The organism is Streptomyces sp. NPDC057682, assembly GCF_042799575.1.
In the GTDB taxonomy this organism is placed as follows: domain Bacteria; phylum Actinomycetota; class Actinomycetes; order Streptomycetales; family Streptomycetaceae; genus Streptomyces.
In genome coordinates this window covers 169,759-215,432 of sequence record NZ_JBHVIN010000018.1, presented here as the reverse complement: position 1 = coordinate 215,432, position 45,674 = coordinate 169,759, and the positions used below count along the sequence as shown (strand labels likewise).

Sequence of the window (45,674 nt, the reverse complement as noted above, 5' to 3'; positions counted from 1 at the left end):
CGCCGCTACCCCTCCCTCACCCTCAACCTCCTCCTCACCCCGATCATGCTGCTCCTCCTCTTCGTCTACATCTTCGGAGACGCCATGAGCGGCGGCGCGGGCCGCGACGCGTACATCGCGTACCTCGTGCCGGGCATCCTGCTGATGACCATCGGGTCGACCACGATCGGCACGGCCGTCTCGGTCTCCACGGACATGAGCGAGGGGATCATCGCCCGCTTCCGGACCATGGCCATCCACCGCAGTTCGATCCTCTTCGGCCATGTGGTCGGCAGCGTCATCCGGACCCTGCTCAGCCTGGTGCTCGTCGGGGCCGTGGGGGTGGCGATGGGCTTCCGGTCGACGGACTCCACCGTCCTGGAGTGGGTCGCCGCCTTCGGACTGCTGGCCCTCTTCACCCTCGCCTTCACCTGGATCGCCGTGGGCATGGGGCTGGGCAGCCCGAACGCGGAGGCGGCGAGCAACAGCGCCATGCCGCTGATCCTGCTCCCGCTGATCTCCAGCGCCTTCGTCCCGCTCGACTCCATGCCCGGCTGGTTCCAGCCGATCGCCGAGTACCAGCCCTTCACCCCCGCCATCGAGACCCTCCGCGGACTCCTCCTCGGCACCGAGATCGGCAACAACGGCTGGATCGCGGTCGGCTGGTGCCTGCTGCTCACGGTCCTCGGGTACCGCTGGTCCCGCGCGCAGTTCGACGGCGAGTCCGCGTAATCGCCCCGCGTGCGCGGGACCGTCCCGCGAACCGCCCACCGCCCCCGGGGCGGCGTGCACCGACTCCGTGTCGGACGCGCGCCGCCCCTTCGGCGTACCGGACCCGGTTCGTCCGTCCGGTTCGCCCGTGCCCCTTGTCTGATGCAGCGTCAGGCGTGACGATGGCCCCGCGCGGCGTCATGTGACGGTGCGTCAGATATGGCGTCGGGTACGGCGCCGGCCGTCGCGTCACTCAGGGGAAGGAGGCCGACGGTGCCGATACTGCCCGCCGGGCCGCTGTCGTACGGGATGCAGCTCCCGATCCAGTCGCAGAGCGCCATCTACGCGGAGCCCTGGGAGGCCGGGGCCACCCCCGCCGACCTCGTCGAGATCGCCCGCACCGCCGACCGGGCGGGGTTCACCTATCTGGCGAGCTGCGACCACGTCGCCATTCCGCGCCGGCTCGCGGAGGGCATGAGCACCGTCTGGTACGACCCGGTGGCCACGCTCGGCTTTCTGGCCGGGGTCACCGAACGCGTGCTGCTCATGAGCCACGTCGCGGTCGTCGGATTGCGCCATCCGCTGGCCACCGCCAAGCAGTACGCCACGCTCGACCACCTCAGCGGCGGCCGGCTGGTCCTCGGGGTGGGGGCCGGTCATGTACGCGAGGAGTTCGAGGCGCTGGGCGCGGACTTCGAGGGGCGCGGGGCGGTGCTGGACGAGACGATCGACGCGCTGCGTGCGGCGCTGGGGCCCGAGGAGTATCCGGAGTTCGCGGGGGAGCGGTTCTCGTTCGCCGGACTGGGGCAGCGGCCGCGCCCGGCGCAGGAGCGGGTGCCGGTCTGGGTGGGCGGCTCCTCGCCCGCCGCCGTGCGCCGGGCGGCCGTGCGCGGCGACGGCTGGCTGCCGCAGGGGGACCCGCGGGCGAAGCTGCCGGAGCAGATCGCCCGGCTGCACGCGCTGCGCGAGGCGGCGGGCGTCACCGAGCCGATCGTGGTCGGCGCCATCACCGAACCGCTGTACGTGGGGGAGCCGGACTGGTCCGTGGGGCGGCGCACGCTCAGCGGGAAGCCGGAGGTCCTGGCGGAGTCGCTTCGGGAGTACGCCGCGATGGGCGTGCACCAGATCCAGGTGCGGTTCCGCAGCCGCTCGCTCCATGAACTGACCGACCAGATGGCGGCGTTCGCCGCCGAGGTCGCACCGCACCTCGACAGCCCCGACGAGTGACGGCCCCGACGAGTGACGGCCCCGACGAGTAACAGCCCCGACGAGTGACGGCCCCGACGAGTAACGGCCCCAGACAGGCAGGGAGACGACCATGGGAAAGCTGGACGGACGGACCGTGCTGATCACCGGCGCGGCGCGCGGGCAGGGTGAGCAGGAGGCGCGGCTCTTCGCCGCCGAGGGGGCCAGGGTGGTGATCGCGGACGTGCTCGACGAGCAGGGCGCGGCCCTGGCGAAGGAGCTGGGCGAGGACGTCGCGCTCTTCACGCATCTGGACGTGAGCCGCGAGGAGGACTGGCAGGCCGCCGTGGCCGCCGCCAAGGACGCCTTCGGGCGGATCGACGGGCTGGTCAACAACGCGGGCATCCTGCGCTTCAACGAGCTGGTGTCCACCCCGCTGGAGGAGTTCCAGCAGATCGTGCAGGTCAACCAGGTGGGGGCGTTCCTGGGGATCCGGACGGTGGCCCCGGAGATCGGGGCGGCCGGCGGCGGGACGATCGTCAACACCTCCTCGTACACCGGGCTCACCGGCATGGCGGGGGTCGGGGCGTACGCCGCGAGCAAGCACGCGGTGCTGGGGCTGACCCGGGTGGCGGCGGTGGAGCTGGCCGGGAAGGGGATCCGGGTGAACGCCCTGTGCCCCGGGGCGGTGGACACCGCGATGACCAATCCGGCGGCGCTGGACCCGGGCGCGGACCCGGAGGCGACGAAGGAGGCCGTGGACGCCCTCTACCGGAAGCTGGTGCCGCTCGGGCGGATCGGCAGGCCGGAGGAGGTGGCGGCCCTCGCGCTCTTCCTGACCTCGGAGGACTCCTCGTACATCACCGGGCAGCCGTTCGTCATCGACGGCGGCTGGCTGGCCGGCGTCAGCCTGTTCTGACCCGGAGGCCGGACGGCCTCACCTGACGAAGCGTCAGGTATTGACGGGTCGGGGTCTCGGTGGAACAGTCGGACGCATCACAATCTGACGGAGTGTCAGAAACGATTGAGGACGGTGAACCCCCTTGGAATTCGGGCTCTTTGTACAGGGGTACGTGCCCGCCGCGCGGGCCAAGGCCGACCCCGGGGCAGAGCACAAGGCGCTGATCGAGGAGACCGAGTACGTCATCCAGGCGGACAAGTCCGGCTTCAAGTACGCCTGGGCCTCCGAGCACCACTTCCTGGAGGAGTACTCGCACCTCTCCGCCAACGACGTCTACCTGGGCTATCTCGCACACGCCACCGACCGCATCCACCTCGGCTCGGGGATCTTCAACCCGCTGGCCCCCGTCAACCACCCGGTGAAGGTGGCCGAGAAGGTCGCCATGCTCGACCACCTCTCCGAAGGGCGGTTCGAGTTCGGCTCCGGACGCGGCGCGGGCAGCCACGAGATCCTGGGGTTCATGCCGGGCATCACCGACATGAACCACACCAAGGAACTCTGGGAGGAGACCATCGCCGAGTTCCCCAAGATGTGGCTCCAGGACGAGTACACCGGCTTCCAGGGCAAGCACTGGTCGCTGCCGCCCCGCAAGATCCTGCCCAAGCCGTACGGGAAGTCGCACCCGGCCATGTGGTACGCGGCCGGCTCGCCCTCCTCGTACGCCATGGCGGGCAGCAAGGGGCTCGGCGTGCTGGGCTTCAGCGTGCAGAAGGTCTCCGACATGGAGTGGGTCGTCGAGTCCTACAAGAACGCCGTCAAGGACGCGCAGCCGGTCGGTGACTTCGTCAACGACAACGTCATGGTCACCTCCACCGCCATCTGCGCCGAGACCCACAAGAAGGCCGTGGAGATCGCGGTCGGCGGCGGGCTGAACTACCTCCAGTCGCTGCTCTTCCGCTACCACGACACCTTCCCCCGGCCCGAGGGCATCCCCGAGTGGCCGGAGCTGCTGCCCGAGTACTCCGAGGAGATCATCGAGCTGCTGATCGCCGAGGAGCTGATGATCTGCGGCGACCCCGACGAGGTGCTGGCCCAGTGCCGCCGCTGGGACCGGGCCGGTGCCGACCAGCTGAGCTTCGGCATGCCGATCGGCATCAGCCGCGAGGACACGCTGAACTCGATCAAGCTGATCGGCGAGCACGTGATCCCGGAGATCGACACGGACCCGGTGCACCGCACGACACGGTTCCGCGAGTCGGCATAGGGCGTGTTCTAGACAGCGCCGGCCGGCAGGGGCGCGGGCGTGCTCCGGGGGCGCCGCCCCCGGACCCCCGCTCCTCGAACGCCGGAGGGCTTCAGGCGCCCGATCGCTCCAACCCCCCCCCGCACGGGCGGCGTCTTCCCGGACCGCCGCCTCACGAGCCGGGGTGCGTGCCGCGGCCGTACGCACCCCGGCGCACACGCGTGCTTCGACCCCCGAGAAGGGAACCCCGTCATGCTCGACCACCTCATCCGCGGAGCGACCGTCGTGGACGGCACCGGCGGCCCCTCCTACCGGGCGGACGTCGGCATCCGGGAGGGCAGGATCGCCGTCGTCGCCGAACCCGGCACCGTCTCCGAGGAGGCCGCCACCTCCGAGGACGCCACCGGACTCGTCCTCGCCCCCGGCTTCGTCGACCCGCACACGCACTACGACGCCCAGCTCTTCTGGGACCCGTACGCCACCCCGTCGATGAACCACGGCGTCACCACCGTCGCCGGCGGCAACTGCGGCTTCACCCTCGCCCCGCTGCACCCCGACCGCCCCGAGGACGCCGACTACACCCGGCGCATGATGGCCCGGGTCGAGGGCATGGCCCTCAAGGCGCTGGAGGAGGGCGTCGACTGGACCTGGTCGAGCTTCCGCGAATACCTGGACGCGCTGGAGGGGCGGATCGCGGTCAACGCCGGCTTCATGGTCGGGCACTGCGCGCTGCGCCGCCATGTGATGGGCGCCGACGCGGTCGGCGGACAGCCCACGCGGGCGCAGATGGACGCGATGCTCGCCCTTTTCCACGACGCCATGGACGCCGGGGCCTGGGGCCTGTCCACCACCCAGTCCTCCACCCACGCCGACGGCGACGGACAGCCGGTCGCCTCCCGGCACGCCCTGCCGGAGGAACTGCTCGCCCTCTCCCGGGCGGTCGGCGAGCACGAGGGCACCCAGATCGAGGCGATCGTCGCGGGCTGCCTCGACCAGTTCTCCGACGAGGAGATCGACCTCTTCGTCGACATGACCGCCGCCGCCGGGCGCCCCCTCAACTGGAACGTGCTGACCATCGACGCCGCCGTTCCCGAACGCGTCCCGCGCCAGCTGATTCCCAGCGAACGCGCCCGCCGCGCGGGCGGCCGGATCGTCGCCCTCACCATGCCGATCCTCACCCCGATGAACATGTCGCTCGGCACCTTCTGCGCCCTCAACCTGATCCCCGGCTGGGGCGACGTCCTCGCCCTGCCGGTCCCCGAGCGCATCGAACGGCTCCGCGACCCCGATGTCCGGGCCGAGATGCTGCGCCGCGCCGACAGCAAGGAGGCGGGCGTCTTCCGGCGGCTCGCGGACTTCGGCCGCTACGTCATCGGGGACACCTACAGCACCGCCAACGAGGGCCTGAGCGGCCGGGTCGTGCGCGACATCGCCGCCGAACGCGGCCAGGACCCCTTCCACTGCCTCGTGGAGATCTGCGCCGCCGACGAACTGCGCACCGTGCTCTGGCCGATGCCCACGGACAACGACCCCGACTCCTGGGCGCTGCGGCAGCGCACCTGGGAGCACGAGGACGTCATGCTCGGCGGCTCCGACGCGGGCGCCCACCTGGACCGGATGTGCGGCGCCCCGTACACCACGCGCTTCCTCGGCGACTGCCTGCGCGGACGCAAGCTGCTCCCGCTGGAGCGGGCCGTGCAGATGCTCACCGACGACCCGGCCCGGCTGTTCGGGCTGCGGGAGCGGGGACGCGTGGAGGAGGGCTACCACGCGGACCTGGTGCTCTTCGACCCCGAACGCATCGACGCGGGCCCGGCCACCCTCGTCCACGACCTGCCCGGCGACAGCCCCCGGCTGGACTCCAGGGCGCTCGGCATCGTCTCGGTCCGCGTCAACGGCGTCGAGACGCTGCGCGACGACAAGGTGACCGGCGCGGTCCCCGGGACGGTGCTGCGCTCCGGCCGCGACACCAGGACGGTGAGCACCGTATGAGCACCTCACCCCAACGCCTGTTCATCAACGGCGAGTGGACCGAACCGGCCGCCGGGCACTACGAGGTGGTCGACCCGGCCACCGAGGAGACCGTCGGCCTCGCGCCCGAGGCGAGCCGCGCCCAGGTGTACGAGGCGGCGGCAGCGGCTCGTGACGCCTTCGCCTCCTGGTCGCGGACCCGCCCCGAGGAGCGCGCCGCGATCCTCGACCGCGCCGCCGGCCTGATGCAGCGCGACTTCGCGGCGAACGCGGCGCTCGCCCAGGCGGAGAGCGGCGCCACCACCGGCACGGCCCGTGGCATGCAGGTCGCCGTGGGCGCGGCCCGCTTCCGGCGGTACGCGAAGGGGGCCCTGGAGCCGGTCGAGGAGGCGGTGGCGCCGCAGATCAACGAGGCCGGTCCGATGGGCCGGGCCGGGATCTTCGGGGCCCTGGCCGTCCGCCGCCCGGTCGGCGTGGTCACCTGCATCACCTCGTACAACAACCCCTGGGCCAATCCGGCGGGCAAGATCGCCCCGGCGCTGGCGATGGGCAACACGGTGGTGGTGAAACCGGCCCCGCAGGACCCGCTCTCCGTCTACCGGATGGCCGCCGCCCTCGCCGAGGCGGGCGTTCCGGCCGGGGTCGTCAACGTCGTCAGCGGCGCGGCCCCCGACGTGGGCGAGGCGGCCGTCGACTCGGCGGACGTCGACATGGTCAGCTTCACCGGCTCCACGGCCGTCGGACAGCGCATCGCCGAGGTCTGCGGCCGGAGCATGAAGCGGCAGCTGATGGAGCTGGGCGGCAAGGGCGCCGCGATCGTGCTCGACGACGCCGATCTCGACGCGGCGGTGGCGGGGATCGGGACGACATTCTCGTTCTACAGCGGTCAGATCTGTACGGCTCCGACCCGCGTCCTGGTCCACCGGTCGGTGCACGACGCGCTGATCGCCAAACTCACCGCGTACGCCGGGTACTTGACGGTCGGGGACCCGACGGCGAAGGGCACGGTCGTCGGCCCGGTCATCTCCGCCGCGCACCGCGACCGGATCGAGGCGTACGTGGAACTGGGCCGCAAGGAGGGGGCCCGGGTGGTCACCGGCGGCGAGCGCCCGGAGCCCACCGGGCGCGGCTTCTACGTCGCGCCGACGCTGCTGGCCGACTGCACCAACGACATGCGGGTGGTGCGGGAGGAGATCTTCGGACCGGTCGTGGTGGTGGTCCCCTTCGGCGACGAGGAGGAGGCCGTCGCGCTGGCCAACGACAGCGACTACGGGCTGATCGACTACGTGTGGTCGGGCGATGTGGCCCGCGCCTTCCGCATCGCGGGCCGGCTGCGGGCGGGCGGCGTCGGCGTGAACACGATCGGCCGCAACATGGAGGCCCCGTTCGGCGGGTTCAAGCGCAGCGGGGTGGGCCGCGACGTCGGCTCGTACGCGCTGCACGCCTACAGCGAACTCCAGGCGATCGTCTGGCCGGGCTGATCCACCGGGCCGCGCGAGGGCGTCGGGCCCGGGTCCTCCGGTGTGCCGGGTCCCGGGTCTACGGCGGTGGGGCCAGCCGGGCCGCGAGCCGGTCCAGGACCCGCCGCCCCGCCCGGCCCACCCCCACGGGCACGAGCGCGGCCCGGCCCGGCACGCGCACCCCGCCGGTGAACGCGACCAGGGTGCGCCCGGGGGCGTGGGCGGACGGGGTGGCCGCGATCCCGATGAGGACGAAGCGGCTCTGCATCCAGAGATAGCCGGGCCGCCGCACCCCGTGGAAGCGGGCGCGCATCCCGAACCGGCTGCGGGCCACCGCCTCGACCCGGTCGCCCTCGGCGCGGACGAGCCGGAGCCGCCGCATGTCGGGGACGAGCGCCGCGAGTGCGCCGTCCACGTCGGCGAGGAGCGGTTCCACGGCGGAGCAGGGCGCGTCGACCTCCCGGACGGTGACCCGGGCGCCGCGCACCCCGGCGGCGAGGGCGCGCAGCCGGCGGACCGGGTCGAGCGGGGCGGACCCGGGCCACGGGCGGAGCGGGGTGTCGGTCATGACGTCCATGCCTTCCGGAAGGAGTCCCGGGCGCGGGACAGTCGGGACTTGACGGTGCCGACGCGCAGGCCGAGCAGACCGGCGGCGGTGCGCTCGTCCAGCCCCTCGACGTCGCGCAGCACGAGGACGGCGCGGTGTTCGGGGCTGAGCCGGGCGAGGACGTCGCCGATGTCGGCCGCGAGCTGGGGATCGCCGCGCTGGGGCAGGGCGGAGAGGTCGACGGGCACGGACCGCGCGCCGCGCCGGGCGACGCGGACCGCCTCGCGGCAGGCGATGGCGCGCACCCAGCCGTGGAGGGCGGCGGGCTCCTTGAGCGTGCGCAGCCCCCGGAACACCGCGACCAGGGTCTCCTGCACGGCGTCGGGCCCGTCGGCCAGGGCGATCGGCCCGCAGATGCGGCCCGCGTAGGGGGCGAGCAGGTCCAGCAGCGCGTTCATCGCGAGGGTGTCCCCGCGCTGGGCCGCCCGCACCAGGCGCACCGCGCGTTCGTGGTCATCGGGCACGGGCCGGGCCGTCCTTCCTGGCCGCCACCCGGAGCGCGGCCGCCGCGAGCAGCAGGCAGAGCGGTGTGTACAGCGTCCAGTTGAGCAGATGGAAGGTGGGGCCCGCGCCGGGGTCCAGTCCGGTGCGCAGTCCCGCCGCCCAGCCGATGCCGGCCAGGGCGCGCAGCGCGGTGCCGCCCGCGACGGCCAGTGTCCCGGCCTGGAGCAGCGGGCCCAGCCGGTGCCCGCGTCCGAGCCGGGCGCGGGCCGTGACCAGCGCGGCGGCGCCGAGCAGGGCGGCGGCCAGCGGCAGGACGACCGGCGGGGTGAACGGGGCGTCGATGCCGAGCACCGCGTACGAGAGGGAGGCGGCGTCCCCGGCGGGCCAGGTGGAGCCGGTGGACCAGAGCAGGTGCAGCGCCGCGTCCGCGCCGAGGACGGCGGCGACGGTGCGGGCGGCGGCACGGGGTGAGGGGAGAAGACGGTCGCGGGGCACGGGTTCCTCCGGGATGCGGTGCGGTGGACGGCCGGTGGGGCCGGTGACGTCGGACGTCACCCACCAGAGGAGGCGGCGGGGCGATTCGTTCCCAGGGACTTCGGGCGGATGCGGCCGGGGTGCGCACCGACGCCAATATCTCTCGACATCAAGCATCTCGTAATCAAGTCTCTTGACATCGAGAAGAAGTCGGGAGAGGCTTCCGGGGTTCCTTGATCTCTTGACGTCGAGATACATTCCGGGGGTGGGCGGTGCGCCGCACGAAGCGCAGCGGTACGGCGGAGGCCGGGGCCGAACGCGGCGGGCTGCTCGCTCAGTTGCGCCGCCCGCCCGGCGGCCGGAACGCGCGGACCATGCTGCTCGCGCTGGCCGTGGACCGCACCGGATCCGGCCTGTGGGCCGCCTCCTCGGTTCTCTACTTCACCTTCGTCACCCGGCTGAGCCCCGGGCAGATCGGCGTGCTGCTGGGCGCGGCCGGGGTGGCGGGCATCGCCGGATCACCGCTGGCCGGACGGCTGGCGGGCCGCTTCCCGGTCCGCCCCCTGCTGATGGCCTGCCATCTGCTGCGGCTGTTGACCCTGGTCCTGGTGCTCACCTGTACGGGGTTCGAGGCGCTGCTGCCCGTCGTCGCGGTCACCTCTCTGGGCGACAGGGCCGCCAAGACCCTGGAGATGCTGTTCGCGACCCGCGTGGCGGGCGAACGCCGCGCCGCCTACCAGGCGTTGTCCCGAAGCGCGGCCAACGCCGGCTACGGCGTCGGCGCCGGACTCGCCGCCATCGGCCTGGCGGTGGGCACCCCCGGCGCCTATCGCGCGATGATCCTCGCCAACGCCGCGTCCTTCCTCGTCGCCGCCCTGCTGGTCCGCCGCACGCGGGAGCCCGCCGGCACACCCGCCGCCACCGCCACCGCCCCGGCCTCCTCCGCACCGCACGCCCCGGCCGTGCGCCCCAAGAGCCCCTGGCGGGACCGGGGTTACCTCCGCTTCGTCCTGCTCGACATTCCGATGAACCTCGACGACTCGGTCCTCGGCGTCGGCCTCCCCCTCTGGCTGGTGAGCAGCACCGCCGCACCCCACGCACTCGTCCCGGCCGTCCTCGTCATCAACACCGTGCTCGTCGTGACGCTCCAGCTCACCGTCTCCCGCCGCACGGAGGGCCCGCGCCGGGTGCTCGACTCCCTTCTCCTGTACGGCGTCCTCATGGCCGCCTGCTGCGCGCTGATCGCCGCGGCCGTGCGCTGCGGCACCTGGGCGGCGGCCGTCGTCCTGCTCGCGGCGGCGGTGCTCGTCACCCTCGCGGAGCTGATGCGCTCGGTCACGTCGTGGGAGCTGGCCGTCCTGCTCGCCCCCGACGACGCGCGCGCCGCGTACCTGGGCGTCGCCGGCATGTCCCAGTCCATCCAGAAGTCCGCGGGGCCGCCGCTGCTGACCGGGGTCGTGATGGCGGCGGGCCCGGCGGGCTGGCTGGTGCTCGGCGCGGCCGTCGCGGCCGTCGCCGCCGCACAGCGGCGCTGCTGCGCCCAGCGCCTGCGTACGCGGGAGGCCGCCGCCCCTCCCCGGACGGTCCCGGCCGCCCGCTCGGAGCCGTACGGAAAAAGTTCCGCCGGTCCCGTCACACACGCCTCGCGCGATCCGTCGAGGCAGTGACCGACTCCGACGGAACGCGAAGGACACCCACCGTCATGACCCAGCAGACCATCCAGCAGCCCCGTTTCACCGACCCCGCCGCCCTGGTCCCCGAACTGGCCGAGGTGGGACCGGCGTTGTTCCGCGCCACCGGCAACGGCACCGTTCCGCGCACCACGATCGGCCTGGTCCAGCTCCGCGCCGGCCAGCTCGTCCGCAACACCTACCTGACCGTGCTGCACACCGGGAACCTCCGCAGGGCGGGGGAGACCGAGGAGCGCATCACCGCCGTGGCCACCTGGCACGACGCCCCGTACTTCACCCCCGCCGAACGCGCCGCCCTGGCCCTCGTGGAAGCCGTCCACACCCCGAACCCGGCCGGTGAGCGCGTCCCCGACGCGCTGTACGCGGAGGCCGCCGAGCACTACGACGAGAAGGCGCTCGCCACCCTCGCCACGGCCATCGGCCAGGTCGGCTTCTTCACCGCCCTCGCGCTCATCGGCCGGCCGCTGCCCGGGGTCGCGCCCACGGAGCAGTGGCGGAAGTGACGGCCGCCCGCCCCGGCCCCCTCAGCCCTCCAGGAACACCGGATTGGTGAGGGCGGCCAGGGCCCCGGGACCGTGGCGGGGCCCGGTGAACGCCGCGTGAACACGTCAGGTCCGGCACCGATCGAGCCCGGGGCAGGGCGAGTTGGACGCCCGCCGGCCCCATGCCGGGGGTGGGGCAATCCCCCCGGCGACTACGGCGACGAGCCCCATCGCCCCACACCGTCCGGTCCGACAGGCTCGGTGCACACACGGAACGGGGGCCCGGCTCCCGTCCGCGCCACCCGACGGAACACATGAGAGACGAGGCCGCGATGCGACGAGTGAACCGGGCCCTGGTGACCCTGGCCACGGCCCTGGCGGTGGTCGCGGTCCCCGCCGCCGCCTCCGCGGCACCCCGGCCCGCCCCGCACGACGCCGCTCTGCGGGAACGCCTCGACGCCGTCGTCTCCGCCGGTGCCGTGGGCGCCCTCGCGGAGGTCCGCGACGGGCGGCGCGTCTGGCGCGGCACCGCCGGGACGGCCGAACAGGGCACGACCCGGCCGGTGCCGGCCGACGGCCGGTTCCGGATGGGCAGCATCACCAAGACGTTCCTCGCCACCGTCGTCCTGCAACTCGCCGCCGAGGACCGGCTGGCCCTCGACGACAGCGTCGAGCGGTGGCTGCCCGGCACCGTCCCCGGCGGCGAACGCATCACCCTGCGCCACCTCCTCAACCACACCAGCGGCCTGTACGACTACAAGCGCACGCTGACGATGCCGCCCTCGCCCGCCTTCCTCGACGACAGGCTGCGGACCTGGACCGCGTCCGAACTGGTGGACAGGGCCGTGGCGCAGCCGCCGACGTCCACGACCCCGGGCACGGCGTACGCGTACTCCAACACCGACTACGTGCTCCTCGGCCAGATCGTCGAGCAGGCCACCGGCCGCTCCTACGCCGACGAGATCACGGCCCGGATCATCCGGCCGCTCGGCCTGCACTCCACCTCGGTGCCCGGCACGTCCCCGCGCATCCCCGGACCGCACCCGCACGGCTACGTCCCGGTCGTGGACGCCGACGGCATGCGGCTCGTCGACTACACGGTGATGAACCCGTCCCTGATGGGGGCGAGCGGCGAGATGATCTCGACCACCCACGACCTCAACCGGTTCGTCTCGGCCCTGCTCGGCGGACGGCTGCTCCCGGACGACCTCCTGGACGAGATGCGGACACCGGGCCTGGAGCACGGGACGTACGGGCTGGGCCTGACCTGGCGCACCACCGCCTGCGGGGTCCCGGTCTACGGCAACGACGGCGACGCCCTCGCCTACCAGACCTGGTCCTTCACCACGGCGGACGGCCGCCGCACGGCCACCGTCGCGCTCACCCCGGACTTCCGGGGCGACGCCGAAGACGCCGTAGACGCCTTCCTGGACCGGGCGTTCTGCGGATAGCCCCGCGAGGCCGGCCGGAACGGAACCCCCTCTACGCTGTGCCGACGCGTCCGCGCCGCCGACCGGCGCGGAGCGAGGAGGAGGGGACATGCGAAGACACGCGGTATGGGGGGCGACGGCCGTCTCGGTGGTCATGGTCGTGCTCGGGGCGTCGACGGCACACGCCGAGGGGGAGGGCGACATCCGGGTCGTCAAGGGCGTGACGAACGGCGGGAAGAGCGTCATCGTCGGCATCGACCGGCCGGTGACCTTCCGGTCCACGCTGACGGTCAAGGACAACTCCGGCGTCAAGGGCCTCTCGCGCGCCCAGGCGTTCCACCGGACCTCCACGTCCGGCGCCCCCGTGGAGACCACCGACATCAGCTGCAAGAAGCTCAGCTCCACCACCTCGGCCTGCACGGCGACGATGCGCATCGATCCCGCCTGGTTCCCCTGGTACAGCGACCGCAACGCCAATGAGGCGGCCGGGGGCTGGGGCATGTACGGGATCGCCAACGCCAACGACGGCGACTACTGGATCTACGACGGGCTCGCGCCCTTCGCGTTCAAGCGCGCCGCGACCCTGACGGCCTCCGCGACCCGCGTCTCCCGCTTCGGTACCGGGCGGCAGGTCACCGTGACCGGGGCGCTGGCCAGGGCCGACTGGGAGGCGCTGAAGTACCGGGGGTACGCGGGCCAGAGCCTCAAGCTCCAGTTCAGGAAGGCCGGTTCCTCCTCGTACACCACGGTGAAGACGGTGACGACGAACAGCGCGGGACGGGTCGGCGCGACCGTCACCGCCCCGGGGACGGGCAGTTGGCGCTGGTTCTACCAGGGAACGTCCACCACGATGCAGGTCGCCTCCGCGGGGGACGAGGTCTTCGTCGGCACGACCGCCCTGCGCTCCACACCGCCACCACCGGTGATCCGCTCCGCTCCCGTGGAATGACTCCGGCGTCCCTGTGCGGCGGCGCCCGCCGCCGTGCGGGGAGGGCTCCGAAGCCGCGTGCTCAGGAGCGCCTGCGCCGGGCGCGGACCGCCAGGCCGAACGCGATCCCGCCGGCCACGGCCAGCAGGAAGCCCGCCGCGCCTTCGGCCGCCCGCCCTCCCGTACCCGGCCGGCGCAACTGGACCGACGACGCGGTCCGGGAGACGGCGGGCACCCGGGGCACGGCGGCCGTGACCGCGACGGGGGCACCGCCGAGCAGCACACTTGTGACGAGCAGTGCGGTGAGAACGGTGCCGGTGCGTATGGGACCCATGGGTGTCCGACCTCCCCCCGTAGCCGCCGAAGGCTCGGCTTTGCGCACCGTACGGCATACGTTTGAGCCGCCACCAGACAACGACGGAGGTGTCCTCGTATGCGGATCGCCACAACGATCTTCCTCACCGACGAAACGATCACACCGGTACGCCTGGCGCACGAGCTTGAGCAGCGGGGATTCGCCGGGCTCTATCTTCCCGAGCACACCCACATCCCGGTGAGCCGCGACACCCCCTACCCGGCGGGCGGGGAACTGCCCCCGGAGTACGGCCGGACCCTGGACCCGTTCGTCGCCCTGGGCCAGGCGTCCGCCGTCACCGAACGGCTCGCGCTCGGCACGGGCATCACGCTGATCGCCCAGCACGACCCGATCGACCTGGCCAAGCAGATCGCCACCCTGGACCACCTCTCCGGCGGCCGGTTCACCCTCGGCCTCGGCTTCGGCTGGAACGTCGAGGAGGCCGCCGACCACGGCGTCACCTGGTCGACCCGCCGCGAACTGGGCCGCGACCGGATGGCCCTGATGCGCGCCCTGTGGGCGGACGAACCGACGTCCCACAAGGGCGAGTTCGGCTCGGTACGGGCCAGCTTCGCCCACCCGAAGCCGGTCCAGGCCCCGCGCGGCCCGGTCACCGGACCGCGCACCCTGATCGGCGGCGCGGCCGGCCCCAAGCTGTTCACGCACATCGCGGAGTACGCCGACGGCTGGATGCCCATCGGCGGCCGGGGCCTCTCCGAGTCCGTGCCCCGGCTGACCGCCGTCTGGGAGGACGCGGGCCGCGACCCGAAGGACCTCCAGGTCGTCCCGTACGCCGTCCTGCCGACCCCCGGCAAGCTCGCCCACTACGCCGACCTGGGCATCGACGAGGTCGTCCTCCAGCTGCCCCCGGCCGGCGAGGCCGAGGTGCTGCGCACACTGGACGCGTACGCGGCGTACCTCTGAGTGGGGACGCACGGCACCACACCACGGCACGGGAGCACTCCATGACCACGACCCGGGGGATGGAGGGCTTCGTGCCCGCCGACGTCCCCGTCACCGCGCCGGTCACCAAGTTCGGCGGCCGGCCCGTCTGGCTCGACGCGCCGCGGTGGCCGGTCAACGAGGCCTGGGACGAACCCATGTGCTTCGTCTGCCAGATCGCCCTGGAACCGGTGCTCGGCGAGGCGGGCCGGGGCCGGATCGCCTACGTCTTCGTCACCCACGCGGACCACGGCGACGAGACGTTCTTCGACCCCGACGTCGTCTTCCCCGACGAGGGCGCCAACGCCGTCGTCGTCCAGCCCGGCGGCACCTACCGGGGCGCGACCCTGCCCACCGCCACCGGCCCCACGCTGTACCACCCCGGCGACGGGTCCGATGCCGAGTACACCGTCCGCCTCCGCCCGCCCGAGGAGGACGACCCCGCCGCTCCCCTCGACGGCGACAAGATCGGCGGTGTCCCCGCGTTCTTCCAGGGCGACGGCACGCCCGAGGGCGGCCCCTGGGTGCTGGCACTCCAACTCGACGCGAACTTCAAGCCGTTCACGCTCCACCTGGGCGCGTCCCCCACGGCGTACGTCTTCGTCTCGACGGACGGCGCGGAGGGCCGGATGGTGGTCCAGGACTCCTGAGCCAGTTCTCCTGAGCCCGGCCCCAGGGCCCGGGTTCCTGAGCCCCGGTCCCGGCTTTCTGTGGTGTGGCCGCCTACGCCCCGTGCCGATCCTGTACGAGCCGGCGCATCGTCGCGACCGGCAGGGCCGGATTGGCCGCCGCCCGGCCCGCGAGTTCGGCGTCGTCGAGGAGGGCGGTTAGCCGGTCCCCGGGAAGGCGCGGGTGCCGGGCGGCGTCCGCCCGGACGAGGGCGTCGGCGTCGCGGGTGAGCCGGTCGACGGCCTCCGGGCCCGCGTCCGGGTCGAGCGGGGCGAGCCGTCGCAGTGCGGGGTCGGGGTCGTCGGCGTACCGGGCGAGCCCGGTGCGGGGGAAGTTGCCGTGCCCCGTCAGACGCCACCGCCCGGGGCCGGTGTACTCCAGGAAGCTGCGGAGCAGCAGCGCGGCCGGGGCGGCGGGGTGGTTCTGGGCGAGCAGTACGCGTACGCCGGTGTCGGGGTCCTCGGCCAGCAGCGCGACCAGGTCGGCGGGCAGATCCGGCAGCACGGCGGCGCGCCGCCGCAGCAGCGGATGCCCGGACCGGGCGAGGGCGCGGGCCCGTTCCGGGCCGGGCAGCGAGGCCGGGTCGTACACCGGAACGTGCTCGTACGCCCCGTCCCGCGGAACGGCGTAGTCGATGGCGGCCCGCTCCGCCTCGGTCAGCGCCGGATGGACGGACACGGCCAGCCGTACGCCCGGGTCGGGGTCCACGGCGAGCGCGCGCAGCAGCTCCGCCCCCAGCCCCGGCCGCTCCGCCACGTGCGCGCGGACCTCGGGGTCCGGATGGGCGGCGAGGACGGCGAGGGTGTCGGCGGGGGTCGTGGCGTTGCCCGCCAGCAGCCAGGCGTCCTCCGGCAGGGCCGCCGCGACGACGTCGGGGGCGAGCGCCCCGTACAGCAGCAGATCGGTCCGGGCATGGCAGCGGTGGCCGGGCAGGTCCTCCCGCACGGCGTCCGGGTCCCGCCGCCGCTCGTACAGCGCACCGGTCCGGGCGGCGGCCTCCCGCACCCCCGGATCCGGATCGGCCAGCAGCGCCGCCCGCACCTCGGGCGTCAGCGAGTCCCAGGCCGTGACCCCCAGCCTGCGCACCGCCGCCGAGGGGTGCGTGGGCATGGCCCGCCGCAGCCCGGGGGAGATCTGCCGCCCGAGCCCGGACACCGCATCGGCGTCGTACGTCTCGATGATCCGCACCACCGTGTCGTCCGGCAGCGGCCGGGGCATCCCCATCCCCTCGCCCCGTGGCTCCTGCGCCAGATGCGCCCGCACGAACCACTCCGGATCGTCCACCAGCCGGGCCCGCTGCTCGGGCTCCGCGTACGGATTGCGGGCGTAGAAGCTCCGCGTGTACCGGTCCGGATGCACCACCACCGCGTCCACCACCGCCTCCGGCAGCACCCGGTCCCGGCACAACACCATCCGCACCGCGTCCGCCCCCTCCGCGAGCAGCCGCAGCAACACGTCCACGGGGGCGGCCGGATTCAAAGCGAGTCCGGCCAGCCGCCGCTCCTCGGGACCGGCGGCGGCCCATATGTCTTCGGGGGTCATGGGGGGATCGTGCCACGGGTGTCCGGCTCCGCCGGGGCAAGTGCAACGGGGAGCCTCGACCGCGGGCTTGCCGAGCTATATAACATCCGAGTCATATATCAGCAACGTTATGAACGGTGAGCGGTACACCATCGAGATCGAACCCGAGGTTCGCCTATGGCTGGAGAACATCCCCGCTCACCTCTACGTCATCGTCGAGCAAAAGGTCGATCGGCTGGCTGCCCATACCACCAGGCTCGGCGAGCCCTACAGCCGCCATCTCGGCGGCAAGCTCCGCGAGCTACGCTTCGACCTCGACGGCAACGCCCAGCGCATCACCTACTGGCTCGCGCCGGGCCGCCGCATCGTGCTCCTGACCGTGTTCCGCAAGGCCAGGATGCGCGAGACGGCGGAGGTGGAGCGTGCCCGTTCCGTCCAGGCCGCGTGCGAGGCCCTCCACGGGCCGGCCGCCGCACACACCGTCTACAGCCGCGACATCAAGGAGGAAACGCGATGAACCACGCCGAGTGGAGGACCAACCGCCACCGCAAGCTCCTGGGCGAAGCGGCCGAGGACAACCCCGAGTACGACCGCCTCTACGAGGAGGCCGAGCTGGCCCATGACCTGGGGCAGATGGTGTACGACCGGCGCACCGCCCTCGGCCTGTCACAGACCGAACTCGCCGACCGCTGCGGCATGCAGCAACCCCAGATCTCCCGCATCGAAGGCGGAGGCACGGTCCCCACGATCCCCCTCCTGCGACGCCTGGCCCGCGCTCTCGACGCCGATCTCACGATCAACCTCATTCCTCACGGGCACGCCGCCTGACCGCCTCACGGGGGAGAGGGACGCGCAACGCCCACTACCCGGCTCGGGCCCCGTCCCACGCCGTGCTGCCCAGGAAGTACGTGTCGTACAGCTCCTGGACCTCCAGCAGGCTGTCCGGGGCGACCTCGCCCAGCGCGATGCGCTTCAGGTGCCGGAAGTACTCGAAGCGTTCGACGCCCGGGGTGATGACGATGAGGATGTCCGCGTCGCTGCCCGGCTCCGCCGCGAAGGCGTGCGCGAGCCCCGGCGGGACGACGACGAGGTCCCCGGGCCCGGCGGTGACGACCTCGTCGCCGGAGAGGAACTGGGCGGCCCCGTCCAGCATGTAGAACATCTCGGCCGAGTTGTCGTGCCGGTGCGGCCGGGCCCCGTCGGCCCCGTCCACGAGGGTGACCCGCTGGGTGGAGAGCGCGCCTCCCGTGGAGCTGCTGTCGGCCAGCAGTCGGACGGTGGTCGGGGCGGCGCCGACGACCTCGGCGTCGGTGGAACGGACGATCACGGACTCGGAGAAGTCGGGAAGGAGGAGGGACACGGATGAACTCCTGGTGCGGAAGAGGTGCGGACGTATGTAGGGGGACCGGCGGGGCCCGTACGTGGACGGGCGGCGGTCAGACGGCGAAGAGCAACCCGGCACTGATCAGCACAACGACCGCCGTGGCGAAGTGGATCCCGAAGGCTACGGCCCGCGTTCCCCCGTTGCGCAGCACGATCACCGTGTCGCCCAGCGGAACCAGCGCCACGGCCACCATGAACCAGGCGCCCGCCTCCGCCCCCGCGAAGGCCAGCAGCGCCAGCCCCATGACGCCGGACGCGGCGTCGCGTAACCCCTTCACGGCCAGATAGGCCGCGTCCCCGCCCTCCTTCGCCGGAACGCCGTACCCGGCGGCGGCCGGACCCGGCTGCATCAGGAACCTGAACCCGATGAACAGGACGAACAGGTCCAGCACGACGGCCAGGCTGTAGGCGGCAACGGTCATGGAACGACTCCCTGGGAGCGCCGGGACGTGGGTCACCAGCCTCGGAGAGTCCGCCCGCCTCAACAAGGACGAACTCCGCAACGCATCGTTCACCCACGGGTTCACGATCCCCCGGGCACCGCTTCCGCCCGGCACTCCCGGCACCACCCGGGCTCCGCCGCCCTGAAGGCCCGTTCGCACCCGTCGCAGTTCTGCAGCGGCACCACCGCACGTGCCCGCCCCGGGACACCCGTCGACGCCCCGTCCCCCGACCGCGCGGGCAGCGCGCTCGGCAGCAGCGCCGTCAGCCGGTGCCGCACCAGCTTCCCCGGATACCGCACCGGCACCGGCAGGTCACTCGTCAGCGCCCGCCGCACGTCCTCCCTCGACGCCTCCCGCTCGAACCACGTCACGACGGCGGGTGCGAGCGTGGCGATGTCCCTTTCCGGCAGGGCGAGTTCAGGGGTGTCCCGCCGGAGTCCTGCCAGCAGCATGGCGGCGGCTTCGAGGAGGTGGGGGGCGGGTGCCGGTGCCGGGGCCGGTGCCGGTGCCGGGGCGGGGGTGGCGGCTGGAGGTGCGGGTGTGGTCGTCGTCGGCGGCGGTTGCGGTGCGTTCGGCGCGACCGGAGGGGGAGAGACCGGTGCCGGGGGGACCGGATCGGGCGGCGGTACGGGCGCGGGGCCGGGCCTCGGGACCCGGCCGGACGTGGGCCGCACCGTACGCCGGGTCCGGGCCTTCTCCCGGGCCGCCGGGTCGAGCGCGTTCCCGGCGGCGGCTCCCGACCGGCCCCCGGGATGGTTGTAGGACACCGTCCGCGTGAACACCCGCCCGTTGGGGCTCCGTTCACGCGTCCGCCGCAGATACCCGTGCCGCTCCAGCTCCCGCAGGGCCCCGGCGATGCGGCGCTCACTGTCGGCGGGCAGCCGCGCGGCCAGGGCCTTGATGCCGATCTTCGCCCCGGGCGGCAGCGACTGGATGTGGAGCGCGAGCCCCCGGGCGGCGAGCGAGAGGTCGGGGTGCTGACTGAGGTGGTTGCCCACGACGGTGAAGCGCTCGGTATGACGAACGTTGACGTGCTCGACACCGGATGGTGGAGCGTAGGGGGCCGCGATAACCTGCGGGACAGCCATCAGGAAGTGTTTCCTTCCGAGGTGGTCAGGCCCCCGCCTGGGATTGCTTTCCCGGTGGGGGCCGTCGTGTTGCTGAAGCTTTCTGGCGTGAGCATATGCCTGGCGGACAGCCCAAAATCCAGCCCGGACCGGCGAGTTCACCCGCCCGGGTGACGGCTCCCGCAGGGTGGGTTGGTTGGGTAGGAGTTCTCTTCCAGAAGCCCTTTAAAAGCCTTTACGTCGTGGCGCACCGCGACGCGGTTCCCCGGGTCGCGGCCCACCGGATCGTGGGTTCCCGCGACCCGGTGACCTGTGTTCCGGCTCAGCCCTGACGCGTGTACGTGACGAACGCGGACCAGGCGTTGGGGGGTGCCCGGACCCAGGTACCGGCCCCTTGACCTCAACCTCGCTTCAGGCCGGACGATCTGGTCCATGCAGACAGCGACGGAATGGATCAGGCAGAACTCCCACACGCTCGCCGCAGGGAAGCCGGACGAGCCCTTGGACGATCTGCGCGCGCTCGCCCCACTGGTGCGCGACGCCAGGATCGTGGCGCTGGGGGCCGCGACCCGGCAGACCCGCGAACTGTCGGTGGTGGCGCACCGCGTGGTGCGCCTGCTGGTGGAGGAGGAGGGGTTCCGGAGCGTGGCCCTGGAAGGCGACGATCCCGGCAGGCTCGGCCTGGAGGCGTACGTCGCCACCGGCCAGGGAGACCCGGGGGCCATGCTGGCAGGGGCGCGGGCCTTCTGGCGGACGGCGGAGATCCTCGAACTCGTCCGCTGGATGAGGTCGTACAACGAGCGCCACCTGGACGACCCGGTGCGGTTCGCCCGGCAGCCGGCCGAACCGGTGCGCCACACCACCCGACTCAGCGGCCTGGCAGAAGCGGAACGCGCACTCGCCGACGGTGCGACCTGGTGGCAGCAGCACGCGGGAGACAAGATCGTCTACTGGGGTGGCATGGCCCACACCGCCGTCGGCGCCCCGCGAACCGTGTCCGTGTCCCCCACCGAACCCCCGCAAACGCACCAGAACATGGGCGGATACCTGCGTGAGCGCTTCGGCCCGGCCTTCCGCTCCATCGGTCTCACCCTGTCGCACGGTTCCATCGGCCAGCCCTTGCCGACACCGGGCCCGGCCTTCGTGGACAGCTCACTCGGCGAGGCCGCCGGAAACAGGGCGGCCTACCTCCTGGACCTGACCCTTCCCCGCCCCGAACCGGCCCGCCGTGTCCTGGACACCCCGACCCGCACCCGCCTGATCGGCCCGGCCTACGACCCCCGACACGACGAGTCCCACCACATGTCGGGCGGCGCCCTCGCCACATGGTTCGACGCCGTCATCCACACCCAGGAGGTCACACCGTCCCGACCCCTGCGCGCGCACGACGACGAATAGGGCCCTACCGGGTCGTGGGTTCCCGCGACCCGGTGACCTGCGTTCCGGCTCAGCTCTGACGTGCGTACGTGACGAACGCGGACCAGGCGTTCGGGGTGACGTCGAAGTGGGGGCGGTGGATGTCTTTGGAGTCGCGGACGTGGATGGTGGCGGGGGTGGTGGCTACCTCGATGCAGTTGCCGCCTTCGCCATCGCTGTAGCTGCTCTTGCGCCAGGCGTAGGCGACCTCGACGCACGCTCCACCTTCGCCGCTGCTGTAGCTGCTCTTGAACCAGCGCAGTTGCTCGGTAGTCATCGCTCTCCCAGCATCTTCTCGATCAACGTCAGGGACTCCCTCGGGGTGAGAGCCTGCGCTCGGATGATCCCATAGCGTTCCACGAACACGCTGACCTCGTCCGGGTCTGTGATCAGCCGTGGATAGCCCTGCACCTCCATGTAGGCAACTTGCTGTCGACCCTTCGGCGTCAGCAACGTGAAGGAGCCGCCCAGGCTTGGGTGGTCCTCGCAGCTGGTCGGCATGACCTGAAGCTGCACAGTTCGCATAAGGCAGAACTCTCTGATCCGCTGCAACTGCTCCCGGTGGACGTCCCGTCCGCCGATCGGACGCTGGAGGGCTGCCTCTTCAAGCACATAACTACACGTGGGGGCAGGCCATTTGTCGAACAGCGTCTGCCGTGCGATTCGGTCAGCAACTCGCTTCTCGATGGTCGCCTCGTCTAGTAACGGTCGTCGTTGGGTGAACACGGCACGTGCGTAGCTCTCGGTCTGCAACAGTCCAGGGATGGTCTGGTTGCTGTACTCGTGGAGGACAACCGCCTCCGCCTCCTCCCGCGCATAGTTCCGGAACCAGTCCGGGTGCCGCGTCCGGGCCCGGGACAGCGCGTCCCGGACCTCGTCGGCCGCTGCGGCAAGGACCCCGTTGGCGCCGAGGACGTCGTCGACGCGGACGAGGAAGTCCGGCTGGGGCGTGCGGACGCCGCGCTCCATCGCGGAGATGAGGTCTTCCCCGCAGTGCATGACCTGTCCCAGCTCCCGCTGGGACAGGCCCGCGCGTTCGCGCAGGACCTTGAGCTGTTTGCCGACGGCCTTGAACAGGTGGGCCGTTCCGTCCGTCTCTGTCGGCCGCTCCGGCCGTTCCTCGAATCGCGCGTTCGCCATCTGCGCCGTACCCGCCTCTACTCGCCCGGTTACGTTTCCGGTCCGACAGTCCCGTACAGCCTGTGGAGGGGACCCGTACGGCTACCCGGTGTCGTGGTGTCACTCCTGGTCAGCGTACGAGCACGCGGCCACGCTGAGTCACATGAACGCCGAAATCACCCTTGCGGGCGCCGAGTTCGCCCAACGCTTCTCCGCCACCCGAAGGGGCGCGCGCCTCGCGCGCAGGCTGGTCGTGCACCAACTCCACGCGTGGGGCGTGCCGTACGGGAGCGAGCTGTCCGAGGACGTGGCGGTGATCGTGGCCGAGCTGGCGGCGAACGCGGTGACGCACGGGTATGTGCGGGGGCGCGATTTCGAGGTGAGGTTGACGACCGGCGCGTACGGAATCCGGATCGAGGTGGCGGACGCGAAGGGCGAGCGCCGTCCCGCGCCGTGTGCGCCGTGTGGGCCGGACGCGCCGGTTGCCGAGACCGGCTATGGGCTGTGCCTGGTGGAGGCCCTGGCCGAGAAGTGGGGCGTGGCCGAGCGGGTGGTTGGCAAGACGGTGTGGGCGGAGGTCGAGTGGCCGGAAGCCGGCCGGACTCCGTGAGGTCCGGGCGGGGCCGCTGGCGGGAGCTGCCAGTCGTATGCGCGGCGGTGGCTCACGACCGGGATGCCCGCGCATGGCCGTTCAACGCGGCCCGTCCGGTGGGTTGTTCGTGTCCTCGGCCCGGCTGGGGGCGGCCACGATCTATTTCGCTACCGGGGTTGCGTAATGGATCGGCCCCGCCTAGCTTTATTTCCGCTACTGGAGTATCGGAAAGCGGTGGGCGTGCCTGTCCGGGCCCGGTCGTCGACGGCGTCCTTCGCGGCGCCCGGCCGTCCCGCGCCCACTCGGGATGAGTGTCACCCTGGAGGAAGCCATGTCCGCACCCGTCACCGCCGTACGGCAATCCACCGTCGGCTCCTTGATTCCACCCGGGCGGCTGCGGCTTGTCCGCGTCCTCCTGGCCATCGCCACGGTCGGTGCGGTGGGTGCCGCGATCGCGCAGATTCAGGTGGTGTTCGATGCGGGGGGCGCGACCAAGGTGGTGGAGACCTGGCGGCTGTACGGGTTCGTGGTCTTCGCCGGCCTGTTCGCGCTGCTGGCCGCCAGGCCGCTGGGGAACCTCGCGGTGTGGCTGCTGGTCATCACGAACAAGCTCGCGCTGACCCTGACCGCCGTCGCCTACGAGGCCCATGGCGGGATCGTGGACACCGGGACGATCATCGGCTGGGACGGCGGTCTGACCGTACTGCTGCTGGCCGCGTTCGCGGCCAGTCGGCTCGGCGCCAGGCCCTCGGTCGGCTGAGGGCCGAGATCCGGCGCACCGTCGGCCTGCGCGGGGTGCGCCCGGTTTCCGGCGTCCTGCCGGCTTCTGCCGCCTTCCTTGTCGATGGTCGGCCCACCGGCGGCAGCAGCGGTTGCTTCAGTACGACGGGGGCGGCGGCGGGACCGCGCGGCGCTTGCTCCGGACCCCAATGACGATCGCCGCCACCAGGCCGGCGGCAGCCACTCCCGCTCCGGCTGCCGCCCAGCGGAAGCCGGAGCCGGAGGCGCTCGCGGAGTCCACGGCCTTGCCGGTGACGGCGGACTCGGCGATCGTGCCGTGGGCCGCGTCGGTGTGGAAGCGGGAGTCGTACGAGTTGGAGCGGTGGTCGCCCATCACGAACAGCCGGCCTTCGGGGACGACGAGGTCCAGCGGCGGGGCGAAGCTGTCATGGGAACCGGGGTGGAGGTAAGGCTCCTTGAGGACCTTGCCGTCGACCGTCACCGTGCCGGTCCGGGACAGGACGAGGTGTTCGCCGCCCCGGGCGATCACGCGTTTCAGGAGCGGGTCCTGGACGCCCCAGTCGTGTCCGTCGAACAGGGCGATGTCGCCGTCGCGCAGGGCGGAGCCGTCCGTCTTCTCGATGGAGACCTTGTCGCCCGGGTGGTAGGTGGGTTCCATCGACGTGCCTGACACCAGCATGGTTCGGTAGCCGATGCTGCCGGCAGTGGGGACGAGGATGCCGGCAACGGCCGCGACCACGCCGACCGCCATGACGCCGAGTGCCACGCCCAGGGCGATACGACTGCCGCGCGGTCGCGGGGGCGTGGGAGGCCGCCATGGCTCCTGCCACTGGGGCCGGGCCTGCCGGCCCTGCTGCGGTGCGACCGGCCCTCCCTCCGGTGACCCGTACGGCCGGCCGTTCGGTCCGGATCCCCACCCGCTCATCGTGACGCCCTCCCGCGATCGGCCCTGTGGTCGTGGGGCGACATCATGGCAGGTACACATCCAGGGTCGGAAAGCGGGAGTCCGTCGTGCCACTGGCCGACGCCGGCTACCGCGTCATCGCCATCGAGCGCGACCCGCTCGCCCTCCACGGTGGCGAGGTCCAGCTTCCGGGTGACAGAACCGGTCATGCGATGGGCCTGATCGAGCGCCTGACCCAGGAAGGGCTTCACGACCGCGTCCAGGTCGCGTACAGAACTGGTTCCGGCGTCGGTGGCGACTCGGTTGGCTCGTGGGCGGTGGGTCAGTCCTCGGCTGCGGCGTAGGACGTGAGGCGGCGGGCGAACGCGGCGACCAGGTCGCGGAGTTCGTCGGGGTGTTCGATGGCGAACGGCCGGTCGAGGGAGGCGAGGACCGGGGGCAGCCAGTCGAGCCGTTCCACGCGTAGGTCGACGCGGCGCCAGCACTCGGTCGTGGGGGGCGTTGCGCCGGCCGGGGAGGGGGCCTCCTCCAGGAGTGCGACGCCGGCCGGAAGGTGGGCGCGGATCTGCTCGACCGTGCCGTGGATGCGGACGGTCACCTCGTGGCGGTAGTCGGCCGTGGCGAAGCCCGTCAGGAGGCGCTCCGCCGGGTCCGGGTCCGGGGGCGGTTCGAATGAGCCGGGCAGGGTCCGTGCGTCCGCGATGCGGTCGAGCCGGAAGGTCCGGTCCTCGCCGATGCGGGGGTCCTGGCCGGTGACGTACCACCGGCCTGCGTGGGCGACGATTCCGTACGGGTGCAGGGTGCGTTCGCTGGGCAGCCCGTGGCGGTCGGCGTAGCGGATCGAGACGGGGCGGTGATGGCGTACGGCATCGGCGAGGGTCAGCAGAAGCCCGGCGTCCGGGGCGGGGGCGTCGAGGCTGCGGGACTCGTCCGTGAAGGCAAGGGTCTCCAGGAGTGTGTCGAGCCGGTGGGCGAGGTGCTTGGGCAGGACGCGCCGGATCTTCGCCGTCGCCGTCTCGCCCGCCGTGCGCTCGGCCGTCGCCGGGCCCGCCGCCCAGCCGGTGATCAGGCCGAGCAGGACGGCCAGGGCCTCGTCGTCGTTGAACATGAGCGGCGGCAGGCGGTAGCCGGGCGCCATGCGGTAGCCGCCGTAGCGGCCGCGAACCGACTCCACGGGTACGTCGAAGTCGATCAGATGGTTCACGTACCGGCGGACCGTGCGGCCCTCGACGCCGAGCCGGTCGGCGAGCTCGGCCACCGTCCGGGTGCCGCCCGACTGGAGCAGTTCCAGGAGCGTCAGTACGCGGCCGGTCGGTCGGGGCATGGTGGCAGCCTAACGCCGATAGAGGACCGATTCTGTCCTCTATTTCTCCTAGCCTGCGACGCGTACGCCTCAGCGCGAAGCGCGAAGCACGAAGCACGAAGCACAGCCAAGGAGATTCCCGTGGAGTTCGTCTCGATCCGCATCATCACCGGCGACGTCGCCCGCCTGGTCGACTTCTACGAGCGGGTCACGGAGGTACGGGCGGAGTGGGCCACCGAGGACTTCGCCGAGATCCGGACCCCGGGTGCCACCCTCGCCATCGCCGGTACCCGCACCGTCCCGCTGTTCGCCCCGGGCTCCGCCCGCCCGGCGGACAACCACAGTGTGATCACCGAGTTCCTGGTCGATGACGTGGACCGTGTCCACCGGAACCTGACCGGTTTCGTTCCGGACTTCGTCAACGAGCCGACCACGATGCCCTGGGGCAACCGGTCGCTGCTCTTCCGCGATCCCGACGGCAACCTCGTCAACTTCTTCACGCCCGTCACCGCGCGGGCCGTCGCGAAGTTCGCAGGACGCTGACGCGCGTCGGAGGGCCGGATCCTCAGTTGCCCAGCTCATGCCCCGTCGTCGCGTCCACGTGGTCCGGGATGTCGTCGTGGCGGTCGCCGACGGTCGGGGTGCCGGTGGGTTCGAAGAGGAGGATCGAGGCGCCGGTGGGGGCGGTGGGCTTGTGCTCGGTGCCCCGGGGGACGGTGAAGACGGAGCCCCGGGGGAGGTGGACGGTGCGTTCGCCGGCGGGCTCGCGCAGGGAGATGTGGAGTTCGCCGTCGAGGACGAGGAAGAACTCGTCGGTGTCGTCGTGGACGTGCCAGAGGTGTTCACCGTGGACCTTGGCGACGCGGACGTCGTAGTCGTTGACGCGGGTGACGATGCGGGGGCTCCACAGGGCGTCGAAGGAGGCCAGGGCCTGGCTCAGGGAGAGGGGGTCGTTGCTCATGGGCCCATCCTGCGGTGTGACGCGCGGCAGCCGTGAGTGCTAGGAATCGCATATGGCGAAAGAATCCTCGCAGAGGGCGGAGACGGAGGCGGCGGCGCGCGTGCACCGGGTCGTGGTGATCGTGGACGAGAACTCGAACCCGTTCGAGCTGAGCTGCGCGATCGAGATTTTCGGGCTGCGGAGGCCGGAGATCGGGCGCGAGCTGTACGATTTCCGGCTCTGCGCGCCCGAGCCGCGCACCCTCATGCGGGACGGGTTCTTCACGCTCACGGGCGTCGCCGGGCTGGAGGCGGCCGAGGTGGCGGACACCCTGATCGTGCCCAACCGGCCGGATGTCGAGGTGCCCCGGCGTCCGGCCGTGCTCGACGCCATCCGCCGGGCGCACGCCCGGGGCGCGCGGCTGCTCGGATTCTGCAGCGGTGCGTTCACGCTGGCCGAGGCCGGGGTTCTGGACGGGCGGCGGGCCACCGCGCACTGGCAGTGGGCGGACGAGTTCCGGGCGCGCTTCCCCTCCGTACGGCTCGAAGCGGACGTGCTCTTCGTGGACGACGGCGACATCCTGACGGCCGCCGGGAGCGCGGCGGCACTCGACCTCGGGCTGCACGTGGTCCGCCGCGACCACGGCGCGGAGGTGGCCAACTCCGTGAGCCGTCGCCTCGTCTTCGCGGCCCATCGGGACGGTGGGCAACGGCAGTTCGTCGAGCGGCCCATGCCCGACGTCCCCGACGATTCCCTGGCCCCGGTCCTCGCCTGGGCCCAGGAACGGCTGGACGCCCCGCTCACCGTCGCTGACCTCGCGGTACGGGCGGCGGTCAGCCCGGCGACGCTCCACCGTCGCTTCCAGGCCCAGATGGGGACGACGCCGCTGGCCTGGCTCACCGGCGAACGGCTCGCTCTGGCCTGCCGGTTGATCGAGCGCGGCGAGTCCCGCTTCGAGGTGGTCGCCCGCCGCAGCGGCCTCGGGACCGCCGCCAACCTGCGCACCCTGATGCGGCGCGAGACCGGCATCACGCCGTCGGCGTACCGGCGGCGGTTCGGGACGGAGTGACGCGAGGCGGGCCAACGCCCGCAACCGGGGGCCCGATCCGGCACGCGCCTTTGCGGCGGCCCCCGATCCGGCACGCCCTTTGCCGCAGTCCCCGTTCCGGCACCCCCCGTTCCGCGTCTGCACGCAGTGCCAACGGACCGTGCACGCAACGGCAACTCGGGTACGGCACCGCGGCGGCATGCTGGTTCACGGGTCGGCGGCGGCCCCGTCCGGGAGCCGGGCGGGGGCGGTGAAGGCCGCTCGGATCACGGCCCCGGAAGCGCGGGGCGGCGACGGAGGAGCACGTTCATGAGCATGTCCCGCAGGGCCGCGGCGACCGTCTTACGGCGGCCCGTGGCCCCTGGCCGCCGCCCGGACCGGGGCCGGGGCAGGGGGAGCACCCGCCGCCCGGACCGGGGCCGGGGCAGGGGGGCCGCCGGGGCCCGGTCCGGGCGGTCAGACCGCCAGGCCGAGACCGGCGAGGCGGTCGGGATCGGTGAGGATGTCGAGGCCGGTGATGCGGCCGTCGCGGATGGTGAACGACATGACGGACAGGGGCCTGCCGTCGGCGTACGAGACGACGCCCGGGGTGCCGTTGACCAGGACGATCCGCGCGTCGGCCGCGAAGCGGGCGAAGGTGATGGCCTGGGAGGCCACATCGGTGGCGCCGCGCCGCAGCACGCTCGGGACGAGGGTGCCGCCGTCGGAACGGGCGACCACGTCCGGGTCGAGGACGGTCAGCAGCGCGTCGAAGTCGCCGCCGCGCGAGGCGGTCAGGAAGGCGTCGACCACGTCGTGCTTGCGGGCGTTGTCCGTGTCGGCGGACGGGGCGGCGCCCTGGACCCGGCGGCGGGCCCGGCTGGCGAGCTGCCGGGTGGAGGCCGCGGTCCGGCCCAGGACGGGCGCGATGTCGTCGAAGGGCACGTCGAACATGTCGTGCAGGACGAAGGCCAGGCGCTCGGCCGGGGACAGCGTCTCCAGGACGATCATGAGGGCGATCCCCACCGAGTCGGCGATCAGGACCTCCTGCTCGGGGTCCACACGCCGGAGCCGGGTGACCACCGGGTCCGGCAGCCGCACCGATCCGTCCTGCTCGGGCATCGGCTCCTCGCGCCGCGCCGTCCGCGTACGGAGCATGTCCAGGCAGATCCGGCCGACGACGGTCGTGAGCCAGGCCCCGAGGTTCCGCACCTCGCTCACCTCGCTGCGGCTCAGCCGGAGCCACGCCTCCTGGACGGCGTCCTCCGCCTCGGCGAGCGAGCCGAGCATCCGGTAGGCGACGGCCCGCAGGGCCGGCCGTTCGGCCTCGAAGCGGTCGGTCGCAGAAAAGTTCTCGTTCACTGTCACACCCCCGTGTCCGGATCCGTCGATCCAGTGACACACGCTAACGGATCACAGGAGATCACCACATGAGCACCGAGAGCACCACCAACACCGCTGCCACCACCGCCACCAGCACCGCTCCTTCGGCTCGGATGAAGAACCCCGCCGCGGTTCTGCCGGACGCGATGAAGGGCATCCAGAACATCTACAAGGCCATGTACCAGGGCGGGGTCTCCCCGCAGATCCTGGAGCTGGTGCACCTGCGGGCCAGCCAGATCAACGGGTGCAGCGCCTGTGTCTTCGCCGGGGTGGCCGGTGCGAAGAAGCACGGCGAGACGGACGAGCGGCTGCACGCCGTGGTCGCCTGGCGCGAGGCCCCCTTCTTCACGGAGGAGGAGCGTGCCGCCCTCGCCCTGACCGAGGCGGCCACCCGGATCGCCGACCGCTCCGGCAAGGCGGTCTCCGACGAGGTGTGGAACGAGGCGGCGGACCACTTCACCGAGGAGCAGCTCTCCGCGATCATCCTGATGATCGGCCTCACCAACCTCTTCAACCGCATCAACACCACCATCGAGGAGCCCGCCGGCACCGCCTGGTGACCGGGGTTCCGGCCTCCCGCACCCCGACGGCCGGGCGCGGGAGGCCCGTAGGATCGCCGGAGCGGGGTTGGGGTCCGTAGCGCAGAGGTCGTCGCGCCCTCACGGCATGTGGGAGGACGCCGGTTCGAATCCGGTCGGATCCATCCCCGCGCCCGGACGCGGTTCAGCACCTCACGAGATGCGTCAGCGTGACCCCGTTGGCGAACGACGTGCGCTCGGCGACGTCGAAGACCGTGGGGTCGAAGCCCCCGTCGATGACGGGGATGCCGCTTCCGGCCAGGACCGGGTAGGTCTTGATCAGCAGTTCGTCGATCTCGGGCAGCAGCGCGCCCGCCAGCCGGCCGCCGCCGCAGAGCCAGACGTCCCGGTCGGTGTCCTCCTCCGCCTTGAGTGCCCGTACGAGGGTCAGGGGATCGTCCGGCACGACGGTGACCGCCGGATCGATGTCCGGCGCGAGCGTGCTGGACACCACGTACTGGCGCAGATGCGCGTACGGGCTGCTCATCCCGCTGTCGAGGCCCGGCCGGTAGGTGCCGAGTCCCATGAGGACGGTGTCGAAACGGCGGTTGGGCGCGTCCGCGACGCCGACGGCGGCGCGGAAGGCGGTCGGGATGGTCTCCGGATAGAGCGCGTTCACCCAGGCCTGGTAGGCGGCGGCCTGCCGCGCGTCGCCCTGCGGATAGAAATCGAACTCGCCACCGGGTCCGGCGATGCGGCCGTCGAGCGAGACTCCGACGTAGTACACAAGCTTTCGCATCTGGTTCCTCATTCGTAGTACTCTGGTTGAAGTGGTTTGACCGTAGTACTACGACTGGAGTGGTGTCAATGGTGAGGCGGAACGACGAACGGCGCTCGTCCCTCGTCGACGCGGCGATCGAGGTGCTGGCACGGGAGGGCGCGCGTGGGCTGACCTTCCGCGCGGTGGATACGGAGGCGGGCGTGCCGGCGGGCACGGCGTCGAACTACTTCGCCAACCGCGACGATCTGCTGACGCAGGCCGGATCCCGCGTCTACCAGCGGCTTCAGCCCGACGATGCGGAGTACGCACGCCAGCGCACGGCCGGTCGCGACCGCGCGACGTACACGGAACTGATGCGCGGAGTCGTCGGCCGCGTCGCCGGTTTCCGCACCGGCTACCTGGCCCTGCTCGAACTCCGCCTGGAGGCCACCCGCCGCCCCGAGCTCCGCACGGTCCTCACCGAACGCGTCCGCGCCGACATCGACGCCAACGTCGCGTACCACGAGGCCTCGGGCCTCCCCGGCGACGCCACGGGCGTCAAACTGCTCATCCTGGCCCTGAACTGGCTCATCGTCGAACAGCTCACCCTGCCCGACGTCTTCACGGAGGCGGAACGCGAGGCCCTGGTGGCGGCGGCCGTGGAGCGGATCGTGGGGGAGGGGGAGTAGAGGGCGTGCCGGGCGGGTGGCCGGCTCAGCGGATCACCACGTAGAGGAGCGTCCTCAGCAGCACCAGGCCGCAGAGCACCACCGCCGTCACGAGCACCCCGCTGCGGATGTTGCGCCGGAGCAGGCCGGTGCCGATGTACAGGCCGTACCCCGAGAGCCCGGCCGTCACGAGCAGGAGAAGGGCCGCGCCCGGCCCCACCACCGTGCCGCTCAGGATGTAGATGAGGATCGACACCACGAAGAACTGCGGGAGCCCGAGCAGCAGGATGTTGCGTACGTCCGTCGCGTCCGGCACCTGCGGCGCGGGAGCCGCCACCGGGCGGGGCGGCGGCGGTACGGCCGCGTAGGGTCCGGGGACGGCCCGGCCCGGCGGTGGCAGGGCTGTGGAGGGTCCGGCGGCGGGCCGGTCCGGCGTGGCGCCGGGAGTGCCGGTCCCGGCAGCGGCGGCGCCGGGAATCCCCGTACCGGCAACGGTGCCGAGACTTCTGGCCAGCGCGCCCGCGAAGGCGGGATCCGCGCGCAGTTCGTCGGTGAGCACCGAGATCACGATGGACGCCGAGCCCTCGCCGGGGCGTTCGTGCAGCCGGGCCAGTGCCGATGCGCCGAGTGAGGTGCGCCCGAGGCGGCCCCAGACCAGCTCCTGGACCGCCTCCTTCCGCTCGGTGGTGACCGGGGTACCACCGGTCACCACTCCCACCGCCGCCGTCGCCAGCTCCGCCGCCCGCATGCGCGTCCCTTCTCCCTGCCGTCGTTCTCGGCCGCTTCCCGCGAGTCCCGTGTCCCGCCCGTCCCCGCCGCGAGATCCACTGTGCCTCGGAAGGGCGCCGCGCGGGGGGCGTACGGAAGACTTTGGCCGGGTCGTGATCCCTGCCAACTCCCGTACGGGCATGGCGGGATGCGGTACGCACCGGCCTGCGACCGCTGCGTCATACTGGGCGCCGGATCACGGGGGAGGTGCCCGGCGCATGGCGTACGGAGCGGGTGGCGCGGGACTGCCCGAACGGGTCGGCGGGTACGCCGTCGAGCGGGAACTGGGCGCGGGAGGGATGGGCGTCGTCTATCTCGCCCGGTCGCGGGGCGGACGCGCCGTGGCCGTGAAGGTGGCGCGGCCGGAGCTGGCCGCCGATCCGCACTTCCGCGAGCGGTTCCGGGCCGAGGTCGAGGCGGCGCGGAGCGTCGGCGGGTTCCATACGGCACCGGTCGTCGACGCGGACCCGGACGCCACCGCCCCCTGGCTGGCGACCGCGTACATCCCCGGCCCCACGCTCGCCGCCCTCGTCGATGCCGAGGGGCCGATGGACGAGGCCCGGCTGCGGCAGCTCGGTGCCGCGCTCGCCGAGGCCCTGGCGGCCATCCACGCCTGCGGGCTGGTCCACCGCGACCTCAAGCCCGGCAACATCATCATGGCCTCCGACGGGCCGCGCGTCCTGGACTTCGGGATCGCCCGCGCCCTGGAGTCGACCCGGCTCACGGCCACCGGAGTGGCCTTCGGGACGCCCGGCTTCCTCGCCCCCGAACAGGCCCAGGGGCTCGAAGTCGGCGGTGCCGCCGATGTGTTCGCCCTCGGCGCGGTGCTCGTCGCGGCGGCGGGCGGCAGCGCGTTCGGGGCGGGCACACCCATGGGGCTCATGTACCGCTCGGTGCACGAGGCGCCGGACCTCGGCGCGGTGCCGGAGGGGGTGCGGGACGTCGTGGCCGCCTGCCTGGAGAAGGAGCCCGCCCGACGCCCCACGCCGGACGACCTGTTGGACCGGTTCGTCCCGGGCGCGCAGCCCCACGTACCACCGGCCGCCCCCGCCCCGACCGTGGCCCTGCCGCCCCAGCCCGCGCACCCACCGGCCGACGCCACCCCGCCCTCGGCCCACCCACCGGCCCAGGCGGGCCCGACGCCGGCCCAGGCGGGTCCGACGCCGGCCGGATATCCCTCCGCCCCGGCCGTCCCCTGGTATCAGGCGCCGACCGTGGCGGCCGGTGCGGACCCCGGGGTGTTTCCCGCGGACCGTGTCCCGTACGGCGCGGGGACCGCTCCGGCGACCCCGGACGGCGACATCGGGCTGGTTGCGGTGGGTACGGACAGCTCCCTGGTGATCGACGCGCTGGGCGTCGAGTTCCTGGCGGCCAACGGCGTCGACCTCCAGTTCACCTGGCCCCAGATCGGCCGGATCGACTACACCACCACGGGCCCCAAGCACCTCTGCGTCACCGTCCACCTCCGTGCGGGGGCCGTCCACACCTGGGTCGTCGCGGCCCGCCGACGGGCCCGGCTGCGGGAGTGGCTCCAGGACCTGCCGCTGATCCTGGACTACTTCACGTAGGACCGGGCCGGGCGGAGTGACGCCGTGGCCGGGGCCGGACTTCTCTCAGCCCGCCGCCGCGTAGAGGACGTCCCGCAGCTCCGGGTCCGTCTCGCGGTCGCGGTGCCAGACCAGGCGCAGGCTGAGGTCGGGTACGGGCAGCGCGAGGGGCACGAGGGTGCCGGCGCGGAGACTGTCGGCGACCGCGAAGCGCGGCAACAGGGTCATGCCGAGGCCGTGTTCGGCCCAGGCGCGCATCACGGGGACCCCGCCGGCGTGGACGCGGCGGGGGCCGGTGCCGAGGACGTGGTGGCCGGCCAGCCAGAAGGAGCACTCGGGGACGTTGACCAGGAGCGGCCGGTCGTCGAGGTCGGCGGGGGAGAGGGCGGGCCGGCCCGCGAGCGGGTGGTCCGGGGCGGCGACGAGGGCCAGGGGGACGGGGTCGAGGTCGAGGAAGGCGAGCGGGCCGGCCGGGGCGGGGAAGCCCAGCCCGCCGATCGTGTCCCCGGCGTCCAGCAGCAGCGCCGCGTCGAGCCGCCCGTCCGCGACATCGGTGAACAGCCCCTGCCGCGTACGGTCGGAGCGCACGTCCACCACCAGATCCGGGCGGCGCGCGGCCAGCCGTGCCAGGACGAGCGGCACATGCGAGCCCGCCAGCGTCTCCAGGGCCCCGAGCCGCAGCCGGGCCGGCTCACCGCGCACCTCGCGCGCCGCCCGCTCGGCCGTGTCGAGCAGCGTCCGGGCCCAGCCGCGCAGCCGCTCCCCGGCGTCCGTCGGCTCCATCCCGCGCGGCCCGCGCGCGAACAGGGCCACCCCGAGGGACGCTTCCAGCGTCCGGATCTGCTGCGACACGGAGGACGGGGCCAGGCCCAGCGCGACGGCGGCGTCCGTGACGGTGCGGTGCCGGAGCACGGCCTCGAAGGTGGCGAGCTGACGTAGATCCACGTACGCCCCAACACGCGCCCCGCGTACGGAAATTCCGAACGCGGCGTGCGGCCGTACCGGTGGAGCGCCGCACCCGCCCGGCCCGAGGGTGGGCGGCATGTCCGAACGATCCACGCACAGAAGTCCCGTTCCCGCCGAGGCCGTCGAGCCGCGGGACGCCGACGGCCGGTCCGACGCCTCCGGCACCCCCGGTACTTCCGCTTCATCCAGCGCCCCCGGCTCCTCCGGCGCCCCCACCCCTTCCGCCGCCGCCCCCACCTCTGCCCGCCGTGCCGCCGTGCTGGCCGGTATCTCGCTGGGCTATTTCATGGTGCTGCTGGACACGACCGTGCTGTCCGTCGCCGAACCCGACCTGGCCGCGTCCCTGCGGACCTCGACGGCCGGACTCCAGTGGGCCACCACCGGGTACACCGTGGTGTTCGCCGCGCTGCTGCTCTCCGCCGGGGCGGCGGCCGACCGGTACGGTGCCGAGCGGCTGTTCCGGACCGGGACGGCTGTGTTCGCCGGGGCCTCCCTGCTCAGTTCCGTGGCCCCGGACCTGGGGGTGCTGCTCGCCCTGCGCGCCGTATCGGGAGCCGCGGCAGCTGCCTGCGTCCCCGCCTCGATGGCCCTGATCGCCCGCCTCTATCCGCAGCCCGCGGCCAGGGCCCGCGCCATCTCCGTCTGGGCGGCGGTCAGCGGCGCGGCCGTGGCGGCGGGCCCGATCGTGGGCGGGGCGCTGGTGGGGGCGGCCGGATGGCGGGCCGTCTTCCTGGTGAACGTGCCGCTCGGGCTCCTCGTCCTGGCCCTGGTCCACGGTGACCGGGTACGCGGCCCGCGCGGCGGCACCCGTATCGACTGGCCGGCCCAGGCGGCGGCCGTCGCGGTCCTGGCCCTGGTCACGGACACCCTGATCGCCGCGGGCTCCGGCGCCCGGACCCATGCGGTGGTGGCGGCCTGCGGCCTCGCTGTCGCGCTCACCGTCTTCACGGTGCTGGAGCGGCGCAGCGACGCCCCCGTCCTGAACCGCGTCCTGCTGCGCTCGGCCCCCGTACGCGCCGGGCTCCTGGCGGGGGCAGTCACCAACTTCGCGCTGTCCGGCGCCCTGTTCGTCCTGCCGCTGCTCCTGCACCGCGAACGGCACCTGACGGCTCTGGAGACCGGGCTCGCGTTCCTCCCGCTCACCGTGCCGTTCGCGGCGAACCCGCCCCTGACCGGGAGGATCGTCGCCCGCACCGGCCCGCGCACCCCGATCCTCACGGGCCTCGGCCTGCTCACCGCCGGAGGGGCCGTGCTCGCCACCGGGGTCCTCGCCGAGGGCCCCTACCTCTGGCTCGCGGCGGGCCTGCTCCTCACCGGCTTCGGCATCTCCTTCGTCCTGCCGGCCCTCGTCGCCGCGGTCATCGGCGCCGCGCCGCCCGGCACGGCGGGCTCCGTCGGCGGCCTCCTGAACGCGGTCCGCCAGGTCGGGGCCACCCTCGGCGTCGCGCTCATGGGCGCGGCCACCCACGCCGGGGCGGGCTGGTCCCTGGTCCTGTCGGGCGGACTGTGCGCGCTGGCCTGGCTGGTGTTCGCGCTGACGCCGGGAACGGCCGCTCCCGCACCGGCCTGAGCTGTTAGCTTGCCGGGGTGGACCTCTTCACCCGCTCCTGGGCCGCCCTGCGCGCGGCGGTCGCCGGTCTGCCGCCCGAGGACTTCAGCCGGCCCTCCGGCTGCACCGGCTGGCTCGTACGCGATCTCGTGTGCCACCTGGTCATCGATGCCCAGGACGTCCTGATCACCCTCGCCACGCCCGCCGACACGGAGCCCACGCGTGACGCCGTGACGTACTGGGAGGTGTCCGCCACCCCGCCCACCGGCGAGGACCCGCTCGACGCGCTCACCGTGCGGCTGGCGGCGGCGTACGAGGACCCGGCCCTGCTCACCTTCCACCTCGACGACGTCGGCGCGGCGGCGGGCCGCGCCGCCGCCCTCGCCGACCCCGCGGCGCGCGTCGGCACCCAGGGCCAGGTCCTCACGGTCGCGGACTACCTCACCGCGTACGTCCTGGAATGGACCCTCCACCACCTGGACCTCGTCGCCCATCTCTCCGCCCCCGCCGGCCCGCCCGCCGAGAGCCTGGCCGAGGCCCGCCGCCTCCTGGAAGCCGTCGCCGGCACGCCCTTCCCGGCCCCGTTCTCCGACGAGGACGCCCTGCTCCTCGGCACCGGCCGCCGCACCCCCACCCCGGAGGAACGCGCCGCACTGGGCCCGCTGGCCGCCCGGCTGCCGTTCGTCCTCGGCTGACGCGGAACCCCGTCGGCGGGCCGGGGCGCCGCTCACTCCGCGTCGATGATCCTGCCGTTCTTGTCGAGCGTGTGGGTCCTCCAGTACACGTCCCACGTGTCGTCGACCTTCTTCGGCACCTTCCCCTCCGGGTACCGGGCGTAGCCCGCCGGGGGCTCCTCCTTGTCCGGCACACACGCCGAGCCCGTGCTCCCCACGTACAGCACGGGGTACTCACCGTTGCCGCACACCGCCTCGCTGTACTCCAGACCCGCGCACCCGGTCACGCTCATCAGGGCCGCCGCCCCCGTGAACACAGCGGCGGCGACACGAACCCGCCGCCGCCGGAGGGCGGGGGCGGGGTGGGGGGTGGTGGCGGTGGTCATGGTCAACTCCCAGTCGTTCGGTCGGCCTTCACTCTCGCCGCCGGGCGGGCGGCACCGACTGAGTAGGCGTACTCACGAACGGCTGTGCGCGTACCCAGAACGCTGCCGGGCGGGTGCTGCCCCGTGCGGCGCGGCCGAACAGGCCTATTCGCTACGCCCGTTGCGTAAATATGTGCCGTGCCGCTAACCTGCTTTACGAAACGACCGTAGCGGAAAAGGGAGTGGCGCATGGAACCCGGTGCACGGCGGGGGCGACCGCGCAGCGAGGCGGCTGACGCGCGGATCGGTGAGGCCGCCTTGGCGCTGCTGCTCGACCGTGGGTACGACCGCTTCTCGGTCGATGAGGTGGCGGTGCGGGCGGGGGTCGCCAAGACCACGCTCTACCGGCGGTGGCCGACCAAGGACCACCTCGTCGTCGCGGTCGTCGCCCGCTTGCAGGACGAGGTTCCCGTCGTCTACCGGGGGGACGTGCGCGCCGATCTGACCCGCTACCTCAACGCGATCGTGGACGGGCTCCACCGGATGCGGCTCGCGGGCCGGCCCGAGGGTTCCGGGGACCGGTCCGCCGGGCTCGTCGCCGAGGTCGCCGCGGCGGCGGCCCGGCACGCGGACATCGGGGCGGCCGTGCACGAGCTGTTCACGCGGCGCAACGCGCTCGTTCTGCGGCTCCTCGAAGAGGCCAAGGAGAAGGGCGAGTTGCGGCCCGATGTCCGCCCCGACGTGGTCTTCGACCAGTTGGCGGGCGCGCTGTACTACCGGCTGCTCATCACCGGGCAGCCCCTCGATCCCCCGTACGTCGATCTGCTGGTGGAGAGCGTCCTGGGCGGCGCGTCCGTCTGATCCACCACCTCCGCCCGAACCACCGCGTCCGGAGAGCCCGGGTGCGTGCTCCGCCTCCCTTCACGACGATGAGGAAGCACCATGACCGCAGACCTTGACCCGACGCCCGCGTACCTCGCGGCGGACTCCGGCCCCGAACCCGCACCCCGCCCCGCCCGGCCGCGCAGAAGGCGCCGGCTGCTCCTCGGGAGCGGCGCCGCGCTCCTCGTCCTCCTCGCCGGGTACACCACCTGGAGCGTGAACGACCCCGTCCGGCTGACCGCCTCCATCGAGATCGAGGCCTCCCCGGACGAAGTCTGGAAGGTGCTCACCGACCTGCCCGCCTATCCGAGCTGGAACCCCTTCGTGGTCTCCTCCCGGGTCACCTCGTCCGGGGGCCGGCTCGAAGAGGGCGCCACCCTGCGCAACGTGCTGCGCGACCGGACCGGCGATTCCGTCTTCACCCCGGAGGTCCTGGCCGTCGAACCGGGGCGGGAGCTGCGCTGGCTCGGGAGGATGGGGCCCGGCTGGGTCGCGGACGGGGAACACAGCTTCGTCATCGAGGAGATCGGCGACCACCGGGTCCGCCTCACACAGAGCGAGAGCTTCACCGGAGTGGCCGTGCCGTTCGCCAAGGGGAAGCTCCGGTCCGACACGCTTCCGCAGTTCCGCGCGATGAACGAGGCGCTGGCCCGGCGCGTGGAGGCGGTCGGCCACACGGACCGGTGAGGGGAGCGGCGGAGCACCCGCGGGTGCTCGGCGCCCCCACGCGCGGCCGGCCCTCACGTCGGCGGACCGTCCAGGATGCGGTCCACCAGGTCGGCCACCGCGCCCTCGGAGCAGGGGGCGACCACGATGTCCGCCGCCTCCCGCACATGCGGATGGCCGTCGCCGACCGCCGCGCCGAGACCGGCGAGACGGATCATGGCGGTGTCGTTCGGGTTGTCCCCGATGGCGGCGACCCGGGACGTGTCCACGCCGTACCGGGCGGTCAGCACCCGCAGCGCGGCGTCCTTGCGCGGACCCTGCCGCGGCCCGCCTCAGTGGGCGGTCAGCGTCATCTCGAAGGAGTAGCGCGACGCCCGGTAGAGATGGGACCCGAACTCCACCGGGCGCCCCGCGTCGCCCAGGACCGTGCGTTCCATGGTGAGCAGCGTGCCGCCCCGGCCCTCGTCGAGCAGGCGGGCCTCGGACGCGGTGGCCTTGCGCGCTCCGATGGTCTGGCGGGCGGTGCGCAGGGAGACCCCGGCCCGTCTGAGGAGCTCGTAGAGCCCGCAGTCGGTGAGCTCCTCCTCGGTCAGCGTCAGCAGATCGGCCGGCAGGTGGTTGCGCAGTACGGCTATGGGCTCGTCGTCGGCGTAGCGCAGCCGGCTCAGCGCCACGGTGGGTGTGCCGGGCTCGACGGCGAGGGCGGTGGCGACGGCGCCCGCGGCGGGCACCGTCTCCATGGACAGCACCTCGGTGCGCGGGCGCCGCTCGTCCCGCTTGAGGTCCTCGAAGAGACTGGTCAGTTCGACCTGCCGGCGGACCCGGTTGTTGACGACCTGGGTGCCCACGCCGCGCTTGCGCGCGAGGAGTCCCTTGTCGACGAGGTGCTGCATGGCCTGGCGCATCGTCGGGCGGGACAGGCCGAACTTGTCCGCCAGGGCGATCTCGTTCTCCAGACGCGTGCCGGGCGCCAACGTGCCCGATTCGATGAGCTGTTGGAGCTGCTGCGCTACTTGGAAGTACAGCGGGACCGGACTGCTCCGGTCGATGCTGACCAGCCTGGTGATCGATTCCACGAGGACTCCTTGATGCGTAGTGCCAGGGCTTCAGTATGCCGCAGACTTCGACTCAAGCTCTGTACGTATATATGTCAGAACAAATACTTGACCCATTGTGAGTGCCGAGGATACAAATCAGGGACAGGCATCCACTCCTCCTCGAACCGGAGGCATTTGCGCATGCGCATCGGACTCATCGGAACCGGCCGGATCGGCACGTTCCATGCCGAGACCCTGATCGGACTGCCCGCCGTGACGCGGGTCGTCCTCCACGACGCCCTGGCCCGCCAGGCCCACGAACTGGCCGTCAAACTCGGCGCCGACCACGCCCCCGGCCTCGACCGGCTGCTCGACTCCGGACTGGACGGCGTCGTGATCGCCGCCCCCACCGCCGCCCACGCGGATCTCGTCCGGGCCGCGGCGGGCGCCGGGCTGCCGGTCTTCTGCGAGAAGCCGATCGCCGGCACCCTCGGGGAGACCCGCACCCTGCTGGGGGAGCTGGACCGCGCCGGTGTCCCGCTCCAGGTCGGCTTCCAGCGCCGCTTCGACGCCGGCTACACCGCACTGCGGGACGCCGTCGCCTCCGGCGAGCTCGGCTGGATCCACACCATCCGGGCCTGCACCGCCGACCCCGCGCCCCCGCCCGCCGGGTACCTGCCCGCCTCCGGCGGCATCTTCCGCGACTGCGCCGTGCACGACTTCGACAGCGTGCGCTGGGTGACCGGCCGCGAGATCGTCGAGGTCAGCGCCACCGGCTCCAACCGCGGCGAGGCGTACTTCACCGAGGCCGGTGACGTCGACACCGCCGCCACCGTCCTCACGCTCGACGACGGCACCCTCGTGACGTGCACCGCCACCCGGTACAACGGCGCCGGCTACGACGTACGGATGGAGGTCGCCGGCTCCGGCGGGACGCTGGCCACGGGCCTCGACCCCCGCGCACCCCTCCGCTTCACCGAGGGCGGGCCGCGGCTCGGACCCGTCGCCCACGACGGGTTCCTCAGCCGTTTCCGCGACGCCTACGTCGCCGAGCTGACCGCCTTCACCGAGGTGGTCGCAGGCCACCGCCCCAGCCCCTGCACGGGCGACGACGCCCTGGCGGCCCTCCTGGTCGCCGAGGCCGCCGATCTCTCCTGCCGCACCGGGCGCCCCGTACGCGTAGAGGAGGCGGGCCGATGATCCGCGTGGCCGGAGCCCCCATCTCCTGGGGCGTGTGCGAAGTCCCCGGCTGGGGACACCAGATGGGACCGGGCCGGGTGCTGGAGGAGATGGCCGCCGCCGGCCTCGCCGCCACCGAGTTCGGGCCCGAGGGCTTTCTGCCGCAGGCTCCCGAGGCCCGCACCACCCTGCTCGCCGAGCACGGGCTCACCGCCGTCGGCGGCTTCGTGCCCGTCGTCCTCCACGACCCCGGCGTCGACCCGCTGCCCGAGGTCCGGCGCGCCCTGGCCGGATTCGGGTCCGCCCGGACCCTGGTCCTGGCCGCCGCCACCGGATCCGACGGCTACGACGCCCGGCCCGAACTCTCCGCACGGCAATGGGAAGCGCTGCTGGCCAACCTCGACCGGATCGCCGCCCACGCGGCGGAAGAGGGCGTCACCGCCACCCTGCACCCGCACATCGGCACCCTGGTCGAGGGCCCCGACGAGGTCGAACGCGTCCTCACCGGCAGCACCGTGCCGCTCTGCCTGGACACCGGCCACCTGCTGGCCGGCGGCTGCGACCCCGTGGACCTGGCCCGGCGCGCCGCCGACCGCATCGCCCACGTCCACCTCAAGGACGTCGACGCCGCCCTCGCCGAACGCGTCCGCGCCGGACGGACCACCTACACCGAAGCCGTCCGCACCGGCCTCTACCGGCCACTGGGCCGGGGCGACGTGGACATCGCCGCGATCACCGCCGCCCTGGACGCCGCCGGCTACACCGGCTGGTACGTCCTCGAACAGGACACCGTCCTCGACGCCGAACCGGCCCCCGGCGAAGGCCCGCTGGCCGACGTCCTCGCCTCGCTGGCGCACCTGCGCGAGGTGACGTCGTGACGACACGGGACGGCGCACCCGAGGTGCTGGTCATGGGCCGGCTCGGCGTGGACCTCTACCCGCTCCAGCAGGGGGTGGGCCTCGCCGACGTCGAGACCTTCGGCAAACACCTGGGCGGCAGCGCGGCCAACGTGGCCGTCGCCGCCGCCCGGCACGGCCGCCGCACCGCCCTGATCAGCCGCACCGGGCAGGACCCCTTCGGTGACTACCTCCGGGCCGAACTGGTCCGGTACGGGGTCGACGCCGCCCGGGTCGCCCCGGTCGCCGGTCCCCCCACGCCCGTCACCTTCTGCGAGGTCTTCCCCCCCGACGACTTCCCGATCTGGTTCTACCGGCCGCCCGGCACCCCGGACCTGCGCATCCGGCCCGAGGACCTGGACCCGGACGAGGTGCGCGCGGCCGGACTGCTGTGGATCACCGGCACCGGACTCTCCGCCGAACCCAGCGCCTCGGCCCACCGCGCCGCCCTGGCGGCACGCGACCGGTCCGGGATCACCGTGCTCGACCTCGACCACCGGCCCGCGCTCTGGCCGTCCCCGCAGGACGCCGGGCCCGCGCTGAGGTCCGCCCTCGCCGGCGTCACCGTCGCCGTCGGCAACCTCGACGAGTGCGAGGCGGCCGTCGGCGAACGGGACCCGGAGGCCGCGGCGGAAGCCCTGCTGGCCGCCGGGGTCGACCTGGCCGTGGTCAAACGAGGACCCGCGGGCGTGCTCGCACGGACCGCGCGGGAGCGGATCGTGGCCGCGCCGCACCCGGTCCGCGTCGTCAACGGCCTCGGAGCGGGCGACGCCTTCGGCGGAGCCCTCTGCCACGGCCTCCTGGCGGGCTGGCCCCTGGAGCGGACCGTCCGCTTCGCCAACGCCGCGGGCGCCTTCGTCGCGGGACGGCTCTTCTGCGCCCCCGACATGCCGACTACTCCACAGGTGGAGGACATGATGGAACACGCCCGGACCCCCGAAGCGGCACCGCATGCGTGACGGAACCCTGCGGACCCTGATGGAGACCCGGGCCCTGCGGCCCGAGGCGATCCCGGAGGCCGCCCGGCAGCGCCGCCGCCGCCCGATGATCGGGCCCTCGGGCCGGCTGATGCTCGTGGCGGCCGACCACCCGGCCCGGGGCGCCCTCGCCGTGCGCGACCGGCCCGACGCCATGGCCAACCGCGCCGACCTCCTCGACCGGCTGCTGACCGCGCTGGAACGCCCGGGTGTGGACGGGGTGCTCGGCACCCCCGACGTCCTGGAGGACCTGCTGCTGCTCGGCGCCCTGGAGAACAAGGTGGTCATCGGGTCGATGAACCGCGGTGGTGTGCCCGGCACCGTCTTCGAGATGGACGACCGGTTCACCGCGTACGACGCGGAGGCCATCGCCGGAATGGGCTTCGACGCGGGGAAGATGCTCCTGCGCATCGACCCGTCCGACTCCGCCACCGCCTCGACCCTGGCCGGCTGCGCGGACGCCGTCTCCTCCCTGGCCGACCACAGGCTCACGGCGCTCGTCGAGCCGTTCTGGGTCAGACGCGGAGCGGACGGCCGTGCGGTCAACGACCTGCGGCCCGAGGCCATGATCCGGGCCCTGGCCATCGCCCAGGGGCTGGGCCGCACCTCCGCCTACACCTGGCTCAAGGTGCCCGTGGTCGACCACATGGAGGCGGTCATGGAGGCGTCGACCCTCCCCGCGCTGCTGCTCGGCGGAGACCCCCCGGGCACCCCCGAGGAGACGTACGCCGCCTGGGAGAAGGCGCTCCGGCTCCCCACCGTGCGCGGCCTGGTCGCGGGCCGCTCGCTGCTCTACCCGCCCGACGACGACGTGGCCGCGGCGGTGGACACCGCCGTCGGCCTGCTGTGAGAGGAGACGCCATGGACGGCCATCAGCCCGCAGGGAGCACCGCGCACGGCCCGTGGACCGTGGACACCGGCATGCGGCACACCGGCCTCAGGGTGCTGGAACTCGCGCCCGGCGGCTCGCAGTCCTTCGCCACCGGGGAACGCGAGGCGGTCGTGGTGCCGCTGACCGGTTCCTGCTCCGTGCGCTGCGGAGCGGAAAGCGCCGAACTGGCGGGGCGCCCCGACGTCTTCGCCGGGGTCAGCGACTTCGCGTACGTGCCCCGGCGCAGCGACGCCGTCGTCAGCAGCGCCGCGGGCGGCCGTTTCGCGGTGGCGAGCGGCACCGCGCGCCGGGACCTGCCGTTCCGCCGCGGACCCGCCGAGGATGTGCCGGTCGAGACGCGCGGCACGGGCTCCTGCCGCCGGCAGGTCAACAACCTGGCGAGCGCGGACGGCTTCGTGTGCGACCGGTTGATCGTGGTGGAGGTCCTCACCCCGGACGGCAACTGGTCCAGCTACCCCCCGCACAAGCACGACGAGCACACGGCCGACGAGTCGGAGCTGGAGGAGATCTACTACTTCGAGATCGGGCGCGACGGCTTCGGCCAGCACCGGCTCGGCGGCAGTCCGCCCGGCCCCGCCGGGGAGACCGCCGAGGTCCGCACCGGAGACGTGGTGCTGGTCCCGCGCGGCTGGCACGGCCCCTCCGCCGCGCTGCCCGGCTACCCGATGTACTACCTCAACGTGATGGCCGGTCCGCACGACGAGCGCGCCTGGCGCATCACCGACGACCCGGCGCACGCCTGGGTCCGCGACACCTGGGCCGCCCCGGCCACCCCGTCCGAGGAAGGAGCGGCATGATCCGCCTCACCGTCGCCCAGGCACTGGTCCGTTTCCTCGTCGCCCAGCACACCGAACGGGATGGCGTCGAACGCCGCCTGTTCGCCGGCTGCTTCGGCATCTTCGGCCACGGCAACGTGGCGGGCCTGGGCCAGGCCCTCTGGGAGAACCGCGACCTGACGTACTACCAGGCACGCAATGAACAGGCCATGGTGCACACCGCCGCCGCCTACGCCCGGATGACCGACCGGCTCTCGACGTTCGCCTGCACCGCCTCCGTCGGGCCCGGGGCCACCAACATGATCACCGCCGCGGCCGGCGCCACCATCAACCGGCTGCCCGTCCTGCTCCTGCCCGGGGACACCTTCGCCACGCGCGTCGCCGAACCGGTGCTCCAGCAGCTGGAGGTGCCCTGGGCGGGCGATGTGAGCGTCAACGACGCCTTCCGGCCCGTCTCCCGGTACTTCGACCGCGTCGTCCGCCCCGAACAGCTCGTCGGCGCCGCCCTGGCGGCCGTGCGCACGCTCACCGATCCGGTGGACACCGGCGCGGTGACCCTCGCGCTGCCCCAGGACGTGCAGGCCGAGGCCCACGACTGGCCGGAGGAGTTCCTGGCCCACCGGGTCTGGCGGATCGACCGGCCGGTCCCGCAGCCCGGGGTGCTCGCGGACGCGGTGCGTCTGATCCGCGCCGCCCGCCGCCCCCTCGTCGTGGCCGGGGGCGGGGTCGTGTACGCGGGCGCCACCGAGGCCCTGGACGCCTTCGCCCGCGCCACCGGAATCCCGGTCTCGGAGACCCAGGCCGGCAAGGGAGCCCTCCGGTACGGCCACCCCTGCGCCGTCGGCGCCGTCGGCCACACCGGTACGACGGCGGCCGACGCGCTGGCCCGGGAGGCCGATCTGGTGATCGGCATCGGCACCCGCTACAGCGACTTCACGACCGCCTCGCACACCCAGTTCGCCGACCCCGGCGTCCGTTTCCTCAACATCAACGTCGCCCGGCCGGACGCCGTCAAACACGCCGGACTGGCGATGGTCGCGGACGCCCGGACCGCGCTGGAGGCGCTGACCGACGCACTCGCGGACTGGGAGGTCCCCCCGGAGCGCCGCGCCCGGACGGCCGCCCTCGTGCGCGACTGGGACGCCGTCGTGGACGCCGCCCACCACCGGGGGCACACGCCGAAACCCGCGCAGACCGAGGTGGTCGGCGCGGTCAACGAGGCGGCGGGCGAGGACGGTGTGGT

At 73.2% G+C, this 45,674-nt stretch carries 52 protein-coding genes, 1 tRNA gene and 1 pseudogene (1 of these 54 running past the window's edge); 34 read left to right on the top strand and 20 right to left on the bottom strand.

What is annotated here, in order from left to right; translation table 11 throughout:
* The 6 genes from ACFVDM_RS30125 to ACFVDM_RS30100 form a co-directional block, all read left to right on the top strand.
* The coding region (locus tag ACFVDM_RS30125) for an ABC transporter permease (protein ID WP_383647550.1) at positions 1–711 on the top strand (711 nt) is incomplete at its 5' end.
* A 252-nt stretch (positions 712–963) separates the two neighbouring features.
* The gene (locus tag ACFVDM_RS30120; RefSeq protein WP_383647545.1) at positions 964–1,917 is read left to right on the top strand and encodes an LLM class F420-dependent oxidoreductase; all 954 of its coding nucleotides are present in this window, start codon (positions 964–966) and stop codon (positions 1,915–1,917) included.
* Between the two features lie 91 nt (positions 1,918–2,008).
* Complete coding sequence (locus ACFVDM_RS30115) at positions 2,009–2,794, top strand: SDR family NAD(P)-dependent oxidoreductase (protein ID WP_383647542.1); 786 nt, start codon at positions 2,009–2,011, stop codon at positions 2,792–2,794.
* A gap of 124 nt (positions 2,795–2,918) precedes the next feature.
* Positions 2,919–4,040, top strand: coding sequence for an LLM class flavin-dependent oxidoreductase (locus ACFVDM_RS30110; protein WP_383647537.1), 1,122 nt, complete (start codon positions 2,919–2,921; stop codon positions 4,038–4,040).
* Positions 4,041–4,271: 231 nt separating this feature from the next.
* Positions 4,272–6,011 (top strand): amidohydrolase family protein, encoded by a 1,740-nt coding sequence (locus ACFVDM_RS30105; protein WP_383647532.1) that lies wholly within the window; start codon positions 4,272–4,274, stop codon positions 6,009–6,011.
* On the top strand, positions 6,008–7,471 hold the full coding sequence (locus ACFVDM_RS30100) for an aldehyde dehydrogenase family protein (protein ID WP_383647527.1): 1,464 nt from the start codon (positions 6,008–6,010) through the stop codon (positions 7,469–7,471). Before ACFVDM_RS30105 ends, ACFVDM_RS30100 begins: the two co-directional genes overlap by 4 nt.
* A gap of 58 nt (positions 7,472–7,529) precedes the next feature.
* Here the strand turns inward: ACFVDM_RS30100 and ACFVDM_RS30095 are convergent, their stop codons facing one another.
* The 3 genes from ACFVDM_RS30095 to ACFVDM_RS30085 are packed head-to-tail and all read right to left on the bottom strand — an operon-like array spanning position 7,530 to position 9,056.
* The gene (locus ACFVDM_RS30095; RefSeq protein WP_383647522.1) at positions 7,530–8,018 is read right to left on the bottom strand and encodes a hypothetical protein; all 489 of its coding nucleotides are present in this window, start codon (positions 8,016–8,018) and stop codon (positions 7,530–7,532) included.
* A complete protein-coding gene (locus ACFVDM_RS30090) occupies positions 8,015–8,455 on the bottom strand; it encodes an RNA polymerase sigma factor (protein WP_383647592.1) in 441 nt (146 codons plus the stop codon). Before ACFVDM_RS30090 ends, ACFVDM_RS30095 begins: the two co-directional genes overlap by 4 nt.
* Positions 8,456–8,510: 55 nt before the next feature.
* Entirely contained in the window at positions 8,511–9,056 is a 546-nt protein-coding gene (locus ACFVDM_RS30085) for a DUF3995 domain-containing protein (protein WP_383647516.1), read from the bottom strand.
* Positions 9,057–9,247: 191 nt separating this feature from the next.
* Here ACFVDM_RS30085 and ACFVDM_RS30080 point away from each other — a divergent pair, with 191 nt between their 5' ends.
* From ACFVDM_RS30080 to ACFVDM_RS30065, 4 genes are all read left to right on the top strand, one after another.
* Entirely contained in the window at positions 9,248–10,642 is a 1,395-nt protein-coding gene (locus tag ACFVDM_RS30080) for an MFS transporter (RefSeq protein ID WP_383647510.1), read from the top strand.
* Between the two features lie 35 nt (positions 10,643–10,677).
* The gene (locus ACFVDM_RS30075; RefSeq protein WP_383647505.1) at positions 10,678–11,169 is read left to right on the top strand and encodes a carboxymuconolactone decarboxylase family protein; all 492 of its coding nucleotides are present in this window, start codon (positions 10,678–10,680) and stop codon (positions 11,167–11,169) included.
* 311 nt (positions 11,170–11,480) lie between these two features.
* Positions 11,481–12,599, top strand: a complete 1,119-nt coding sequence (locus ACFVDM_RS30070; protein ID WP_383647501.1) for a serine hydrolase domain-containing protein — start codon at positions 11,481–11,483, stop codon at positions 12,597–12,599.
* A gap of 88 nt (positions 12,600–12,687) precedes the next feature.
* Positions 12,688–13,527: a hypothetical protein gene (locus tag ACFVDM_RS30065; protein WP_383647496.1), complete on the top strand. Its 840-nt coding sequence runs from the start codon at positions 12,688–12,690 to the stop codon at positions 13,525–13,527.
* A 61-nt stretch (positions 13,528–13,588) separates the two neighbouring features.
* On the opposite strand, the gene ACFVDM_RS30060 is transcribed toward ACFVDM_RS30065, so the two are convergent.
* A complete protein-coding gene (locus tag ACFVDM_RS30060; protein ID WP_383647490.1) occupies positions 13,589–13,840 on the bottom strand; it encodes a hypothetical protein in 252 nt (83 codons plus the stop codon).
* Between the two features lie 99 nt (positions 13,841–13,939).
* On the opposite strand from ACFVDM_RS30060, the gene ACFVDM_RS30055 reads away from it, so the two are divergent.
* Together ACFVDM_RS30055 and ACFVDM_RS30050 are read left to right on the top strand one after the other, a co-directional pair.
* On the top strand, positions 13,940–14,785 hold the full coding sequence (locus ACFVDM_RS30055) for an LLM class F420-dependent oxidoreductase (protein WP_383647485.1): 846 nt from the start codon (positions 13,940–13,942) through the stop codon (positions 14,783–14,785).
* 41 nt (positions 14,786–14,826) lie between these two features.
* Positions 14,827–15,453 (top strand): hypothetical protein, encoded by a 627-nt coding sequence (locus ACFVDM_RS30050; protein ID WP_383647481.1) that lies wholly within the window; start codon positions 14,827–14,829, stop codon positions 15,451–15,453.
* Positions 15,454–15,526: 73 nt separating this feature from the next.
* Here ACFVDM_RS30050 and ACFVDM_RS30045 read toward each other — a convergent pair whose 3' ends face one another.
* Complete coding sequence (locus tag ACFVDM_RS30045; protein WP_383647477.1) at positions 15,527–17,014, bottom strand: hypothetical protein; 1,488 nt, start codon at positions 17,012–17,014, stop codon at positions 15,527–15,529.
* Positions 17,015–17,123: 109 nt separating this feature from the next.
* Here ACFVDM_RS30045 and ACFVDM_RS30040 point away from each other — a divergent pair, with 109 nt between their 5' ends.
* Together ACFVDM_RS30040 and ACFVDM_RS30035 are read left to right on the top strand one after the other, a co-directional pair.
* Entirely contained in the window at positions 17,124–17,510 is a 387-nt protein-coding gene (locus ACFVDM_RS30040) for a type II toxin-antitoxin system RelE/ParE family toxin (RefSeq protein ID WP_383647474.1), read from the top strand.
* The gene (locus ACFVDM_RS30035) at positions 17,507–17,821 is read left to right on the top strand and encodes a helix-turn-helix domain-containing protein (protein WP_383647469.1); all 315 of its coding nucleotides are present in this window, start codon (positions 17,507–17,509) and stop codon (positions 17,819–17,821) included. The genes ACFVDM_RS30040 and ACFVDM_RS30035 overlap by 4 nt, the downstream gene beginning before the upstream one ends.
* Positions 17,822–17,855: 34 nt before the next feature.
* Here the strand turns inward: ACFVDM_RS30035 and ACFVDM_RS30030 are convergent, their stop codons facing one another.
* The 3 genes from ACFVDM_RS30030 to ACFVDM_RS30020 all read right to left on the bottom strand — a co-directional run bounded on the left by ACFVDM_RS30030 (position 17,856) and on the right by ACFVDM_RS30020 (position 19,907).
* The gene (locus ACFVDM_RS30030) at positions 17,856–18,353 is read right to left on the bottom strand and encodes a cupin domain-containing protein (protein WP_383647465.1); all 498 of its coding nucleotides are present in this window, start codon (positions 18,351–18,353) and stop codon (positions 17,856–17,858) included.
* 76 nt (positions 18,354–18,429) lie between these two features.
* Positions 18,430–18,798: a DUF4267 domain-containing protein gene (locus ACFVDM_RS30025; protein WP_383647460.1), complete on the bottom strand. Its 369-nt coding sequence runs from the start codon at positions 18,796–18,798 to the stop codon at positions 18,430–18,432.
* Positions 18,799–18,899: 101 nt separating this feature from the next.
* Positions 18,900–19,907 (bottom strand): helix-turn-helix domain-containing protein, encoded by a 1,008-nt coding sequence (locus ACFVDM_RS30020; protein ID WP_383647456.1) that lies wholly within the window; start codon positions 19,905–19,907, stop codon positions 18,900–18,902.
* 411 nt (positions 19,908–20,318) lie between these two features.
* On the opposite strand from ACFVDM_RS30020, the gene ACFVDM_RS30015 reads away from it, so the two are divergent.
* Positions 20,319–21,284 (top strand): erythromycin esterase family protein, encoded by a 966-nt coding sequence (locus tag ACFVDM_RS30015; RefSeq protein ID WP_383647452.1) that lies wholly within the window; start codon positions 20,319–20,321, stop codon positions 21,282–21,284.
* A 49-nt stretch (positions 21,285–21,333) separates the two neighbouring features.
* Here ACFVDM_RS30015 and ACFVDM_RS30010 read toward each other — a convergent pair whose 3' ends face one another.
* Both ACFVDM_RS30010 and ACFVDM_RS30005 read right to left on the bottom strand, forming a co-directional pair.
* A complete protein-coding gene (locus ACFVDM_RS30010; protein ID WP_383647449.1) occupies positions 21,334–21,579 on the bottom strand; it encodes a DUF397 domain-containing protein in 246 nt (81 codons plus the stop codon).
* A complete protein-coding gene (locus ACFVDM_RS30005; protein WP_383647444.1) occupies positions 21,576–22,442 on the bottom strand; it encodes a Scr1 family TA system antitoxin-like transcriptional regulator in 867 nt (288 codons plus the stop codon). Before ACFVDM_RS30005 ends, ACFVDM_RS30010 begins: the two co-directional genes overlap by 4 nt.
* 142 nt (positions 22,443–22,584) lie before the next feature.
* Here ACFVDM_RS30005 and ACFVDM_RS30000 point away from each other — a divergent pair, with 142 nt between their 5' ends.
* Both ACFVDM_RS30000 and ACFVDM_RS29995 read left to right on the top strand, forming a co-directional pair.
* Positions 22,585–23,031, top strand: coding sequence for an ATP-binding protein (locus ACFVDM_RS30000; protein WP_383647439.1), 447 nt, complete (start codon positions 22,585–22,587; stop codon positions 23,029–23,031).
* Positions 23,032–23,344: 313 nt separating this feature from the next.
* Complete coding sequence (locus ACFVDM_RS29995; protein ID WP_383647435.1) at positions 23,345–23,773, top strand: hypothetical protein; 429 nt, start codon at positions 23,345–23,347, stop codon at positions 23,771–23,773.
* 117 nt (positions 23,774–23,890) lie between these two features.
* Here the strand turns inward: ACFVDM_RS29995 and lepB are convergent, their stop codons facing one another.
* A complete protein-coding gene (gene lepB / locus ACFVDM_RS29990; RefSeq protein ID WP_383647431.1) occupies positions 23,891–24,520 on the bottom strand; it encodes a signal peptidase I in 630 nt (209 codons plus the stop codon).
* Positions 24,521–24,765: 245 nt separating this feature from the next.
* On the opposite strand from lepB, the gene ACFVDM_RS29985 reads away from it, so the two are divergent.
* Positions 24,766–25,002, top strand: a complete 237-nt coding sequence (locus ACFVDM_RS29985; RefSeq protein WP_383647425.1) for a hypothetical protein — start codon at positions 24,766–24,768, stop codon at positions 25,000–25,002.
* On the opposite strand, the gene ACFVDM_RS29980 is transcribed toward ACFVDM_RS29985, so the two are convergent.
* The gene (locus tag ACFVDM_RS29980) at positions 24,981–25,982 is read right to left on the bottom strand and encodes a helix-turn-helix transcriptional regulator (RefSeq protein ID WP_383647422.1); all 1,002 of its coding nucleotides are present in this window, start codon (positions 25,980–25,982) and stop codon (positions 24,981–24,983) included. The genes ACFVDM_RS29985 and ACFVDM_RS29980 overlap by 22 nt on opposite strands.
* Before the next feature lie 120 nt (positions 25,983–26,102).
* On the opposite strand from ACFVDM_RS29980, the gene ACFVDM_RS29975 reads away from it, so the two are divergent.
* Positions 26,103–26,504 carry a VOC family protein gene (locus tag ACFVDM_RS29975; protein ID WP_383647417.1) on the top strand — a complete coding sequence of 134 codons (402 nt, stop codon included), beginning with the start codon at positions 26,103–26,105 and terminating at the stop codon, positions 26,502–26,504.
* A 22-nt stretch (positions 26,505–26,526) separates the two neighbouring features.
* On the opposite strand, the gene ACFVDM_RS29970 is transcribed toward ACFVDM_RS29975, so the two are convergent.
* Positions 26,527–26,922: a cupin domain-containing protein gene (locus tag ACFVDM_RS29970; RefSeq protein ID WP_383647413.1), complete on the bottom strand. Its 396-nt coding sequence runs from the start codon at positions 26,920–26,922 to the stop codon at positions 26,527–26,529.
* A gap of 52 nt (positions 26,923–26,974) precedes the next feature.
* On the opposite strand from ACFVDM_RS29970, the gene ACFVDM_RS29965 reads away from it, so the two are divergent.
* On the top strand, positions 26,975–27,970 hold the full coding sequence (locus tag ACFVDM_RS29965; protein ID WP_383647408.1) for a GlxA family transcriptional regulator: 996 nt from the start codon (positions 26,975–26,977) through the stop codon (positions 27,968–27,970).
* 435 nt (positions 27,971–28,405) lie between these two features.
* On the opposite strand, the gene sigJ is transcribed toward ACFVDM_RS29965, so the two are convergent.
* Positions 28,406–29,290, bottom strand: coding sequence for an RNA polymerase sigma factor SigJ (sigJ, locus tag ACFVDM_RS29960; protein ID WP_383647589.1), 885 nt, complete (start codon positions 29,288–29,290; stop codon positions 28,406–28,408).
* Positions 29,291–29,358: 68 nt separating this feature from the next.
* Here sigJ and ACFVDM_RS29955 point away from each other — a divergent pair, with 68 nt between their 5' ends.
* Both ACFVDM_RS29955 and ACFVDM_RS29950 read left to right on the top strand, forming a co-directional pair.
* Entirely contained in the window at positions 29,359–29,871 is a 513-nt protein-coding gene (locus ACFVDM_RS29955) for a carboxymuconolactone decarboxylase family protein (protein WP_383647403.1), read from the top strand.
* 70 nt (positions 29,872–29,941) lie between these two features.
* A tRNA-Ala gene (locus ACFVDM_RS29950) sits at positions 29,942–30,014 on the top strand.
* Positions 30,015–30,034: 20 nt separating this feature from the next.
* On the opposite strand, the gene ACFVDM_RS29945 is transcribed toward ACFVDM_RS29950, so the two are convergent.
* Positions 30,035–30,628, bottom strand: coding sequence for a dihydrofolate reductase family protein (locus tag ACFVDM_RS29945; RefSeq protein WP_383647398.1), 594 nt, complete (start codon positions 30,626–30,628; stop codon positions 30,035–30,037).
* Positions 30,629–30,696: 68 nt separating this feature from the next.
* Between ACFVDM_RS29945 and ACFVDM_RS29940 the strand changes: the two genes are divergently transcribed.
* Positions 30,697–31,278 carry a TetR/AcrR family transcriptional regulator gene (locus ACFVDM_RS29940; protein WP_383647392.1) on the top strand — a complete coding sequence of 194 codons (582 nt, stop codon included), beginning with the start codon at positions 30,697–30,699 and terminating at the stop codon, positions 31,276–31,278.
* Between the two features lie 25 nt (positions 31,279–31,303).
* Here ACFVDM_RS29940 and ACFVDM_RS29935 read toward each other — a convergent pair whose 3' ends face one another.
* Positions 31,304–32,005 (bottom strand): hypothetical protein, encoded by a 702-nt coding sequence (locus ACFVDM_RS29935; RefSeq protein ID WP_383647387.1) that lies wholly within the window; start codon positions 32,003–32,005, stop codon positions 31,304–31,306.
* Positions 32,006–32,243: 238 nt separating this feature from the next.
* On the opposite strand from ACFVDM_RS29935, the gene ACFVDM_RS29930 reads away from it, so the two are divergent.
* The gene (locus ACFVDM_RS29930) at positions 32,244–33,593 is read left to right on the top strand and encodes a protein kinase (protein WP_383647384.1); all 1,350 of its coding nucleotides are present in this window, start codon (positions 32,244–32,246) and stop codon (positions 33,591–33,593) included.
* A 45-nt stretch (positions 33,594–33,638) separates the two neighbouring features.
* Here the strand turns inward: ACFVDM_RS29930 and ACFVDM_RS29925 are convergent, their stop codons facing one another.
* On the bottom strand, positions 33,639–34,517 hold the full coding sequence (locus tag ACFVDM_RS29925) for a LysR family transcriptional regulator (protein WP_383647381.1): 879 nt from the start codon (positions 34,515–34,517) through the stop codon (positions 33,639–33,641).
* A 97-nt stretch (positions 34,518–34,614) separates the two neighbouring features.
* Between ACFVDM_RS29925 and ACFVDM_RS29920 the strand changes: the two genes are divergently transcribed.
* Positions 34,615–36,108, top strand: coding sequence for an MFS transporter (locus ACFVDM_RS29920; protein WP_383647376.1), 1,494 nt, complete (start codon positions 34,615–34,617; stop codon positions 36,106–36,108).
* A 17-nt stretch (positions 36,109–36,125) separates the two neighbouring features.
* Positions 36,126–36,782, top strand: coding sequence for a maleylpyruvate isomerase N-terminal domain-containing protein (locus ACFVDM_RS29915; protein WP_383647372.1), 657 nt, complete (start codon positions 36,126–36,128; stop codon positions 36,780–36,782).
* 32 nt (positions 36,783–36,814) lie between these two features.
* Here the strand turns inward: ACFVDM_RS29915 and ACFVDM_RS29910 are convergent, their stop codons facing one another.
* Positions 36,815–37,147 carry an SCO0607 family lipoprotein gene (locus tag ACFVDM_RS29910; RefSeq protein WP_383647368.1) on the bottom strand — a complete coding sequence of 111 codons (333 nt, stop codon included), beginning with the start codon at positions 37,145–37,147 and terminating at the stop codon, positions 36,815–36,817.
* 228 nt (positions 37,148–37,375) lie between these two features.
* On the opposite strand from ACFVDM_RS29910, the gene ACFVDM_RS29905 reads away from it, so the two are divergent.
* Together ACFVDM_RS29905 and ACFVDM_RS29900 are read left to right on the top strand one after the other, a co-directional pair.
* Positions 37,376–37,987: a TetR/AcrR family transcriptional regulator gene (locus ACFVDM_RS29905; protein ID WP_383647363.1), complete on the top strand. Its 612-nt coding sequence runs from the start codon at positions 37,376–37,378 to the stop codon at positions 37,985–37,987.
* Between the two features lie 81 nt (positions 37,988–38,068).
* Positions 38,069–38,695, top strand: a complete 627-nt coding sequence (locus ACFVDM_RS29900; RefSeq protein ID WP_383647359.1) for an SRPBCC family protein — start codon at positions 38,069–38,071, stop codon at positions 38,693–38,695.
* A 53-nt stretch (positions 38,696–38,748) separates the two neighbouring features.
* Here ACFVDM_RS29900 and ACFVDM_RS29895 read toward each other — a convergent pair.
* Positions 38,749–38,976: pseudogene (locus tag ACFVDM_RS29895) on the bottom strand (HAD family hydrolase); the annotation flags it as partial.
* A 30-nt stretch (positions 38,977–39,006) separates the two neighbouring features.
* Positions 39,007–39,750, bottom strand: a complete 744-nt coding sequence (locus ACFVDM_RS29890) for a GntR family transcriptional regulator (protein WP_383647355.1) — start codon at positions 39,748–39,750, stop codon at positions 39,007–39,009.
* A 162-nt stretch (positions 39,751–39,912) separates the two neighbouring features.
* Here ACFVDM_RS29890 and ACFVDM_RS29885 point away from each other — a divergent pair, with 162 nt between their 5' ends.
* The 6 genes in view from ACFVDM_RS29885 to iolD are tightly spaced (at most 32 nt apart) and all read left to right on the top strand, a layout consistent with a single transcriptional unit that may run on beyond the window.
* Complete coding sequence (locus ACFVDM_RS29885; RefSeq protein ID WP_383647350.1) at positions 39,913–40,911, top strand: Gfo/Idh/MocA family oxidoreductase; 999 nt, start codon at positions 39,913–39,915, stop codon at positions 40,909–40,911.
* Complete coding sequence (locus ACFVDM_RS29880) at positions 40,911–41,768, top strand: TIM barrel protein (protein WP_383647587.1); 858 nt, start codon at positions 40,911–40,913, stop codon at positions 41,766–41,768. Before ACFVDM_RS29885 ends, ACFVDM_RS29880 begins: the two co-directional genes overlap by 1 nt.
* 32 nt (positions 41,769–41,800) lie before the next feature.
* The gene (iolC, locus tag ACFVDM_RS29875; RefSeq protein WP_383647584.1) at positions 41,801–42,745 is read left to right on the top strand and encodes a 5-dehydro-2-deoxygluconokinase; all 945 of its coding nucleotides are present in this window, start codon (positions 41,801–41,803) and stop codon (positions 42,743–42,745) included.
* Positions 42,738–43,613: a deoxyribose-phosphate aldolase gene (locus ACFVDM_RS29870; protein WP_383647346.1), complete on the top strand. Its 876-nt coding sequence runs from the start codon at positions 42,738–42,740 to the stop codon at positions 43,611–43,613. The genes iolC and ACFVDM_RS29870 overlap by 8 nt, the downstream gene beginning before the upstream one ends.
* Positions 43,614–43,624: 11 nt before the next feature.
* A complete protein-coding gene (gene iolB, locus ACFVDM_RS29865; protein ID WP_383647340.1) occupies positions 43,625–44,452 on the top strand; it encodes a 5-deoxy-glucuronate isomerase in 828 nt (275 codons plus the stop codon).
* Positions 44,449–45,674, top strand: partial view of a 3D-(3,5/4)-trihydroxycyclohexane-1,2-dione acylhydrolase (decyclizing) gene (gene iolD, locus ACFVDM_RS29860; protein WP_383647335.1) — the 5' portion only. The gene runs 631 nt beyond the window's last position; 1,226 of the gene's 1,857 nt are visible here — the first part of the coding sequence; it begins with the start codon at positions 44,449–44,451; the stop codon falls past the right edge of the window. Before iolB ends, iolD begins: the two co-directional genes overlap by 4 nt.

What these genes read in the sequence shown, in the direction of transcription:
- ACFVDM_RS30035 (WP_383647469.1), top strand. Translation starts at nt 17,507, where the DNA reads ATGAACCACGCCGAGTGGAGGACCAACCGCCACCGCAAGCTCCTGGGC.
- ACFVDM_RS30115 (WP_383647542.1), top strand. Translation starts at nt 2,009, where the DNA reads ATGGGAAAGCTGGACGGACGGACCGTGCTGATCACCGGCGCGGCGCGC.
- ACFVDM_RS29955 (WP_383647403.1), top strand. Translation starts at nt 29,359, where the DNA reads ATGAGCACCGAGAGCACCACCAACACCGCTGCCACCACCGCCACCAGC.
- iolB (WP_383647340.1), top strand. Translation starts at nt 43,625, where the DNA reads ATGGACGGCCATCAGCCCGCAGGGAGCACCGCGCACGGCCCGTGGACC.
- ACFVDM_RS30005 (WP_383647444.1), bottom strand. Translation starts at nt 22,442, where the DNA reads ATGGCGAACGCGCGATTCGAGGAACGGCCGGAGCGGCCGACAGAGACG.
- ACFVDM_RS30095 (WP_383647522.1), bottom strand. Translation starts at nt 8,018, where the DNA reads ATGACCGACACCCCGCTCCGCCCGTGGCCCGGGTCCGCCCCGCTCGAC.
- ACFVDM_RS30015 (WP_383647452.1), top strand. Translation starts at nt 20,319, where the DNA reads ATGCAGACAGCGACGGAATGGATCAGGCAGAACTCCCACACGCTCGCC.
- ACFVDM_RS29980 (WP_383647422.1), bottom strand. Translation starts at nt 25,982, where the DNA reads ATGCCCCGACCGACCGGCCGCGTACTGACGCTCCTGGAACTGCTCCAG.
- ACFVDM_RS29910 (WP_383647368.1), bottom strand. Translation starts at nt 37,147, where the DNA reads ATGACCACCGCCACCACCCCCCACCCCGCCCCCGCCCTCCGGCGGCGG.
- ACFVDM_RS30025 (WP_383647460.1), bottom strand. Translation starts at nt 18,798, where the DNA reads ATGACCGTTGCCGCCTACAGCCTGGCCGTCGTGCTGGACCTGTTCGTC.
- ACFVDM_RS30065 (WP_383647496.1), top strand. Translation starts at nt 12,688, where the DNA reads ATGCGAAGACACGCGGTATGGGGGGCGACGGCCGTCTCGGTGGTCATG.
- ACFVDM_RS30100 (WP_383647527.1), top strand. Translation starts at nt 6,008, where the DNA reads ATGAGCACCTCACCCCAACGCCTGTTCATCAACGGCGAGTGGACCGAA.
- ACFVDM_RS30060 (WP_383647490.1), bottom strand. Translation starts at nt 13,840, where the DNA reads ATGGGTCCCATACGCACCGGCACCGTTCTCACCGCACTGCTCGTCACA.
- ACFVDM_RS29970 (WP_383647413.1), bottom strand. Translation starts at nt 26,922, where the DNA reads ATGAGCAACGACCCCCTCTCCCTGAGCCAGGCCCTGGCCTCCTTCGAC.
- ACFVDM_RS30090 (WP_383647592.1), bottom strand. Translation starts at nt 8,455, where the DNA reads ATGAACGCGCTGCTGGACCTGCTCGCCCCCTACGCGGGCCGCATCTGC.
- ACFVDM_RS29870 (WP_383647346.1), top strand. Translation starts at nt 42,738, where the DNA reads ATGCGTGACGGAACCCTGCGGACCCTGATGGAGACCCGGGCCCTGCGG.
- ACFVDM_RS30105 (WP_383647532.1), top strand. Translation starts at nt 4,272, where the DNA reads ATGCTCGACCACCTCATCCGCGGAGCGACCGTCGTGGACGGCACCGGC.
- ACFVDM_RS29885 (WP_383647350.1), top strand. Translation starts at nt 39,913, where the DNA reads ATGCGCATCGGACTCATCGGAACCGGCCGGATCGGCACGTTCCATGCC.
- ACFVDM_RS29920 (WP_383647376.1), top strand. Translation starts at nt 34,615, where the DNA reads ATGTCCGAACGATCCACGCACAGAAGTCCCGTTCCCGCCGAGGCCGTC.
- ACFVDM_RS29945 (WP_383647398.1), bottom strand. Translation starts at nt 30,628, where the DNA reads ATGCGAAAGCTTGTGTACTACGTCGGAGTCTCGCTCGACGGCCGCATC.
- ACFVDM_RS30000 (WP_383647439.1), top strand. Translation starts at nt 22,585, where the DNA reads ATGAACGCCGAAATCACCCTTGCGGGCGCCGAGTTCGCCCAACGCTTC.
- ACFVDM_RS29940 (WP_383647392.1), top strand. Translation starts at nt 30,697, where the DNA reads ATGGTGAGGCGGAACGACGAACGGCGCTCGTCCCTCGTCGACGCGGCG.
- ACFVDM_RS29965 (WP_383647408.1), top strand. Translation starts at nt 26,975, where the DNA reads ATGGCGAAAGAATCCTCGCAGAGGGCGGAGACGGAGGCGGCGGCGCGC.
- ACFVDM_RS29930 (WP_383647384.1), top strand. Translation starts at nt 32,244, where the DNA reads ATGGCGTACGGAGCGGGTGGCGCGGGACTGCCCGAACGGGTCGGCGGG.
- ACFVDM_RS30070 (WP_383647501.1), top strand. Translation starts at nt 11,481, where the DNA reads ATGCGACGAGTGAACCGGGCCCTGGTGACCCTGGCCACGGCCCTGGCG.
- iolC (WP_383647584.1), top strand. Translation starts at nt 41,801, where the DNA reads ATGGGCCGGCTCGGCGTGGACCTCTACCCGCTCCAGCAGGGGGTGGGC.
- ACFVDM_RS29935 (WP_383647387.1), bottom strand. Translation starts at nt 32,005, where the DNA reads ATGCGGGCGGCGGAGCTGGCGACGGCGGCGGTGGGAGTGGTGACCGGT.
- ACFVDM_RS30010 (WP_383647449.1), bottom strand. Translation starts at nt 21,579, where the DNA reads ATGACTACCGAGCAACTGCGCTGGTTCAAGAGCAGCTACAGCAGCGGC.
- ACFVDM_RS30050 (WP_383647481.1), top strand. Translation starts at nt 14,827, where the DNA reads ATGACCACGACCCGGGGGATGGAGGGCTTCGTGCCCGCCGACGTCCCC.
- ACFVDM_RS29905 (WP_383647363.1), top strand. Translation starts at nt 37,376, where the DNA reads ATGGAACCCGGTGCACGGCGGGGGCGACCGCGCAGCGAGGCGGCTGAC.
- ACFVDM_RS30040 (WP_383647474.1), top strand. Translation starts at nt 17,124, where the DNA reads ATGAACGGTGAGCGGTACACCATCGAGATCGAACCCGAGGTTCGCCTA.
- ACFVDM_RS30055 (WP_383647485.1), top strand. Translation starts at nt 13,940, where the DNA reads ATGCGGATCGCCACAACGATCTTCCTCACCGACGAAACGATCACACCG.
- ACFVDM_RS30045 (WP_383647477.1), bottom strand. Translation starts at nt 17,014, where the DNA reads ATGACCCCCGAAGACATATGGGCCGCCGCCGGTCCCGAGGAGCGGCGG.
- ACFVDM_RS30075 (WP_383647505.1), top strand. Translation starts at nt 10,678, where the DNA reads ATGACCCAGCAGACCATCCAGCAGCCCCGTTTCACCGACCCCGCCGCC.
- ACFVDM_RS29900 (WP_383647359.1), top strand. Translation starts at nt 38,069, where the DNA reads ATGACCGCAGACCTTGACCCGACGCCCGCGTACCTCGCGGCGGACTCC.
- ACFVDM_RS30020 (WP_383647456.1), bottom strand. Translation starts at nt 19,907, where the DNA reads ATGGCTGTCCCGCAGGTTATCGCGGCCCCCTACGCTCCACCATCCGGT.
- ACFVDM_RS29995 (WP_383647435.1), top strand. Translation starts at nt 23,345, where the DNA reads ATGTCCGCACCCGTCACCGCCGTACGGCAATCCACCGTCGGCTCCTTG.